Below are 57,449 nucleotides of genomic sequence, written 5' to 3' on the forward strand. Positions count from 1 at the left end.
GTGGACCTCTACACCTCCACCCTCGTGGCCTACACCGTCCATGAGTCGGCGGACCGACTGCGGCAGGACTACGAACGCATCCAGCAGCTCAAGGACCGTGTGTACCGCCTCGCCGACAGCTCGGAGGCCGGCAAGTGACCTCTCGACCCAGCACGCCCGAGCCGAGCACGGACGCCGCGGAATCCACGGACGCGGACGCGCCGCATCTGCTCCTGATCGGCGGTGGTGGCGCGATGACCCTCAGCATCGATGTCGCCGTCGACGCACTGGACCAGGCCCGCGAGCGGGGCATGCGCACGCATGTGACCAACCAGGCCGACACGCTGGAAGCCACCCGTGAGGTCGGGGAGCACGCCGACGCGGTGTCCGCGGTGGACTTCGAGGACCCGGCCGGCACCGCCGAGTGGGCGCTGAACCTGGCCAAGGACCGTCGCGTCGATCTCGTCTTCGGTGTACGGGAGATGGCCCAGCAGGCCGTGGCGGAGACCGCCCGCGCGCTCGGGCTGCCCGGCAATCCGCCCGAGGCCGTCAGCCGTGTCCGTACCAAGGACGCCTGCCGGGCGGCGCTCACCGCCGCCGGATTCCGGCAGCCCGCCGTCGCGCTCTGCGCCGACGAGGAAGAGGCCCGCGCCTTCGCCCTTGGCCACGGTCCCGGTCCCTGGGTGGTCAAGCCACGCGACGGATCGGACAGCGAGGGCGTCCGCAAGGTGACGGAAGCGGACCGGTTCCGCTCCGCGATCGCGGAACTTCCCGAGCCTCATCTCCCCTTCCTCGTCGAGGAGTTCGTCGAGGGCGAGGAGTTCAGCGTCGAGGGTGTCTTCATCGGCGGCCGGCCCACGGTGCTGGCGGTGACGGAGAAGGAGAAGCTGGAGCCGCCGCACTTCGTCGAGATCGGCCACGTGCTGCCGGCCCCTCTTCCGGACGGGGCACGCGAGGAGATCGAGGAGCAGGTCCGCGCCGCGCTGACCGCCCTGGGCCTCCGCTTCGGCCTCTTCCACGTCGAGTTGTGGCGCACCCGGGACGGGATCGTCCTCGGCGAGGTGCACTCCCGGATAGGCGGCGGCTGGATCCACCGGATGCTGACGCACACCCGTCCCGGCCTCGAGCCGTACGGGACGGTCTACGACGACATGCTCGGGCGTTCCGTCGAGCTCCCCGCGGGCCCGGTCCGTGCCGCGGCCTCCCGGTACTTCTCGCCGCCGCCCGGCCGCCTGGTCTCCGTGGAGGGGTGGGAGGAACTGCGCGACCACCCGGCGGTGCTCCACACCGACCTGCTGGTCTCCCCCGGTGACCTCATCCGCCCCTACCGCAGTGGCGAGGACCGGGTGGGCGTCGTGGTGGTGGGCGCCGACACACCCGAGGCCGCCCGAGCCCTGGCCCGAGAGCTCGCCGATTCCGTCCGCTGGGTGACGGAGCCCGCCGACGCCGTCTCCGTCACGCTCGAACCCCGGCCGCTCACCAGCTCGTTCCAGATCTCCCACATGACGATCGAGACGGTCGACATCGTGCGGCTGCGGCTGCTCGACGCCGCCGAACAGGTTCTCGGCGAGGGGGAGATCGCCGCAGATCTCGGCTACGGCCAGAACGGTCCCGTGATCGCCTCCGAGGCCGAGACCCTCGCCCGCGCCCTGGTCGCGGACGTCTCCGCGTACCACGGCGACGACCAGGTGGCGTGGCTCTCCGAGCGGCTGGCGCGGGCCGCCGCCGACGGTGTCGGCGCACCCGCCCGGATGCTCGTGGAGATGGCGTTCCTCGACCGGGCCGCCCGGCTGGCCGAGGTGCCCCTGTGGCAGCTCCTCGCCCTGCCGGACCCCGGCCGGATCGAGCTCCTCCACACGGTCCCCATCGGCGAGGAGATCCCGAACGACGGCCGCCCTCTGAAGATCAAGCTCGGGGGCCCGCAGGACGAGAGCGTGCTGCGGTCCCTGGTCGGCGCCGCCGGTCCGCTGATCCTTGATGTCAACGGAGGCTGGGACCGGGCTGAGTGGGAGCGCCTGCGCGACCTCGTCGCTGCGCTCGCCCCCGCCGTACTGGAGGATCCCGCCCGCGACGCGGGTCTCATCGAGGAGATACGCGAGGCCCTGCCCTCCTCCACCGTGATCCTCGACGAGGGCATCGACTCCCTGGAGGGTGCGGAGCACGCCGCCGCAACCGCCGGCGGAGTCAACGTCAAGCTGATGCGCTTCGGCGGACTGCTCCCCGCGCTGGCCGCCCTCACCCGCGCCGGCGAACTCGACGGCGCCCGGATGCTCGGCTGCTTCCTCGAGCCGCCCCGCGCCATCGCCTACGCCGCGCAGCTCGCGGGCCTGTGCGACTGGACCGACCTCGACGGCCACTTCTGGGTCAGCGAGGACCCCGTCGTCCAGGAGTACCGGCTCGACAGCTCCGGCCCCGGCATCCCCCGTATCTCCTACGGCTCCGGGCCGGTCGTGCCCCAGGAAGGCGGATCGGCATGAGCGGGCAGCGGCGGACGGCACCGTACGGCAGTTGGCCGTCACCGATCAGCGCCATGGACGCGGCCCGGGGCGAGGCTCTCGTCGAGTGGGTGGGCTTCGTCGGCGAGGAGGTCTGGTGGACCGAGGCGCGCCCCGAGGAGAGCGGACGCAGCGCGCTCATGCGGCACACCCCCGACGGAATCACCGAGGCGCTGCCGCCCGGCTGGGACGTCCGTACCCGGGTGATCGAGTACGGCGGCCGGCCCTGGCTGCCGCTGTCCCGTTCCGCTGAGGACGGCATCGTCTTCACTCACGCCGCCGACCAGCGGGTCTACCGCTGGCGGCCGGGGTCCGAGCCGGTTCCGCTCAGCCCCGCCGGAGCGTGGCCCGGTGAGCTGCGCTATGCCGACTTCGCCGTGCACGGGGACGAGGTCTGGTGTCTGCGCGAGGCGGTCTCCGACGAGGCGGCCCTCCGCGCCGTGCGGCACCTGGTGGCGCTCCCGCTCGACGGCAGCGCCCAGGACGACCCCTCCGCCGTACGGGAGTTGGCGGCCGGCCACGACTTCCTGACGGGTCCCCGGATCGAACCCGGCGGTGGCCGGGTGGTCTGGCTGGGCTGGAACCATCCGGCGATGCCCTGGGACACCACCGAGCTGATGGGCGCGTCCATCAAGGCGGACGGCACGCTCACCGAGCCGGTCAGGCTCGCCGGCGGCGGCCGGGAGTCGATCGCCCAGGTCGAATGGGCGGCCGACGGATCCGGACGGCTGTATGCCGTCACCGACCCCGACGGCTGGTGGAACGTCCACGAGATCCTGCCGGAGGGCGGATCGCGCAACCTGTGCCCACGTGCCGAGGAGTTCGGTGATGCCCTGTGGCGCATCGGCCTGAGGTGGCTCCTTCCGCTGGCCGACGGCAGTCTGGCCGTGCTCCACGGAATCGGGGAGCGCCGGCTCGGTGTCCTCACGCCGGACGGGCGGTTGACCGACGGCGCGAGCAGCGCCACCGAGTGGTTCTTCCCCGCGACGGACGGCCGTCGTGTCGCCGCGGTGGCCGGCGGCCCCGATCTACGGCGCACGGTGGTGCTGACCGATCCCGTGACCGGCACGACCGAGGTGCTGCGCGCCCCGGCGGGTGCGGACACGGACGCCTGGGCGAGCACGCCCCACCGGCGCACGTACCGCGGCCCGGACGGGGCCGAGGTGCACGCCCATGTCTACCCGCCGGGGAACCCCGAGTTCACCGGCCCCGAGGGTGAACTGCCGCCCTGGGTGGTCTTCGCGCACGGCGGTCCCACCGGTCGCACGTTCCTGATGCCGAATCAGGAGATCGCCTACTTCACCAGCCGCGGCATCGGCGTGCTCGACGTGCAGTACGGCGGTTCGACCGGCTACGGCCGCGCATACCGCGAGCGGCTGCGCGAGACCTGGGGCGTGACCGACGTACGCGACTGCGCCACCGCGATCCGCGGTCTGATCGCTGGCGGTCTCGCCTCCCCGGACCGCATCGCGATCCGCGGCGGCAGCGCCGGCGGCTGGACGGCGGCGGCGTCGCTCGCCGCCGAGCCGGAGCTCTACCGGGCCGCGGGCATCTACTACCCGGTGCTCGACGCCGTCGGCTGGCGTACGCAGGGCACGCACGACTTCGAGTCCCGGTATCTCGACGGGCTCATCGGTCCCTGGCCCGAGGCCAAGGACCGCTACGAGGCGCAGTCCCCGCTGGCCGGGGCGTCCCGCATCCGGGCTCCGTTCGTCCTGCTCCAGGGGCTCGACGACACCGTCTGCCCGCCGGCCCAGGCCGAGCGGCTGCTCGCGCTCCTCGAAGGATCGGGCGTGGCACACCGCTATCTGACCTTCGAGGGCGAGGGGCACGGCTTCCGGCGGTCCAGCACCGTCGTCGCCTCGCTCCAGGCGGAGCTGGAGCTGTACGGGCGCGTCCTGGGCTTCGCGCCCACGGCCTGATCTCCCCCCCACCTCGCGCCTTCCCCACTCCCCCGCCCGAAAGAACGCACCACCCAGCGCGAATCAACAGAAGGACGGGCATGTCCGCAATCGAGCAACTGAACTTCGACCGGCTCGACCCCGGGGTGAGAAAGGAACTCCGGGAACTCTGCCGCCTCGACAACTACCACGGCCCGCTCGCGGTGCTCATCGAGTACGCCCTGATCGCCGCCTCCGTGGCCCTGTGCGTCGGAGTCTCGTACTGGTTCTATCCGGTGGCCCTGATCGTCATAGGCTCCGTACAACGCTTCCTCGCCCATTTCCTGCACGAGTCCAGCCACAAGACGCTCGCCCGCAACAAGACGCTGAACCTGATCGGCGGGTCGGTGTTCGCCGGTTACCTGGTGTGGCATCTGTACGGCCCCTACCGCAGCTCCCACGTGGGCAACCACCACCGCAACCTGGGCGACGCCGACACCGACCCCGACTACGCGTTCCACATCGAATGCGGCCTGTACGACACCGAGCGCTCCGACCGGAACTTCTTCCTGAAGGAAGTGGTCCTGTCCGTCCTGGGCCTGCGCACCTTCGCCTACATCGGCTACATCGCCCGCGAACGGGTCTTCTGCGACAGCTCTCAGATCAGCGTGTCCGTCCCCGTGTCCCTGCGGGTCGAGCGGGCGGTCTTCCTCACCCAGTGGACGCTCGTCATCGGGCTGTGCGCCTGGTTCGGATGGCTGCCGGAGCTGCTGCTCTTCTGGTTCGTTCCGTTGTTCACGACGAATGTGGCCATCGGCTGGCTCGCCGAGCTGTCCGAGCACTATCCGATGCCGGAGAGCGAGAACCAGCAGGTGCTCCTCACCCGGAACCGTCACGGGCGTTTCCTGGAGCAGTTTCTGATCAGTCGTCATAACGATCGTTACCACCTTGTCCACCACATGAACGCCGGCATTCCGCACTGGAACCTCGCCCGCGCCCACCGCGTCCTGCTGCGCGACCCCGGTTACGCCGCCTGGGACGGTCTGTGGGCCGGCGCCTTCACCCGGCCCCGCTCCCGCCGCGACAAGGAGACCGTCATCAGCTACGCGGTCAAGTACCGCCAGTGGCGCAGGGACGGTGGCGACCCCGGGGCGGCCGAACCCACCTTCGCCCGCGTCATGATGCTCGCGGCCGCTTCCTCCACCACCCCACAGGCATAGCAGGGCAGTTCCCCTCCCATTTGGAAAGTTCGAGGTAGCGTCATGAACTCCGAGCCCTCGCAGCGTGTGCTGCACGAGGCCGCGTCCCGGGGACTGCGTGCCCTGGCGGCCGACGAGCGGTGCCGCAGCGCCTTCACGGCACCCGGCTCCGTACTCCAGGACATCCTCTCGCCCGCGGCGCGCCGGTACGTACTGGCCGCCGACCGGGACGAGTTCCTCGGGCACCTCGCGGTCCTCCGCGAGAAGTCCTATGGCATCACGGTCGAGTTCGTCGGAGAGGAGAACTCCGACCCGGTGGAGATCGAGCGGGTGGTGCAGGAGTACCTGACCGTGCTCGGCCACGATCCGGTGCCGGGCCAACTCGGCTTCGACCTGTCCAACGTGGGCCTCACCGTCTCCCGCGAGCTCGCCCTGAGCAACAGCGCGCGGATCGTCGAGGCCGCCGCCCCCAAGGGCTGCGAGGTCGTGCTGAGCATGGAGCGCTCGCCGGCCGTCGACGCGGTGCTCGGCGTCTACCAGGAACTCGCCGAGCGGTACGACAACGTCGGCATCACCCTCCAGGCCCATCTGTACCGGACCGAGCAGGACATCGCCGCGGTCGCCGAGCCGGGCCGGCGCGTGCGGCTGGTCAAGGGCGCCTTCCAGGAGCCCGCCGAGGTCGCGCTCCGCCGCGGTCCGGCGCTCGACGGCCGCTATCTCCGGTTCGCGGAGCAGCTCGTCGACGCGGGCGTCCGGCTCAGCCTCGCCACCCAGGACCCCGCGGTGCTGGCGCAGGCGGCGGACAGTGGACTGCTGGCGCGGGTCGACGAGATCGAGATGCTCCACGGCGTGCGGCCCTCCCTGCTGCGCGACTACCAGGAAGCCGGCCACCGGTGCCGCATCTACGCGACGTACGGCGAGAACTGGTGGCTGCATCTGCTGCACCGGCTGGCGGAGCACCCGCCGATGGTCCTCACGGCTCTGGCGGACCTCGCCGACCGGGGAGAGCGCACCGTCGGGGCAGGCTACTGACCGGACCCTGGTGGTCCATGGCCGCACAGGTCGATTCGAGAGCGAGGGAGTACGAAGTGGCAGAGCAAGGCGCGCGTGAATCCGATGGCAGGCTCATTCACCTCAACACGGCCGGTGCCGGGCTGATGCCGGACACCGTCCGCACGGCCATGGAGGCCTGCATCGAGCGCGAGGCCGCGATCGGGTGCTACGAGACCGAGGAGTCCCTGGACGACCTGTTGCAGGGCGAGGTCTACGAGCGGCTCGCCCGGGCGATCGGGGCCCCGGTCGAGGACGTCGCGCTGTTCGACAGCGCGACCCGGGCGTGGTGCGCGGTCGTGCCCAAGCTGCGGGTCGGTCCCGCCGACCGGGTGTGGGTCACCCCGTACGAGTACGCGGGCAACCTCATCTCGCTGTTCTCCCTGCGCGACCGGACCGGTTGCCGGATCGAGGTCGTCCCCACCCTGCCGAACGGCGACCTCGATCTGGAGTGGATGGCCACGCACATCGCCGACGACGTGGCCCTGGTGTCGGTGACCCACATCCCGTCCGGCTGCGGCATCGTCAACCCGGTGGAGGAGATCGGCCGGATCCTCGCGCCGTACCGCTGCTTCTACGCCGTGGACGCGTGCCAGTCGATCGGCCAGGTCCCGGTCGACGTCTCCCGTATCGGGTGCCAGCTGCTCACCGGCGCCGGCCGGAAGTTCATGCGCGGACCGCGCGGCACCGGTTTCGCCTATGTGGCACCGCGGTTGCGGGAGGCGCTGGTCACCGACTTCCACGATCTCCACGTGGCTCACGTCGACTCGCCCACCGGCTACCGGGTCACGGACGCGAGCGCCCGCGGCCTGGAGCTGGCCGAGCGGACCACGGCGGCGGTGGCCGGTCTCAACGCGGCGCTCGCGCTCTACGAGTCGGGGACCCCCTTCGACCACAAGGAGGTGTTCCGGGCGCTGCGCGAGACGGTGGGGCGGACCCCGGGTGTCGAGCTCATCGCCCCGGGAGAGGTGCAGTCGGGCATCGTGTCCTTCCGGCACGCGGCCGTCCCCGCCGACGAGATCCGTCGACGGCTCGGCGAGCGGCGCATCAACGTCTGGAAGATCGTCGGCAACCACACCCCGCTCTACATGGCCGAACGCGGTGTGGAGACGGCGGTCCGGGCATCGGTGCACTACTACAACACCCTGGAGGAGATCGAGACGTTCGGCCGCGCCCTGCGCGAGGTCGTCGGCGCCGGAGGCCGGGCATGACGTCCCTGCACGCGGCGGTACGACGGCACGCCGAGGTCAGGCCCGAGGCCACCGCTCTGCTCTCCGGCACACGATCGGTCGGCTACGGGGAGCTGGACCGCAGGGCCGACGCCTGGGCGGAGGCGCTCGCCCACCGGGGGGTCGGCCCGGGTGAACTGGTGCCGATCCTGCTGCCGCGCGGTGTGGACCTGGTCGTCGCGATCCTGGCGATTCTCAAGCTGGGCTCCGCCTACGCGGTTCTGGACACGGGCTGGCCGGAGCGGCGCATCCGGGAGATCGTCGAGGACCTGGACGCCCGGCTGGTCGTGGCGGGGCCGGAGGGCGCCGGCGTGCCCCCGGGGGTGCCCGTCTGGTCCGTGACCGACGCGCCGGTCGGACCGGCCACCGGATTCCGGCCGGTCGACGTGGCGGAAGCGGCCCCGGCCTGCGTGTTCTTCACCTCGGGGACGACGGGGCGGCCCAAGGGCGTGGTGGTGCCGCACAAGGCGGTCGCCCGGCTCGTACGCCCCGACGGGTTCGCCCGGTTCGCCGAGGACACCGTGATGCCGCTGGCCGCGGCGCTGCCCTGGGACATGTTCTCCTTCGAACTGTGGGGCGCGCTGCTCGGCGGAGGCACCTCGCTGATCATCGGCGAGCCGTATCTGTCCGCCCAGGCTCTGCGCGAGGGGGTGTCCGCACACGGCGTGAACACCGTGTGGCTCACCAGCAGCCTGTTCAACATGATCGTGGACGAGGACCCGGACGCCTTCGCCGGACTGACTCAGCTCATGATCGGCGGAGAGCGGCTCTCCGTCCCACACGTGCGCGCCTTCCTCCGTCACCATCCCGGGATCGCGCTGGTCAACGGCTACGGCCCGGCGGAGAACACGGCGCTCTCCACCACCCACCGGATCGTCGAGGCGGACTGCGAGCGGCCCGGTGGCATCCCCGTCGGCCGCCCCGTGCCCGGCACGCGGATCCACCTGGTCGACGGCGAGATATGCGTCTCGGGCGACGGCCTCGCCCTGCGCTACCTGGGCGACCCCGCGCTCACCGCGGCACGCTTTCCCGAGGTGACGGTGGAGGGGCGGGCCGTACGCGTCTATCGCACCGGTGACCTGGGGGAGATCGACGACGAGGGGCTGCTCCACTACCGCGGCCGCGCCGACCGGCAGACGAAGATACGCGGCCACCGGGTCGAACCTGCCGAGGTGGAGCGGCAGATCGAGCGGCTGCTGCCCGCCGTCCGGCACTGCCGGGTGGTGGCACGTCGCGACGGTGCGGGCGCCGTCGAAGCGCTGCTGGCCTTCTGCGTGCCGCACACCCCGGGCGACCCGCTGGAGGGCGTCGCCGCGGAGCTGCGCGCGGGTCTGGTGCACTACCAGCGCCCGGAGGCCGTGATCAGCGTCCCCTCGTTCCCGCTGACGGGCAGGGGGAAGCTGGACGAGCGTGCCCTGCTGGCGCTGGCCCGCGCGCACGGCGCGCCGGCGGTGGCCAGGGCAGGGGTCCAGGACCCTGCCGCCGCGGCAGAGGACCCTGATGTCCGACGGGTCGCCCAGGTGTTCGCCGGGGTGCTCGGCGTCGAGGCGGTGCCCGCGGACGTCCCGTTCACCGAACTCGGCGGCACCTCCCTCGGGGCCGGCCGGGTGTGCGCACGGCTGGCCACGGAGCTCGGGCGGCCCGTTCCGCTGACACGGCTGTACGAGCATCAGACCGCCCGCGCTCTCGCGGCCTGGCTGCGCGACACCCCCGGGACGGCGCCCGCCGACGCGGCGACGCCGACCGGGGACGTACCGCTCACCCCCATGCAGAGCGTGTATCTCACGCGGCACCTCCTGGACCCCGAGGACCGCACCGCGCACTGTCTGATGCTGTGGACCGTCGAGGGCGAGCTGGACCTGGACGCCCTCGAAGCGGCGGTACGGGACGTGCACCGGCGGCACGAAGTCCTCGGCTCGGCCTATCTGCTGGACCCCGAGCCCGTCTGCCGCCCGGTCGACGCTCCCGGCCCGGTGCTGGAGGTGCTGCCCGCGGCGCCGGACACCGAGGCCGCGGTCGAGCTCCTCCGGGAGACGCTCGCCGAGCCTCTGGAGATCACCGAGGCGGATGTGTGGCGCACCGTCCTGGTGCCGCTGGAAGACGGGGCCTCACCGTCGCGGAGCCACGTCCTCGGCTGCGTGGTGCACCACATCGCCTTCGACGGCGGATCGGAATCCGTGCTGGCCGCGGATCTCGCCGAGGCGTACGGGGAACGCGTCCGTACCGGCCGGGCGCCCGCACGGCCCCCGGCGCCTTCGGCGGCGCGGACCCACCGTCTGCGAGCGGAGCGGCTCGCACTGGCCGACATCGACGGCCAGCGGGCCTGGCTCGTCGAGGAGTTGACCGGCGTACCGGAGGTGAACTGGCCGGGCTTCCCCGCGGCCGGGGAGAAGCTCCCGCCGGGCCGGTGCGAGGTGACGCTGGAGGCGGAGACCGTGGCGCGACTGGACAGGGCGGCCGCCCGGTTCCGGGTCACCCGCTTCACCCTGCTGCTGTCCCGCTACGGCCGGCTGCTCGCCGACCTGACCGGCGGCGAGGACTTCGCGGTCGGGATTCCGGTCTCGCAGCGCCAGGACGGCAGCCTCGACCGCGCCGTCGGCTGCCACATCGACATGGCCTGCATCCGGCTGCGCGGGGCCGCCCTCGGTGCGGACCCCGACGCCGTCGCCGCGACCGCCCGGATCGTCGAGCGGAGCTTCCTCGCCCAGGACCTCGCCTTCGACGAGGTGGTACGTCTGATCAACCCGCCCCGCACCGGCCGGGCGCCGCTCTTCCAGACCCTGTTGGTCCTTCAGGACAACGTCGTCCCGGCCTTGCCGCTGGAGGGGCTCGCCACCGGGTTCGTGCGCCCGCGCTATCTCGAGATCCCGCTGGAGGTCCAGACCGAGGTCTGGCCGCTGGCCGACGGAAGGCTGCGTCTGGTGGTCAACCACCGCCCCGACGCCGTGTCGCCCGAAGTGGCGCACGGCCTCCTCAAGGGCTTCGCCGAGCTGCTTCGCACCGTTCCGTCGGGAGATCCCTCATGACCCTCTCCGTCCTCGATCCCGCCCGGCTGATCGACCCCGCGTTCCACGCGGACAACGCGGCGCACACCGTGTGGCGCGCGATGCGTGAGCACGACCCGATGCATTGGCACGAGCCGGGCCGGTACCCGGGGTTCTGGTCCCTGACCCGGTACGAGGACATCCGTACCGTCAGCCGCGACGCCCGGGTCTTCAGCTCGGCCCGGGGGATTCTGCTCCGACCCACCGCGCAGGGCACCGACATCGGCGGTGGCCGGACCCTGGCGCTCACCGACCCACCCCGGCACAAAGCGCTGCGCAACCTGGTGGCCGACTGGTTCACCACCCGCTCGGTGCGCTCGCTCGAGGAGTCGATGCGGGGAGCGGTACGGTCCGTCCTGGCGCACGCGATCGAGCTGGAGGAGTGCGACTTCGTCACGGAGGTCGCGGCGCGCCTGCCGCTGTACGTCATCTGCCGGCTGATGGGGGTGCCGGACGAGGAGCAGGAACTGCTCTTCTCCCTGACGAAGCTGGCGTTCGCGGCCGGCGAGCCGGAGACCCGCAGCGCGGCCCACCTGCAGATCATGCAGTACTTCACCGAGCTCATGTACCAGCGCATGGACAGCCCGGCCGACGACCTGGTGAGCGCGCTGGTGATGGGCAGGATCGACGGGGAGTTGCTCTCCGAGGAGGACGTGCTGCTCAACTGCGACAACCTGCTCGTGGGCGGCACCGAGAACGTCCGGCTCGCCGTGTCGAGCGGTCTCCACACCTTCCTCGACCACCCCGGCGACTGGGAACGTCTGCGTACGGAACGGGAGTTGCTGCCGACGGCGGTCGAGGAGGTGCTGCGCTGGACGTCGAGCGCCACGCATGTCATGCGGACGGTCACCGAGCCGGTGGTGCTGCACGGACAGCGGTTGGAGGCGGGCGACCGGGTGGTGGTGTGGATCCCGTCGGCCAACCGCGACGAACGCGTCTTCGCGGACCCGGACCGCTTCGACATCACGCGCACGCCCAACCGTCATCTCGCTCTCGGGATCGGCGAGCACTTCTGCCTCGGCGGGATGCTGGCGCGGGTGGAGATGCGGATCTTCTTCTCCGAACTCCTCGACATGGTGAAGAGCATCGAGCAGACGGGTCCCGCGGTGCCGGTGGAGTCCATCGTCGTCAGCGGCCTGGAGCGGCTGCCGGTCCGACTCACGGCCCTGTGAGCGGCAGGCGCTGAGAGGAGCCTCGTCCCATGCCTTCCCTGTTTCCGATCATCGCCCTGGTCGCGGAGGAGTCGGCCGCTGTCACCGCCCGAGGCGGCGCCGAAGCACCGCCTCGCGACATCCGCCCCACCCCTGTCGACCGCGCGCCGCAGCGCCCCCTCGGGGCCGCCCACCCCGAGGACGGCGCCCCGGGGGTGGTCATCCGTTCAGTGCGGGGATGACCTCGGCGCCGTACGCGTCGATCGTGGCCTCGCGGGCGTCGTGCATGTTGTAGACGGCGAACTGGTCGACGCCCAACTCCTTCAGCCGGCGCAGCTTCTCGATGTGGGCCTCGGCCAGCCCGAGGAGGCAGAAGCGGTCGACGATCTCGTCCGGGACGAAGTCGGTGGACGGGTTGTCGGCCCGGCCGTGGTGGCTGTAGTCGTAGCCCTGCCGGTCCTTGATGTACGCCGTCAGGGCCTCGGGGACCATGTCGGAGTGCTCCCCGTACTTGGCGACCAGGTCGGCGACGTGGTTGCCGACCATCCCGCCGAACCAGCGGCACTGCTCGCGGGCGTGCGCCAGGTCGTCGCCGACGTAGGCGGGTGCGGCGACGCAGATGGTGAGCGCGTCGGGGTCCCGGCCGGCGTCGGTGGCGGCCTGCCGGACCGCCTTGACCATCCATTCCGTGAGGAACGGGTCGGCGAGCTGGAGGATGAAGCCGTCGGCCTTCTGTCCGGCGAGGGCGAGGGCCTTCGGGCCGTACGCGGCCATCCAGACCGGCAGCTTCCCGTTCTTGATCCAGGGGATCCGGACCGGGTTGCCGTCCACGTCCGCCTCCCGGCCCTCGGCGAGGTCGCGGATGACGTCGATGGCCTCGCCGAGCCGGGCGAGGGTGTTCGGCTTGCGGCCGGCGACGCGCATCGCGGAGTCGCCGCGGCCGATGCCGCACACCGTCCGGTTGCCGTACATGTCGTTGAGGGTGGCGAAGGTGGAGGCGGTGACCTCCCACGTTCTGGTGCCCGGGTTGGTGACCATCGGGCCGACGTGCAGCTTGGTGGTGTGCTCCAGGATCTGGCTGTAGATGACGAACGGTTCCTGCCAGAGCACGGCGGAGTCGAAGGTCCAGCCGTAGCGGAATCCGTTGCGCTCCGCCCGGCGCATGAGGCCGACGACCGCCGATGCGGGCGGGTCGGTCTGCAGGACGAGTCCGAAGTCCACGTGGTTCTCCTAGTTCAGGTACTGGCAGGTGGATCGGGGGGTGAAGACGCCGTGTCCGGCGCGTCCGGTGAACTTCCGCTGGTCGATGACGAGTTCGCCGCGGGAGAGCACGGTCTCGACCTGGCCGGTGACGGTCTTCCCCTCGTACGCGGAGTAGTCGACGTTCATGTGGTGGGTGTCCACCGACAGGGTCTGGCGGACGTGCGGGTCGTAGATGACGACGTCCGCGTCGGCGCCGGGCGCGATCGTCCCCTTCTGCGGGTAGAGGCCGAACATCCGGGCCGGTGTCGCGCACGCGATCTCGATCCAGCGGCGGCGGCTGATGTGCCCGTCGACGACGGCCTGGTGGAGCAGGTCCATGCGGTTCTCCACGCCCGGCAGACCGTTGGGGATCTTCGAGAAGTCCCCTCGGCCCAGCTCCTTCTGCCCGACGAAGCAGAACGGGCAGTGATCCGTGGACACCACCTGGAGGTCGTTCGTCCGCAGGCCGCGCCAGAGCGCCTCCTGGTGCTCCTTGGGCCGCAGCGGCGTCGAGCAGACGTACTTGGCGCCCTCGAAATCGGGCTCGGCGAGGTTGTCGGTGGAGAGGAAGAGGTACTGGGGGCAGGTCTCACCGAAGACGGGGAGCCCCATGTCCCGGGCCGCCGCCAGCTCCCGTACCGCCTCGTCCGCGGAGACGTGCACGACGTAGAGCGGCGCCCCGGCGACCCGGGCGAGCTGGATGGCCCGGTGGGTGGCCTCGGCTTCCAGCAGGACCTTGCGGACCTCGCCGTGGTGGCGGGGGTCGGTCTCGCCACGGGCGAGCGCCTGCTCGACCAGCACGTCGATGGCGATGCCGTTCTCGGCGTGCATCATGATCAGCCCGCCGTTGGCCGCCGAGCGCTGCATCGCCCGCAGGATCTGACCGTCGTCGCTGTAGAAGACGCCCGGATAGGCCATGAAGAGCTTGAAGGAGGTGACGCCCTCCTGGACGAGCTTGTCCATCTCCTTGAGCGTGTGCTCGTTGACGTCGGAGAGGATCATGTGGAAGCCGTAGTCGATCGCGCATGTGCCGTCGGCCTTGGCGTACCAGGAGTCGAGTCCTTCGCGCAGGGCGTGGCCGACGCTCTGCACGGCGAAGTCGATGATCGTGGTGGTGCCGCCCCAGGCGGCGGCCCGGGTCCCGGTCTCGAAGGTGTCGGAGGCGAAGGTTCCGCCGAACGGCAGCTCCATGTGGGTGTGCGCGTCGACGCCGCCCGGGATGACGTAGCGATCGGTGGCGTCGATGATGCGCCCGGCGGTCCACTGGCCGGCGGCGTCGGAGCCGTGCGCGGCGAGGGCGGCGATCCTGCCGTCCTCGATCAGGACGTCGGCGTGGATCTCGTCGGCGGCGGTGACGACGAGGCCGCCGCGGATGAGGGTTCGGGTACTCACGGGATTTCCCCCTCGTACGGAGTGAACTAGAGCGCGCGCAGAGCTTGTTCGAGGATGGCGGCGCCCTCTTCCGCCTCGGCCACGGTGAGCGAGAGCGGCGGGGCGATCCGCAGGGAGCTGGTGTTGTGGCCGCCGCCCTTTCCGATGAGGAGTCCGTTCTCGCGGGCCGCCTCCAGGACGGCCGTGGCCGCGGCGGGGTCGGCCTCGTCGGTGCCGGGCCGGGTCAGCTCGATGCCGATCATCAGGCCGCGGCCGCGCACCTCCCGTACCGCCTCGACGCCCGCCCCGGCGGCCCGCAGCCGCTCGATCAACAGGCCGCCGACGCGGCGGGCGTTGCCCTGGAGGTCGTGTTCGAGCAGATACCCGAGGTTGGCGAGGCCGGCGGCCATGGTGACCGGCGAACCGCCGAAGGTGGAGATCGAGTTGGCGTCGAGGCAGTTCATGATCTCGGCGCGGGCGACGACTCCGCCGACGGACATGCCGTTGCCGATGCCCTTGGCGAAGGTGAGCATGTCGGGCGGGCCCGCCTGGTCGTGCGCCTGCCAGCCCCAGAAGTGCTCGCCGGTACGCCCCCATCCGGTCTGCACCTCGTCGGAGATCCACAGGATGCCGTGCCGGTCCAGGACGCGACGGAAGGCGGCGTAGAGCCCGTCGGGCGGGGAGGTGAAGCCGCCGACGCCCTGGATGGGTTCGGCGATCAGCGCGGCGACGTCCCGGGTGTGGCCGAGGAGGTCTTCGAGGTCGGCGACGCAGGCGTCGACGAACCGTTCGTCGGTGTACTGCGCGTAGGGGCCGCGGGTGCGGACGCCGCCGTGCACGTACAGGGTCTGGAGCGGGGAGAGGCTCGTCGGGGACCAGGCGCGGTTGCCGGTGACGCCGACGGTGGAGAAGGACCGGCCGTGGTAGCTGTTGCGCATCGCGAGGATCTGATTGGAGCGGCGGTACGCGGTGGCGAGCAGCAGGGCCGTGTCGTTGGCCTCGGTGCCGGAGGTGGTGAAGAAGACCCGGGCGTCGGGGATGCCGGAGAGCGTGGCGATCCGCTCGGCGAGCTCGACCATCGGCCGGTTGAGGTAGAGCGTCGAGGAGTGGATGATGCGGCCGGCCTGCTCGGCGACGGCCTTGGTCACCTCGGGCACGGCGTGGGCGGTCATGGTGGTGAGGATGCCGCCGAAGAAGTCGAGGTACCTGTTGCCGTCGGCGTCCCAGACATGGCGGCCCTCGCCGTGGGTGATCTCGATGGGGTCCTTGTAGTAGAGGGCGACCCAGTCGGGGATGACGGCGCGGTGGCGGTCGTAGAGGTTGCTCACGGCTCCACCAGCCCGTCGTACGCGTCGGGGCGGCGGTCCCGGTAGAAGGCCCACTGCTGCCGGACCTCGTCGATGAGGCGGAAGTCGAGGTCGCGGACGACGAGTTCCTCGACCTTGTCGGAGGCGACGTCCCCGACGAACTGGCCGCGGGGGTCGACGAAGTAGCTGGTTCCGTAGAAGTCGTTGTCGCCGTACTCCTCCTGCCCGACCCGGTTGATGGCGGCGATGAAGTACTCGTTGGCGACAGCCGCCGCGGGCTGCTCCAGCTGCCAGAGGTAGGAGGAGAGACCGCGCGAGGTCGCGGACGGGTTGTACACCAACTGGGCTCCGTTGAGCCCGAGTTGCCGCCAGCCCTCGGGGAAGTGGCGGTCGTAGCAGATGTAGACGCCGACCTTGCCGACGGCGGTGTCGAAGACCGGCCAGCCGGCGTTGCCCGGGCGGAAGTAGTACTTCTCCCAGAACCCCTTGACCTGGGGGATGTGGTGCTTGCGGTACTTGCCGAGATACGAGCCGTCCGCGTCGATGACGGCGGCGGTGTTGTAGTAGAAGCCGGAGTCCTCGACCTCGAAGACGGGGACGACGATCACCATGCCGGTCTCGCGGGCCAGCTCGCGCATTCGCGTGACGGTCGGTCCGTCCGGGACGGGCTCGGCCCAGCGGTAGTGCTCGGGCTCCTGCACCTGGCAGAAGTAGGGGGCGTTGAACACCTCCTGGAATCCGATGACCTTGGCCCCCTGCCGGGCCGCCTCGCGGGCGTGCTCCTCATGCTTGGCGATCATGGATTCGGTGTCGCCGGTCCAGGTCGCCTGGACGAGTGCGGCGCGTACGACGTCGGTCATGAGCTGCTCCTTCGGCGCGGCGTCAGAGAGCCTCTACGCACGTAGACACGGTGCGTAGGAGGAGAACGTAAGCCCCGTCACACCCCGGAGCAAGACCACCGCCGTGAACCGCCGGAGTCGATCATGTTTCATACCCGAGTGGTCCATGTCGGACACGCACCGACACGATCGGATCGCGCGAGCCGGCTACCGCAGGAGCCAGTCCGTGGTCAGTTCCATCATCTCCGCAGGCGTACGGCCCGCATGGTCGGCGGCGATCAAGGGGGTGGCGATGCGCAGCGAGAAGGTGACCAGACTGCGGAACTCGACGTCGTCCTCGTCGGGGCAGAAGTCGCGGTAGAGCGCGCGCAGGTACTCCATGCGTCGGTTGTCGGTGCGCCGGAGCCGCTCCGCGACGGCCTCGTCACGGCGGGCCCATTCGCGGATCGCGAGGTCGACCGGGGTGCCGGTGGCCGGCCCGTCGGCGGCCTCGACGATCGTGAACAGCCGGTCCAGCCTGACCCGTCCGTCTCCCCCGCCGCTCTCGACCTGGTCGATCACCGCCTCGGTGACCTCGCGTTCCCAGGTGTCCAGCATCTCGTCGAGCAGCGCGGCCCGGTTGCGGAAGTAGCCGTAGAAGCCGCCCTTGCTGACACCGAGCGCCTGCGCGAGCGGTTCGATCCGGACGGCGTCGGGACCACCTGCGGCGAGGGCGCGCAGCCCCTCCTCGATCCACGTGCCGCGCGGCGTGCGGGTCACGCCCATGATGTGCCTCCCTTCACACCCCTGGATCTATACGGTGCCGTATAGACGGGTGCTAGTCTCGTTCTATACGGCATCGTATAGATAGGGGCTTGGCGACATGAGACTCCCGAGAACCGCCCACACCTCCCGTCCCTGGCGCATCCACGAGATCGCGCCCGACTTCCACCTCGAGGACGTGTGGGCCCTGCCCACCCCCGGCGGACCCGACGACCTGGAACGACTGGTCGAGCAGTTCGCGAGCAAGGACGAGGGCACAGGCGACGGGGCGCTCTCGTCGCCGGCGCCGCGCCTGCTCTTCGCCATCCGCTGGAAGCTCGGGAAGCTGCTCGGCCTGGACAAGGCCGACTCCGGCGTCGGCACCCGCGTGGCCACCCTGCGCGACCGGCTGCCCGCGGACCTCCGCGAGGGCCTGCGCGGGCCCGACCTCCAGGAGGTGCCGTTCACGTCCGTCTACCAGACGCACGACGAGTGGGTGGCCGAGATGGGCAACAAGACCGTGCACGGGGTGATGCACATCGGCTGGGTCCCCGACGGAGCCGGCGGATACCGCGGCCAGATGGCGGTCCTGGTGAAGTCCAACGGCGTGCTCGGCGCCGTGTACATGGCCTTCATCAAGCCGTTCCGCTACCTGGGCGTGTACCCCGCGCTCATCAGGGGGATCGGGCGCGAGTGGCGGGCGCGTACGGGCGGGAGAGGCGTGGGCTGACCGCGCCTCAGACGCCCGCGAGGCCCGCGACGCGCAGGGCGTGGAGCAGATCGCGCTCGCGGGTCGGGGACACCGCGCGGGCGGCGGCGAGGAGTTGGGGGATCAGACCGTGCGGGTCGGCGGCGGCGAGCTGGGCGGCGTCCTCGGGCGTACGGACCCGGACGAAGGCGGTGAGCAGCGCGTGGGCCTCGCGGTGGTGGCCCTCGGCGTGCAGCGCGGCACATGCGCCGGCCAGTTCACCGACCGGGCGGGCGACGCCCTGGCGCAGCAGCTGGTCGCAGTCCTCGGTCCGGCCCGCGTCGGCGAGCGCCCCGGCGACGGCGGCGAGTCGCCCGGGCGGGAGTGAGGCGGCCTCCCAGAGGAGGGTGGCCCAGTCGGCGCCGAGGCCGACGCGGTGGAGTTCCGTCGCGAGGGCCGGGAGCCACGCCGGCGGCCCGGCGACGGCCTCGCAGAGCAGCGCGTGCGCCTCGCCGCTGCGCCCCTGGGCGCGCAGCCGCCGGAGCGCGTACACCGCGTTCCCGGCGGCGCGCAGCCCCGCCGCGGCGACCTCCTGCGGGACGGCGCGGGGTTCGGGTGCGACGGGAACCTCTGCCCCGCCCCCGAACCGGGCGCCGCGCGGAGCGCCGCCGGCCACGGGCAGTTCCGGTACGGGTACGGCCTCCGGGACGTCCTCGACCTCGTCCATCCAGGCGTACCGGGCTCCACGGGGCCGCCGCTTGACCGCCGGCGCGGGCGAGGGCCGGGGCGAGGGGGCCGGCGGCGCGGAAGGTGGGGGCGGCTCGGGTACGTCGTGATCGCCGAGCGCCGCGAGACGCGCCGTCAGCTCCGCGATACGGGCCGTCGCACGGCGGTGATCGTCCCGGGCCCAGGCCAGTTCACCGCTCAGCCGGGCGGCGTCCGGGGAGTCGGGGGCCGCGCGCAGCCGGGCGCCGAGGTCATGCGTGCGGATCTCGGCGTGCCGCCGCTCCCGCTCCATCGCTTCGAGTCGCTCCCGCAGCGCTTCCGCCCCGCCCGGTCGCCGGTCGTGGGCGGCGGCCGCCGCCGCGTGCAGCTCCCTGGCCCTGGCCGTCCGCGGGCCGGTGCCGGTCTCCCCCAGGTCCTGGAGCAGTGACGCGACGACGTCCCAGGGCAGGATCTCCGTACCGTCGAAGCAGGACCGCAGGCCCTCCGGGTCCCGGCTAGCGAAGACCCCGTACCAACCTCCGCCCGGCTCCAGACCAGCCGCCAGCTCTCTGAGGAAACGCGCGAACGCGCCGACCTCCACCGGGAGTTGATACACCGTCATATCGCCCGCACCGCCCGCGCACTCGACTGGAATCTTCCGGTCCGCAGGTATTCGACCCCAGTCGTGTTACGAGACGGCTACGGGCTGTTTTCGGGCGGCGCCCGCCTCTCGGCGAACGGGTCGAAACGCCGGGCGGTGCCGACGTCGACGGATCAGAAGGTCACCGCTATCCCCGTGTGCGGGCGCTTGCCGAGCCGGGCGATCATGGCCGGCCAGTCCACCAGCCAGAACTGCCAGGTGTACTTCCGCGCGAGCAGCTTCCGCACCCGCCGCAGCTCCTCGCCCTCCAGGAGCCGGCCGACGCCCTCCAGGCGTACCGCGTCCGCCTCGACGTTCCCGCGCAGATCGCAGACCGAGACCACGACCCTCGGGTCGTTCCGCAGCCGCTTGACCTTCCACGAGTCACTGCGAGTCCAGGCGTACAGCTCGCCGCCCTCCACCGCGTACCAGACGGGGGTGGCCACTCCGGTCCCGTTCTTCCGGAAGGTGGTCAGGCTGACATAGCGGCCGCGCCGCAGCTCCTCGGGCATCATGCGGTCGAGCCTAGACCCGGTCAGACGGGCACCAGCGCGCAGCGCGTGACGATGTCGTCCATGGAGAGGTCCAGGACCCTCGCCAGCGCCGCCACGGTGAAGAAGGCGGGGGTCGGGGCCCGGCCGGTCTCGATCTTGCGGAGCGTCTCGGCGGACAGTCCGGCGGCCGCGGCGATCTCGACCATGGAACGGTCGCCGCGGGCCGCGCGGAGGAGGAGGCCGAGCCGCTCGCCGCGTTCGCGCTCTTCGGGGGTCAGGGGTGTGCGCACCATGCGCTCATTCTAATACCGGTATAGTAATGGGAATGGTGGAGATCAAGACGGACGAGTCCCTGCAGGCCATGCGTGTGGCGGGGCGGGTGGTCGCCGAAGCGCTGGCGGCCGTACGGGAGAAGGCGGCGCCGGGCGTCGGTCTCAGGGAACTGGACCGGGCGGCGCGGGAGGTCCTCGATGCGGCGGGGGCGGGGTCGCCGTTCCTGGACTACCACCCCGACTGGGCACCGGTGCCGTTCCCCGCGGTCGTGTGCGTCTCGGTGAACGACGCGATCGTGCACGGCGTCCCGGACGACCGCCGCCTCGCCGACGGGGACCTCGTCTCCGTCGACTGCGGGGCGACCCTCGGCGGCTGGGTGGGCGACTCCGCGATCAGCTTCACGGTCGGCCGGGCCCGCCCCGAGGACACCCGGCTGATCGACACGGCGTACGCCGCCCTGGAGGCGGGCATCGGCGCGGCCGTCGTCGGCAACCGCATCGGCGACATCGCGCACGCGATCGGCCGGGTCTGCCGGGGCGCGGGGTACGGCATCCCGGACGGCTTCGGCGGCCACGGCGTCGGCCGCACGATGCACGAGGACCCGGGCGTCCCCAACGAGGGGCGGCCGGGGCGGGGGATGCCGCTGCGCCACGGAATGGTCATCGCGATCGAGCCGATGCTGATCGGCGGGGGTGGGGACGACCACTACACGGCGCGGGACGGCTGGACGGTCCACACGATGGACGGCTCCCGCGCGGCCCACACGGAACACACGGTCGCGATCACCGACGCCGGCCCGAGGATCCTCACGGCGCTGTAGACGCGGTCGCCGGGGGTCGGGCCCGGACCAGGCCGGACCCGGACCGCGAAACACCGCGACCACGGCCGTCCGGCCCGACCCGGCCGGGCCCGGGGTCCCGCCCTCGCTACCCCGCCGGGCGCACCACCATCGCCGAGCCGCCGCCTCGGCGTACGGTCTCCGCCGCGGCCACCCAGCGGCCGTCCGGCAGTCGCTGGACGCCCGTCGCCGCCCCGATCTCCGGGTTCTGCCGGAAGCCGTGGCCGATCGCTTCGAGCTCGCCCTTCAGCGGGCTGTTCCACAGCCCGGGCTCGAGCTCCGTCGTCGCCTGGTTCCGCTGGCTGGCCCGCGGGGCGGCGATCGCGTCGACGAGCGGCAGGCCGCGATCCACGACCCCGGTCAGCGTCTGGAGCACGGTGGTGATGATGGTGGCACCGCCCGGGGAGCCGAGCGCGAGCACCGGCCGTCCGTGCCCGTCGAGCACGATCGTCGGGGACATCGAGGAGCGGGGCCGCTTCCCCGGGCCCGGCAGGTTCGGGTCGTGGACGGCCGGGTTCGCCGGGGCGAAGGAGAAGTCGGTCAGCTCGTTGTTGAGCAGGAAGCCGCGGCCGGGAACGGTGATCCCGCTGCCGCCCGTCGACTCGATCGTCAGCGTGTACGCGACGACGTTGCCCCACTTGTCGGCGACGGTCAGATGCGTGGTGTTCTCGCCCTCGTACGTGGTCGGCGCCGCCGTCCCCCCGCTCGCGCAGGCCGCCGGATCGCGCGGGTCCCCCGGCGCAAGCGGGCTGGTCAGCACGGCGTCGTCGCGGATCAGGCACACGCGGGAGTCGGCGTACCGCTGCGAGAGCAGCTCCCGCACCGGCACGTCCTCGAAGGCCGGGTCGCCGACCCAGCGGCCACGGTCGGCGAAGGCGATCCGGCTCGCCTCGATGAAGCGGTGCAGATAGGCGGTCTGCGAGGCGGCGGCGAGGTCGGTCCGTTCCAGGATGTTGAGCGCCTCGCCGACGCTCGTACCGCCGGAGGACGACGGAGCCATGCCGTAGACGTCGAGGCCGCGGTAGGAGATCCTCGTCGGCCGGCGCCGCTCGGTCTCGTACGCCGCGAGGTCACGCTCCGTCAGGTCGCCGGAGCGGACGACGCGCGTGGCCCCGTCCCGTACGGGCGGCTTCCGGACGGTGTTCACGATGTCCCGGGCCAACGGCCCCCGGTAGAGCGCGCCGACGCCTTCCCGGCCCAGCTTGTCGTACGTCCGCGCCAGGTCGGGGTTCTTGAACGTGGAGCCCACCACGGGGAGTTGACCGCCGGGCAGGAAGAGCTCGGAGGAGGCAGGGAAGTCCCGGAAGCGGGCCTCGTTGGCGGCCGTCTGGGCGCGGAAGGTGGCGTCGACGGTGAATCCCTCGCGCGCGAGCCGCCCGGCGGGTTCGAGGAGGGAGCGCAGCGGCCTGGAGCCCCAGGCGTCGAGAGCCGTCTTCCAGGTCGCCGGGGTGCCGGGGGTCCCGACGCCGCGGCCGCTGGTCATGCCCTCCTCGAAGGGGATGGGCGTGCCGTTCTCCACGAAGAGGTTCGCGTCCGCCGAAGCGGGCGCGGTCTCGCGGCCGTCGATCGTCCGTACGGTACGGGTCGCGGCGTCGTAGTAGACGAAGTAGCCGCCTCCGCCGATGCCCGCGGAGTACGGCTCGGTGACGCCGAGGGCCGCGGCCACCGCCACGGCGGCGTCGACGGCGTTGCCACCCTTGCGGAGCACCTCGACACCGGCGGCGGAGGCGTCGGCGTCGACGCTGGCGACGGCTCCGCCGTACCCGACGGCGACGGGTTCCTTCACCGGGGACGGGGGCGGGGTGGGCGTCGGAGGAGCCGCGGCCCCCACCGAGAGCCATGTCGCGGCGACGACGAGAACCGACCCATTCCGCAGCACGGAACGACGCATCCCTACCTCCAGTCAACGACCGTCCGCGCAGCGTAACTTCCCCCCACCCTCCCCGTCAGGACCGCCTCGAACAGAGGACCGTTCCCCCGCTAGCATGCGCGCCCATGAATGAAGACCTGCGCAATGTCGTGCTGGGGGTCCTCGCGACCGGGGTCAGCGCCTCGCTGGGCTGGCTGACCCGCACCTATCTGTGGCGCCGCGCCCTCCGACGCAAGCAGGCGTTCTTCGGGCTTCGCGACGGATCCGAGTGCCTGCTGGTGGTGAACCGCCAGGCGGGCAACGAGAGGGCGGTGCACAGCGTCGACGTGTCCGCCCTGCTCGAACTCTCCGCCCTGATCAAGGACTGCGGGGCGCGACCGGAGATAGTCCAGCACGACATGGCCCGGCAGGGTCTCGGGGACCGCGCGGAGATCTGCGTCGGCGGGCCGTACTCCAATCGCCGGATGGCCGCCCATCTCGCCTCCCTGCTTCCGGGTCTGACGATGAACGTGGAATCGGAGCCGGTGGCGGACCGGGGCATGTTCACGGTCGGCGGCGAGGTGTACCGGGGCGTGCACGGGGAGACGGAGTACGTCCTCCTCGCCCGGCTCACCGGGGGTGAGGGCGGCCGGCCGGTCTTCCTCCTCTGCGGCCAGTCCGCGGTCTGCAATCAGGCCGCCGCCCGCCATCTGGCCCGGCACCACGAGAAGCTGGCGCGGAAGTACGGCTCCGGCCCCTTCGTCCTCCTCCTCAAGGTCGTCAACTCGCAGGCGTACGGCCCCGATGTCGTCGAGCTGGTCGCCGACCTGACGCGGGCGGCGCGGACCGCCCCTCCGGCTACCGCACCAGAACCGGCAGGGACTTGACCCCGTTGATGAAGTTGGACACGAGCCGCCGGGGCGGCGCGGTGAGTTCGAGGTCCTTCAGGGTGTCGCGTACCTCCTCGTGCAGGACGCGCAGTTGCAGCCGGGCGAAGTGCGCGCCGAGGCAGACGTGCGGGCCTTCTCCGAAGGAGACGTGCGGGTTCGGCGTCCGGTCCAGGTCGAGCCGGTGGGGGTCGGTGAAGACGCGTTCGTCGTGGTTGGCGGAGGCGTGGAAGACGACGACCTTGTCACCGGCGGCGATGGGCCGACCCGCGAGTACGGTGTCGCGGGCGGCGGTGCGCCGGAAGGAGAGCACGGGCGGGTGCCACCGCAGCAGCTCCTCGACGGCACGGTCCGGCGCGGCCGTCCCGTTCCACAGCCGTCGGCGTTCGTCGGGGTGTTCGGCGAGGGCGAGCAGCCCGCCGGGGGCCGCGCTGCGGACGGTGTCGTTGCCGGCGACGGTCAGCAGGAAGAAGAACATCTCCAGTTCGGCGGGGAGGAGTTCGGAGGCGGCGAGTGCGGTCATGACGTCGTCCGCGGGGTTCTTCCGCTTGTACGCGGCGAGCTCCCGGGCGTAGTCGAACATCTCGGCGAGTATGGCGGGCGAGCGGGGGTTGACCGGCCGCCCCTCGCCGTCGAGGACGGGCGGCTCGTCCGGGTCCTGGTAGGCGATCACCCGCTCGGTCCAGCCGAGCAGCAGGCCCCGGTCGCTCGCGGGGACGCCGAGGAGGTCGGTCAGGTTGAGCAGCGCGTAGTCGTCGGTCACGGCCCGCACGAGATCGACCTCGGGACCTGCGTCGACGGCGGCCTTCAGCAGCTCACGCGCCCGCTCCCGCGCGGTGTCGGCGAACCGCCCGATGCGCCCGGGCGTGAACGCCCGGCTGACGAGCCGCCGCAAGCGCCCGTGGTCCGGCGGATCCTGGTTGAGCATCATCCGCCGGATGAACGGCAGATCGGCCGGGTCCGGATCGCGGATCTGCGTGGCGCCGAGACACGAGGAGTAGTCCGCGGACGCCTTGAGCACCCGCACGACGTCGGCATGCCGTGTGACGGCCCAGAACCCGGGCCCGGCGGGCCACCCGAGGACCTCGTACTCCTCCTGCCACGCGACGGGCCGCTGGTCACGCAGGACCTTGAACGCCTCGTGCGGCAGCCCATGGGCGTAGATCCGGGGGTCGAAGACGTCCGGTACGTCGCTGGAGTTCTCCACGCCCCTCAGCTTGGGCCGCCGCCGTCCGGAATTCCAGATCCGCGGTCTGCCGTCCTCACGGGGCATACGCCTGCTCCACGCCCGTAAGCCGTAGGACCGGACGTGTCACACCCCGGGTCCGGGCGCGTCACTTACACGGGGATACGCTTCGAGGGACCCTCATGGAGTCACAGGGATGGAGCAGCACATGGAGAGCCTCAGCCGTACCGCGCTGGTCGAGGACCTGATGGAGCGTTTCCCGCACGTGCCCCGGGAAGCCGTGATCAAGGAAGATCTCCTACGGGGTGGCATGGCCTTCGACGAGTCCGCGCTCAGCGGCACCGGCGACGGGGCTGCCGGCGACGTCAAGCCGAAGTCGTACTTCATCTTCTCCTTCGACCACCGCACGCTGCCGGAGCTCGGCGCCGCCGCGCTCAACCGGCCCCCCGAGGAGATCGTGCTCACCGGCGGCCCGTACGAGCTGCGCCGTACCGTCGTGTCCGTACGCGTCAACCCTGACTCCCCCTACGTCGTACGGGGCGGCGAGGACGGCGTGCTCGGGCTCTATCTGGACGGCGTGCGGATCGCCGATGTCGGGCTGCCTCCGATGCCCGAGTACTACCGGCACAAGCTGTCGAACGGCAAGTCGGTGATGGAGGTGGCGCCGACGATCCAGTGGGGCTATCTCATCTATCTGACGGTGTTCCGGGTGTGCCAGTACTTCGGCGCCAAGGAGGAGTGCCAGTTCTGCGACATCAACCACAACTGGCGCCAGCACAAGGCGGCGGGACGGCCGTACACCGGGGTGAAGCCGGTGGAGGAGGTCCTGGAGGCGCTGGAGATCATCGACCGGTACGACACGGCGGGGACCTCGCGGGCGTACACCCTCACGGGCGGCTCGATCACGTCCCAGGTCGGCGGCCGTGACGAAGCCGATTTCTACGGCCACTACGCGAAGGCCATCGAGGAGCGCTTCCCCGGCCGCTGGATCGGCAAGGTCGTCGCCCAGGCGCTGCCCCGCGACGACGTCCAGCGTTTCCACGACTACGGCATCCGGATCTACCACCCCAACTTCGAGGTGTGGGACCGCCGGCTGTTCCAGCTCCACTGCCCGGGCAAGGAGCGTTACGTCGGACGCGACGAGTGGCACCGCAGGATCCTGGACTCCGCCGAGGTGTTCGGCCCCCGCCATGTGATCCCCAACTTCGTGGCGGGCATCGAGATGGCCGAGCCCTTCGGCTTCACCAAGGTGAGCGAGGCGATCGACTCGACCGCCGAGGGACTGCGGTTCTTCATGTCGAACGGCGTCGTGCCGCGCTTCACCACCTGGTGCCCGGAGCCCACGACGCCCCTGGGCAGGGCCAACCCCCTGGGCGCACCGCTCGAGTACCACATTCGTCTGCTGGAGACCTACCGGGCGACGCTCGAGGAGTACGGCCTGAGCTCCCCGCCCGGTTACGGCCCTGCCGGTCCGGGCCGTGCGGTGTTCTCCGTCAGCTCGTTCATGGACAGCCTGGAAGGGCTCGAGGACACCTCTTCCTGAGGAGGAGGGGGGTCAGGCGCCGTGCGGGCGGAGCCGGGCGACGGCCCATTTCGCCTGCGTGGACAGCCTGCTGAGCGCCTTCGCCGACCCCTTGGCGATCGTGTCCAGCAGGAGTCGGCCGTGCGTCATCGTCGCACGCGCGAGTTCCGCGTCGCCCGCCTCGATCGCGGCGAGCGTCAGCTCCAGATGCTGCTCCGTGATCAGCCGGCCGAGCCCCCGGCGGTGCCACTCGGCGACTGTTCCGTCCGTCCGGCCGCCGTCGAGGCCGACCGCCGCCCGTGCGCGTTCCAGTGCCCGTCCCGCTGCCGCGAGGTCGCCCTTGTGGCGCTCCATGCGGGCGAGGACGTGCGCCTCCGCGGCCCGGTCCCAGTCCGTGTCCTGGAGCGAGAGGAGGTTGAACTGGGCGCGGGCCGCCTGTGCGTGGTCGCCGACGCGCTCCAGTGCGCGGCTCAGCTCACGGAGCCGGCGCGCGTCCGGGCCCGTGTCGTCCAGCATGCGAATGAGCGCGACCCGGGCGTGCTCGATGCGCCCCTGTCGGCGGGCCAGCTCGATCCATGTGAACGCGCTCTCCGCGGCCGCGCATCCCCCGTACCGCTCGGCGTCCTCGGCGCGGGCCCACTCCAGAGCCTCGGCGCTGTCGGTGACCTGCCCGGAGGTGGCCGTCCGCAGCAGCGGAACGTCCTCGTCCTGGCCGTGGAGCGCCACGAGCATCGCGCCCATCCACCGCTCGCGGTACCACTCGTCCCGTTCGGCGTTCTCGCAGCGAAGCAGGTCGCGCAGGAGCGGCAGGTCGCCGTCCCGGCGGTCGTACCGCGCCGCCCACAGCACCCCCGCCCACAACACCGGATCCTCGGCCGCCTCCGCCCGCGCTGCGACGTCCCCGGAGCGCATCCGTTCCAGCGCTTCCCGTCCCGGGCCGAGGACGACATCGTGCAGGGCTGGCCGGTAGGACTTCTCCAGCCGGTACGCGCAGAGCTCATCGGAGTTGAGCAGCACATGGTCCGGATCGGTGCGCCGGGCCGCCGACTCCGACAGGGCGAGGAGTTCGACCAGGGGCCGCTCCGGCAAGCCCAGACCGCTGAGGAGCGCCGCTCGCTGCGCGTCCAGCTCGGGAGCGAACTCCTCCCGCGCCTCGTCGTCCGCCGCGCGTACCGCGGCGACCAAGCCCTCCTCGTCCAGCTCCGCGGACAGGTCCTCGCACCACCAGGGCAGCCGGACGATCATCTCCAGCGCCTCGCCCACGCTGTCGGCGAGCAGCACGGCGTCCCCCTCGGAGGACGCGTGGAGCACGGCCGTCCCGCCGCACAGGAAGTACGTGCCTCCGGTGTCGTCGCCGGCGATCGGCTCCAGCGAGGCCCCGGACGCCAGGTGCACCTCCTCGACGTGGTACGCCCGGCCCACATCGAAGTTGAAGGGAAACGCGGCCAGTTCGGCCAGATCGGGGCGGGTGCGCAGGAGTTCCAGGACGCGGTCGGTCATACGACCGAACCCTAACGAGGCTCCGGCGGGTCTCCGCAGGCGGCCGTATAACCCATCTCACATCCGACATCACCGAAATAGTTCAGATGTAAGCAACCTCCCCCTCCCGTCCGCACTCTCTACCCGCGAGAGATCACTACGGAGGTTGCCCCCTTGAACCGCATACGCCCGCGCGCCCTGCTCACCACCGCCGCCGGGGTCCTCGCCCTCGCCACGCTCACCTCGTGTTCCGGGGGTACCGCGGTGGCGGACGGCGAGAAGAGCGGAGAGGCGGCGCCGAGGACTCGGATATCCGTGAACCTCTCCGGGGAGCGGGGCGCGGCCGGACAGCCGGTGACCGTGACGCTGGCCGAGGGGCAGTTGCGGGACGTCACCGTCACCGACTCCAAGGGCGTGCGGCTCGAGGGGAAGACGTCCGCGGACGGGAAGAGCTGGACGTCCTCCCGCAAGGTCACGCCCGGGACCGCGTACGCCGTCGAGGCGCGCGACACGGCCGGCGGGAGCGCGAAGGCCGACTTCACGACCGCCGCCCCCGAGAAGGTCAACAAGCTGACGCTGGCCCCGGGGAAGAACACTACGGTCGGCATCGGCCAGCCGCTGTCGATCGTGTTCGACCACCCGGTGAAGAACAAGGCCGACGTCGAGAAGCACCTCAAGGTCACGACCTCGAACAACACCGAGGGCTCCTGGGGGTGGATGCAGGACTGGTCGGGCAAGGACCGGGTCGACTGGCGGCCGAAGGAGTACTGGAAGTCCGGCACGAAGGTCACCCTGGACGCCGAGCTGAGCGGGATCGACTCCGGCGCGGGCGGCTGGTTCGTCCGGGACTACACCACGTCCTTCTCGATCGGCCGGAACCAGCTGGTCAAGGTCGACCTCGACAATCACCGGCTGACCCTTCTCCGGGACGGGCAGGTGGTCCAGGACGTGCCGATGTCGGCGGGCACGCCCGGCGGCGAGAAGGCGTCCTGGCGCGGGAAGACGGTCCTGATGTCCAAGGAGGGGACCATCAACATGCGTTCCGAGACCGTCGGCCTCGGTGACGCCTACGACAAGATGGTCGACTACTCGATGCGCCTGACCTGGTCGGGCATGTACGCGCACGCGGCGCCCTGGAACGCCGCGTACTTCGGCAGCGCCAACAAGAGCTCCGGCTGCATCGGGATGAGCGACGCCGACGCGCGGAGCGTGTACGACCGGGTGCAGGTCGGCGACCCCTTCGAGATCACCGGCTCGGACGCCAAGGGGACGCAGGCGCTGAACAACGGCTACGGCGAGTGGAACCTGTCGTGGGCGCAGTGGCAGACCAAGAGCGCCCTGCGCTGATCTCCCGTTCAACAATCGTTACCCTCGCGTAACTTACCGACCAGTTACCTCAGGTAAGTCACTCCGGTTACCGTCGGGTCACTTTGCACTGTCCCCACCAGTGACACGAGTGAGGAGTGACCCGTGCGTACACCCTTGGTCTTCGCCGTCTCGGCCGCCCTGGTGGCCGGGACGGCCCTCGGGCTCGCCCCCGCCGCCCACGCCACGGAGTCCGGCCCGTCCGTCCGCTTCGTCGACATCGCCGGCGACGGCGGCACCGTCCTCAAGGCCAACGTCGTCATCCCGGCCGACGCCGACGGCTCGGCCCGCTACCCCGTGATCGTCCTCCCCACCAGCTGGGGCATGCCCCAGATCGAGTACCTCGCCCAGGCCCGGAAGCTCGCCGACTCCGGTTACGTGGTGGTGAGTTACAACTCGCGCGGCTTCTGGCAGTCCGGTGGCGAGATCGAGACCGCGGGACCGAAGGACGTCGCCGACGCCTCCAAGGTCATCGACTGGGCCCTCGCCAACACCCCGGCCGACCCGGCGAAGGTCGGTATGGCGGGGGTGAGTTACGGAGCCGGGATCAGCCTCCTCGCCTCCGCGCACGACAAGCGGATCAAGGCGGTCGCGGCCCTGAGCGGCTGGGCCGACCTCATCGAGTCCATCTACAGCGGCCGCACCCAGCACCTCCAGGCTGCGGCCCTGCTCGGCGGAGCCGGGTACCTCACCGGTCGCCCGGGCCCCGAACTCCAGGGAATCCTCAAGGACTTCCTCGGTTCGAACCTGGACAAGGAAGAGGAGATGATCGCCTGGGGCAAGAAACGCTCCGCGGCCACCTACCTCGACCGCATCAACGCCAACGGCGCCGCGATCATGCTCGGCAACGCCTGGGGCGACACCATCTTCCCGCCCAACCAGTACGCCTCCTTCTACGAGAAGCTCCAGGGCCCCAAGCGCCTGGAGTTCCGCCCCGGCGACCACGCCACCGCCGAGGCCACCGGCCTGCTCGGGCTGCCCAACGACACCTGGACCAGCACGCAGCGCTGGTTCGACCACCACCTCAAGGGTGTCGACAACGGCATCGACCGCGAGCAGCCCGTCCAGCTCAAGTCCCGGTCCACCGGCGGCTACGAGGGCTACCCGGACTGGAAGTCGGTGGGCGCGAACGAGCGGAAGATCGCCCTCGCCGGCACCCAGAGGATCTGGGCGAACATCGACTCCGGCGCCAACGGCGGCATCGTGATGCTCTCCAGCCTGCTGGACCAGCTGGTCCAGGCCCCGCCCGTCGCCTCGATCCCGCTCCTCCCCCGCGCCTTCGCCGGCGTCTGGCAGTCCGAGCGGTACGACACGGCCCAGAAGGTGCGCGGCACGGTGAAGCTGCACACCACGGTCACCTCCACCAAGGAGAGCGGCACCCTCGTCGCGTACCTCTACGACGTGGGCCCGCTCGGCCTCGGCAAGCTGGTCAGCAATGCCCCGTACACCTTCCACGACCAGAAGCCCGGCACGCCGTTCGCCGTCGACCTGGAGCTGTTCTCCACGGCCTACGACGTGCCGGCGGGCCACCGTCTCGCCCTGGTCGTCGACACCGTCGACCCGCTCTACATCGAGCACAACCCGACCGGCGCGCAGCTGACCTTCTCCTCCCCGCCGGCCGACCCCTCGTACGTGTCGGTCCCGCTGCGGGAGAAGTGATCACCGGCTGCTGCCGGGCGGGTTCGGCTCCTTGCCGGCTGCTGCGAGGCCGCTACGGCCCCGTGGGAGGGCCCCCACCCGGCAGCAGCGTCCCTGGTTCGGCCGGGCGGACGTCCTCGGCCTTGATCTTGGGACTGCGACGCTCCGCCCGAGCCACCCAGGTGGCGAACCAGGAGAGCAGCATGCACATCCCGATGTAGATCGGCGCGATCACCATGACGATCGTCGGTGCGCACGAGCAGCGACTGGCCGGCCATGTAGTAGGGGCCGGCGAAGCCGACGAGCTTCTTGCGGTTGTCGTTGATGGTGTAGGTGCCGACGTAGTAGTCGATCTGGCCGTTCTGCAGGGCGGTTTCGCGGTTGGCCGAGGCGATGGTCCGGAACTCGATCGAGGCCGGGTCGAAGCCGAGCGAGGCCGACATCATCCTCGCGATCTCGATGTCGATGCCCGAGTACCGGCCGGTGGCCGGGTCCTTCTCCCCCATGTAGGGCTGGTCCTCCTTGGCGCCGACGACGAGATGGCCGCGCTCCTTCGCCTTCCGCCAGGTCGAGGAGTCGGGCAGCTGGAGCGCCGACTGGACCTGGTAGACGGGGAGTTGGTCGGGCTGCGGACCCTTGACGGGCGGACTGCCCTCCTTGCCGCAGGCGACCAGCGCGCTCAGGACGGTGGCGAGCAGTGCGAGGACGGTGAGAGTTCGTCGCGTACGGTGCATGGCGTCCCGCCCCCGTTCAGCGCTTGAGGATCTTGGACAGGAAGTCCTTGGCGCGTTACCTGCGCGGGCTGGTGAAGAACTCCTCCGGTGTGCGGTCCTCGACGATGCGGCCGTCGGCCATGAAGACGACACGGTTCGCGGCCGACCGGGCGAAACCCATCTCGTGGGTGACGACGACCATGGTCATCCCCTCGCTCGCGAGCTGCTGCATCACCTCCAGGACCTCGTTGATCATCTCGGGGTCGAGCGCGGAGGTCGGCTCGTCGAAGAGGAGCGCCTCGGGGTCCCTGGCGAGTGCGCGGCGCGACACTCCCCCCTACCTTCGGTGGGGGGACCCCCAGCTGCTGACCGCCGGAGAGCTGGGCGGGGAACTTGTCGGCGTGGGCGGCGAGCCCGACCCGGTCGAGGAGTTCGCGCGAACGCCGGTCGGCCTCCTCCTTCTTGCGCTTGCGGACCTTGATCTGCGCCAGGGAGACATGGGCGAGGACGGTCTTGTGCGCGAAGAGGTTGAAGGACAGTCGGTTCATGGCCCGGCAGAGCGTCGACTTCCCCGAGCCGGACGGGCCGATGACCACCCCCACCTCCCCGCGGCCGACGGTGAGACAGATGTCCTGAAGAACGTGCAAGGTGCCGTAGTGCTTGTTGACGTCACGCAGCTCGATCAACGGATCGACGTCGGCCATACGCTGCCCTGCCCCCTTCTCAGCTGTGTCGAGGTCAGCGCAAACTATCCACCACAAAAAGGGACTTCACGCCCGACACGCATGAATGCGGCATTAGCCTTATTTACTGCAGAAGAGTGGCCGGCGGGCCTGCGGAGCCGCTCAGAACTCGGCGGCCTCCGCGTACACCTGGGAGAGTTCCGGCGATCCGCTGACGGCCCAGTCGAGCCCGGCCGTGACGACGTCGATCTCCCGGCCCGAGGCCAGCCGGACCACCGGACGGCCGCCCGGCCACACCTGCCAGGCCGCGCCCGGCACCGTCCGCACGATGACCGTGCCCAAGTAGAGCCCGGCGTCGTTGCCCACCCAGGGCAGCTCCTCCGGATCGTCCCGCCAGCGCGGCGGCAGCTGGTCGATCGCCACCAGCGAGCGCGGCGTGTCGTCCAGCCGCACTCCCGCGTCCTGGGCCCTGGCGCGCAGCAGTTCGCACTCGGCGAGCAGCTCGCCGACCCCCTCGGGGTCGCGGTCGAAGGCCGCGGCCAGGGGGGATTGATCAGCCTCGGGCCGCTTGCGCCAGATGTCCAGGAAAGGGATGTTCATCCGACCAGCGTCGCATTTCACCCTCCCGTGGCACCACCCGGCACGCGGAGATCGTCCGGGTGCCCGGCGGTCCGCCGCGTCCCGTTCGTGTGTCCGACTGTGGCCCGCTCCGCGTACCCCCCTAGGGTGTAGCGCATGTCAGAGCCCCAGACTCCGCCCGCCGGCCCGCGACGCGGTCGGCGGCGCAAAGCCGCCGTCGCACTCGCGCTGGCCCTCTCGTGCGCCTCGATCGCCGCGTTCCTGACGATGCGGGAGGCTTCGTCCGCTCCCGCCGCGGTGCAGGCCACGACCACGAGCGGGCAGAAACGTGCCGCCAATGTCTTTCTGCGTGCGCCCGGCTCGCCGGTGACGGTGATCGCCCACCGGGGCGCCTCCTCGGCGGCGCCCGAGAACACGCTGGTCTCCGACGAGGTCGCCCGCAGGGGCGGCGCCCGGTGGATCGAGAACGACGTGCAGCCGAGCGAGGACGGCGTACCGTACGTCCTCCACGACTCCACGGTCGACCGGACCACCGACGGCACCGGTCCCATCCGCGGGCTGACCGCCGCGGAGCTGGACGCGCTCGACGCCGGCTCCTGGTTCGCCCCCTCGTTCACCGGCGCACGGGTCCCCACCCTCGCTGCCCAGCTGGACGATCTGCGCCTCCGCGGCGGGAACCTGGTCCTGGAGATCAAGGGCAGGCACAGCCGCGACGAGGTGGCACGGATCGTCAAGGAGGTCCGCGACCACGGCATGGCCGGCCGTGTGCTCGTGCAGAGCTTCGACCCCGACGCGCTGCGGCACACCCGCGCACTCGCCCCCGAGCTCCCCCTCGGCCTGCTGCGCGACACGCTGGATCCCGACCCGGTCGCCGTCGCCCGTGAGCTCGGGCTGAGCACCTACAACCCGTCCGCCACCGCGCTGTCGGCCCGGCCGGAGACGGTGCCGAAGCTCCACGCGGCCGGGATCGCCGTGATGGCCTGGACGGTCGACAGCCCGGCCCGCTGGAAGTCCCTCGACGCGCTCGGCACCGACGCGATCATCACCAACCGGCCGACGGAACTGACCGGCTGGAACGCCGCCCGGTCCTAGGGCCTGTCCGACCCCGATCCGCCGGACAGGCCCTAGACGTCCAGGTCGACGACGACGGGCGCGTGGTCGGACGCGCCCTTGCCCTTGCGCTCCTCGCGGTCGACGTAGCTGTCCTTGGCCGCGTCGGCGAACGCCTTGTTGCCGTACACGAGGTCGATCCGCATGCCCCGGTTCTTCGGGAAGCAGAGCTGGCGGTAGTCCCAGTACGTGAAGGGGTGGTCGTACTTGAGCGGGCGCGGGACCACGTCCGCGAGGCCCGTCTCGCGGAGTCCGGCGAGCGCGGCGCGCTCGGGATCGGTGACGTGGGTGAGCCCCTCGAAGGCCGCCCGGTCCCAGACGTCGTCGTCCGTCGGCGCGATGTTGTAGTCGCCGAGGACGGCGAAGGGCCGCTCTCCGGCCGCGTCCTCGGCGACGGCCGCCTGGAGCGCCTCCAGCCAGCGGAGCTTGTACGCGTAGTGCTCGTGGGCGACCTCGCGGCCGTTGGGCACGTAGACCGACCACACACGGACCGGGCCGCAGGTCGCGGAGATGGCCCGGGGCTCCTGCACGCCCTCGTAGTCCGGCCCGCCGGGCAGCCCGGTGACGACGTCCTCCAGGCCAACCTTGGAGAGCAGGGCCACGCCGTTCCACCGACCGGTGGCGTTCACCACCGACTCGTACCCCAGCTCGCGCAGCTCGTCGGCGGGGAACTGCTCGACGGTGCACTTGGTCTCCTGGATGCACAGCACGTCCGTGCCGGAGCTCTCCAGCCAGGTCAGGAGTCGGGGCAGGCGGGCGGTGATCGAATTGACGTTCCAGGTCGCGATGCGCATGAGCGCAAGCCTAACGGCGGGGTGTGACAGTCGACGTCCGTGCCGCCCCGGGGGTCACAGCTCGGTGGAGTCGCCCGGGGTCAGCCGGCCGTGGTCCGTTCCGGCGAGGGCGCCGATCTGCCGGTCGTAGATGGGCCGGGCCAGGTCGGTGAGCAGGGCGTCGTGGACGTCGATGGCCCGGCGCGGCTTGACCTCGCGTACGTAGTCGATGACCTCGGAGATCTTGTTCCAGGGGGCCATCACCGGCAGCATCAGCGTGTCCACCGGGTGCTCGGGGACCGTCAGCGCGTCACCCGGGTGGAAGACGGAGCCGTCCACGAGGAAGCCGACGTTGGTGATCCGGGGGATGTCCGGGTGGATCACCGCGTGCAGCTCGCCGTGCACCTGGACGTCGAAGCCGCCCGCGCGGAAGGTGTCGCCGTGGCCGACGGTGTGGACGCGGCCGGGGAAGGCGGCCGACAGCTTGTCCGCGACGCTCCGCAGCGTCCAGATCTCGGCCGCCGGGTTGGACTCCAGGCCGACCCGCAGCCGGCCCTCGTCGAAGTGGTCCGGGTGCTCGTGGGTGACCAGCACGACGTCGGCGCCGAGGGCGGAGTCCTCCTCGCTGAAGCCGCCCGGATCGATGACGAGCGTCCGTCCGTCCTTCTCCAGACGGACGCAGGCGTGCGACTTCTTCGTCAGCTTCACAGGACTCCACCTCACGACGGTGCGGGACGCGATCAAGCCGTGGTCAGACTACGCCTGGGGCGTGGTCTCCTCCTTGATCACCCGGCCCATCACCTTCAGGGCGCTCTCGGCGGCGGGCAGCCCGCAGTAGACCGCGGTCTGCAGCGCGACCTCGCGGATCTCGTCCGGGGTCAGCCCGTTGCGCAGGGCGGCCCGGGTGTGGTCGGCGAGCGCGTCCTGGTGGCCGCCGGCAATCAGCGCCGTCAGGGTCACGCAGCTGCGGGTCCGGCGGTCCAGGCCCTCACGGCTCCAGACCTCGCCCCAGGCGTAGCGGGTGACGAGGGCCTGGAGGTCGGCGCCGAAGTCGTCGGCGAGGGCCTGGTCGACATGGGCGTCGCCGAGGATCTCGCGGCGCAGCTTGACGCCCTGCTCGTACGGGTCGGGCCGCACGGCCTCAGCCGCCGCGTCCGCCGGCTCGGCGGGGGCGATCTCGGCGACGGGCACGACGGGGGCGGAGACGGGCGGCATCGGCGGGGCGGGCAGGGCGCTCTGCGTGTCGTGCACGATCCCGGCGAAGTGGTCCGTGAGCAGCTCGGTGACGGCCGCGGGCTGCTCGACGGGGGCGAGGTGCGAGGCGCCGGGGACGACGGCGAGTCGGGCGTCGGCGATCCCGGCGACCAGGGTGCGGGCCTCGGCGGGGCCGGTGACCTGGTCGTCCGAGCCGACGAGCACCAGGGCCGGGACGCCGATACGGCCGAGGGCTTCCCGCACGTCGAAGACGGCGAGCGCCTCGCAGGCGCCGATGTAGCAGCCGGGGTCGGTCGTCCGGACCATCTGCACGGCCCACTCGACGATCGCGGGCTGTGCGCCGCGGAAGGCGGGGGTGAACCACTGCTCGGGGGCGGTACGGGCCATGGGCTCGAGGCCGTTGGTACGGACGATCACACCGCGCTGGCGGAACTCGTCGGCGCTGCCGAACCGGGGCGAGGCGGCCACCAGGGCGAGCGAGGCGACCCGGTGGGGCGCCCGCAGGGCGAGGTCGAGGCCGACGGCACCGCCGATGGAGCAGCCCGCGTAGCCGAAGCGCTGGATGCCCAACTCGTCGAGGGTGGCGAGGAGCCGGTCGCCGAGCTCGGCGACGGAGGTGAAGGGTCGGGCGGGTGCCCCGCCGTGGCCCGGCAGGTCGAAGCGGACGATGCGCCACTGGCGGGTGAGCTCGGGTATCTGGCGGTCCCACATGTGCCAGGTGGTGCCGAGCGAGGGCGCCAGAACCAGGACCGGAGCGTCTTCTCGCCCGTCAACGCGGTATTGCAGGGTGTTCGTCGGTGTCTCACTCACGCCCTGCACGGTCTCACATCGCACGTCTTCTCTCGTGCTCGGGTGGGAGCCCTGTGTGCGCCGTTCCCTTCCGGCCCGGGTGAATCTCCACGAGAACCACCGGTCCTTCGCGTGCGTCCTGCCCTACGGTGCCCTCAGTCACCTACGCCGGGGAGGAACCGTGCAGCAGCCCAAGGCGGCACTCGCGGAACGGATCGCCGAACGGAGAAGCGGAGGCGACGACCCCCGTGCCCTGGTCGGCGAGATGCGTCGCTCGGTCCTTCTGGTGCCGGTGGCCGACGGAGGTCTCTGGTCGGTGCGTGCCGGCGGGGTGCGGTGGATCTGCGGGTTCACCGACGAGACCGCACTGGCCCGGTTCGCCCTGCACCACGCGTCGGGTGATCAACCCATGGACTACGCGGCGCTGCTGGGCGCGCGCATCGTCGACGAGATCGTGCCCGCCCTGGGCGAGCCCGCCGGTCTCGCCGTCGACATCGCCACCGAGGACGGGTCGATGTTCTTCCCGCCGGTCGTCGGCATCGTTCCGGACGCGGTCGCCGTCGACGCCGGTCGGGCAGGAGAGGGGAGCGGTCATGAGCGGTGACGGAATGGACCTCCAGCTCGACAAGGCATCCGTCGTCAAGTTCACCCAGGGCGTGGGCGCAACCATCGACCAGCTCGGTGATCTCGGCGGTGCCACCGGTTCGGTGATGGGAAAGGGCTTCTCGGAGCTGGCGATGACCGGGATGGAGGCCGGGCACCACGGCCTCTCGGTCGACTTCGAGGACTTCTGCGAGCGCTGGGAGTGGGGTGTGCGCGCCCTGGTACGGGACGCCACCACGATCGCGAACCAGCTCGGCCTGGCGGCGGGCACGACGTGGGAGCACGACCAGTACGTCGCGGGCACGCTCAAGGTGGGCGCCAACTCCCTGTTCGGCGGGAACCCGCACGCGAGCGAGGACGAGATCGCGAAGCAGAACTGGGGCGACATCTTCACGCCGGACTACCTGAATCCGGACTGGAGCCCCGAGTCGTTCGAGAAGGCCGGTCAGGACATGGAGCAGACCTGGAAGGACACCGGGCGCACCGTTCTCACGGAGGGCCAGGGCGGCCGGCAGTCGCAGATCCTCAACGAGGCGCTCGGCATCTCCGACGATCAGTGGAACCAGGCGCTTGACGAGACCTTCGGCCCGTCGCCGGAGGAGCGCGCGAAGCAGCAGGAGCAGGGCGACTCCGGGGGGAACTGACCGTGGGTATCGGCGACTTCATCAGTGACATCACGCCCGACTCGGTCGAGGACGCGGTCGAGGAGGGCGTCGAGTGGGTGGGCAACCGGGTCGAGGACGCGGGCAATTGGACCGCCGACCGGTTGGAGGACGTCGGCTGGGAGTCCGGCGCCGACTGGGTGCGCGAACAGTCCCGTTCGGTCGCCAACCGGTTGGGCGCCGAGGTCGACGAGATGGACCTCGGGCAGACCGAGGACAAGACCAAGCTGATCTACGGCAGCGCAAGCAAGATCAACGCCACCGCCGCGAAGCTCACCGCCTTCCAGTCGGCCTTCGACGACACCGGCGACGGTCTGAAGGGCCTCGACTCGTCCCAACTCAAGGGCGAGACGGCCGACGCGGTGCGCACCGCGGTCAGCACCCAGCCGCCGAAGTGGTACGCGGCCGCCGATGCCTGCTCCAAGGCGGTCGGCGGGCTCGAGGCGTTCGCCGACACCGTCACGTGGGCGCAGGGGCAGGCCCAGGCGGCGATCGACAAGTGGAAGGAGGGCGTCAAGGCTTCCGAGAACGCCGCCGACGCCCACCGCAAGAAGGTCGACGACTACAACGGCGCCGTCGACCGCTACAACGCCCAGCCCGCCGACAAGCGCGACCCGGCCTCGCTCCCGCCCAGGCCCGCGGCTACGTTCGACGACCCGGGCAAGAAGCTGATGAAGGAGGCCCAGGACATCCTCGCCGAGGCCCGCAGGCAGCGGAACTCGGCGGCGGAGAACGCGCGCAGGCTGGTCCAGGCCGCCCGCGACATGGCCCCGCAGAAGCCGTCGTACGCCGAGCAGGTGGGCGACGGGTTCCAGGAGCTGCAGATCATGGGCGACCACGTCGGTGGCGGCCTCATCAAGGGCACGGCGGGGCTGCTCAACTTCGTCCGCAGCGTCAACCCGACGGACCCGTACAACATCACGCACCCGGCCGAGTACGCCACGTCCCTCAACAGCCTGGCCGCCGGTCTGGTGGTCGCCGTCAACGACCCGGTCGGCACCGGCACCCAGATGGTCAAGGACTTCATGAAGGACCCGGCCGAGGGCTTCGGCCGGCTGATTCCCGACCTCGCGCTGACCGCGGCCACCGGTGGTGGCGGCGCCGCGGTGAAGGGCATTCGCATCGGCGCGGACGCCGCCGACGCCGCACGGGCGCGCAAGCTGATCGACGACGACCCGGACGGCACCCACAACACCTCGGACGGCGACCGCGACGCCGGCGGCGACCCGGTGGACCTCGCCACGGGCCGGATGTACCTGCCGCAGACCGACGTCGAACTCCCCGGCATCCTGCCGCTGGTCTTCACCCGCCGCACCGAGTCCGGCTGCGCGGTCGGCCGCTTCCTGGGACCCGCCTGGACGTCCACGGTCGACGAGCGTCTGGAGATCGACGCCGTCGGCGTCGTCCACGTCACCGCCGAAGGGCTCCTGATCCCGTATCCGCACCCGGCCCCCGGCGCGCCCACCGTGCCGGCGTCGGGCCGGGCCCGCACCCTGCTGGCCCGCGACGCCGACGGCGACTACACCGTCACCGCCCCCGACAGCGGCCTGACCTTCCACTTCACCGCCCCGTCCGGCAGCGAACCGGGGGGCGACGGCGACGCCTGGCTCTCCGGCATCACCGAACGCAACGGCCACACCATCACCGTCGACCGCGACGAGGACGGCCTGCCGCTGGCCCTGGTCCACTCCGCGGGCCACCGGGTGAAGTTGTCCGTCGCCGACGGCCTGGTCACCGCCCTGTCCTTGGCCGGCGAGGGCGACGGCGCGGGCGGCGCGGATCTGCCCCTGATGAGCTACGGCTATCAGGACGGCGACCTCACCACGGTCACCAAGCCGTCAGGCGCCACCACCACCTTCGTCTACGACGACCGCCGCCGCGTCATCGCCTGGATCGACTCCAACGGCAGCCGCTACGACTACGTCTACGACGAGCGCGACCGCGTCGTGGCGGAGGGCGGCGAGGCCGGCCACGTCCAGATCGGCCTGGCCTACACGGAACCCGACCCCGAGACGGGCCACCGCACCACCACGATCACCACGGCCGACGGACACGCGACCCGCCATCTGTTCGGCCCCGGCTGCCGTCTCCTGGCCATCACCGACCCACTCGGCCACACCACCCGGTTCACCCACGACCCGCGCGGCAACCTGCTGACCCGTACCGACCCGCTGGGCCTCACCACCACTTTCTCCTACGACGAGGACGGTCGGCTCGTCTCCGCCACCCGCCCCGACGGCAGCGAACTGCGGACCGTTCGCGGCCTGTTCGGCCTGCCGGTGGAGGTCGTCGGCCCGGACGGCGCCCGTATGGTCCACGAGTACGACGAACGCGGCAATCGCACGGCGGTCACCGACCAGGCCGGCACCACCACCCGCTACACCTACGACCACGCCGGCCGGCTCACCTCGATCACCGACGCCCTCGGGGCCACGACCCACGTGGTGTGCGACCCGTCGGGGCTGCCCGTGGAGGTGACCGACCCGGCCGGCGCCACCACCCGCACGGAACGGGACGCCCTCGGCAGGCCGGTCCGCATCGCCGATCCGTTGGGCGGCGTCACCCGCCTGGAGTGGCACGCCGACGGGCAGCTCGCCCGGCGCACCGGTCCCGACGGCGCCACGGAGTCATGGACCTACGACGGCGAGGGCAATCTGCTCTCCCGTACCGACGCGTCCGGTGGCGTCTCCCGCTTCGAGTACACCCACTTCGACCTGCCGGTCGCCCGCACCCGACCCGACGGCGCACGCCACGAGTTCGAGCACGACGCGGACCTGCGCCTCACCCGGGTCCTCAACGCGCAGGGACTGTCCTGGACCTACGAGTACGACGCCGCCGGCAACGTCGTCTCCGAGACCGACTTCGACAGCCGTACCCTCACCTACCGGGTGGACGCCGCGGGCCGGCTCGCCGCCCGCGTCGACGCGCTCGGCGGGACCATCTCGTTCGAGCGGGACCAGCTCGGCCGAGTGGTCCGCAAGGACGTCGACGGCCGCGTGACGACCTACGCCTACGACAGGGCCGGACGCCTGCTCGAGGCAGCCGGACCGGACAGCGAACTCCGGTACCAGTACGACCGCCGGGGGAAGGTCAAGACGGAGCTGGTGGACGGCCGTCCCCTCAGCTACGCCTACGACGCCCTGGGCCGCCGCAAGCAGCGCACCACGCCCACCGGTCATGTCACCACCTACGCCTACGACGCCGGCGGACGACCCCACCGCCTGACCACCGGCGATCACGGGATCGGCTTCACGCACGACGCCGCCGGCCGGGAGCTCGCCCGCGTCGTCGACGACGCGATCACCGTGAGCTCCGCCTGGGACGAGGCCGGACGGCTCACCGCGCAGCACATCACCGCCGGAGCGCGAAGCGTCAACAGCCGCGCCTACGGCTACCGCGCCGACGGTCACCTGATCTCCGTCGCGGACCGGCTGTCGGGCACCCGCACCTACGACCTCGACCGGGCGGGCCGCGTCACCGCCGTCCACGCCCACGGCTGGACGGAGCGGTACGCGTACGACGACGCCGGCAACCAGACCTCGGCATCCTGGCCGGCCGGCCACCCCGGCGGCGAGGCCACCGGCTCGCGCGCCTACCGCGGCACCACCATCACCCGGGCCGGAGACGTCCGCTTCGAACACGACGCCCTCGGCCGGGTCGTCCTGCGGCAGAAGACCCGGCTCTCCCGCAAGCCCGACACCTGGCGCTACGCGTGGGACACGGAGAACCGCCTCACGTCCGTCACCACCCCCGACGGGACCCGGTGGACGTACCGCTACGACCCCCTGGGCCGCCGCACCGCGAAGCGGCGCCTGGCGGCCGACGGCGAGAGCGTGGTGGAGGAGGTCCGCTTCACCTGGGACGGCCTCACCCTGTGCGAACAGACCAGCCACCGCCCGGACGCCCCGCACACGGTCGCCCTCACCTGGGACCACCGGGATGTCGTCCCCCTGGCCCAGACCGAGCGCATCCTCACGGCCGACGACCACCAGGAGGAGATCGACCGCCGGTTCTTCGCCATCGCCACCGACCTCGTCGGCACCCCCACCGAACTGATCGACGAGTCCGGCGACATCGCGTGGCGCTCCCGGACCACGCTCTGGGGCACCACCGCCTGGGTCCGTGACAGCAGCGCGTACACCCCCCTCCGCTTCCCCGGCCAGTACTACGACCCCGAGACCGGTCTCCACTACAACTGCCTCCGCCACTACGACCCCGAGACGGGCCGCTACGCCTCGCCCGACCCCCTGGGCCTCGCTCCCGCGCCGAATCCCGTCGGCTACGTGGACAACCCGCTCAGCGTGTGCGACCCGCTGGGCCTCATGCCCAAGTACACGAAGGAGGAGAAAGCCCAGATGGCCAGGGAACAGGCCATCAAGACCACGGACGAGGTCATCGAGAGGGCTCAGGGCGACCGGATGAGGAAGGCCGGCAACTACCACGCGGATTCCGGGCACGGCTTCAGTGACGAACGGGTCCTGGAGATCCTCAAGAACCCGGACGCCGTGTACCACTCGTCCGCGAACAGCGGAAACCTGATCTTCCGTCAGGGGGAGGACATCGCGGTGGTCCGGAGCGACAAGGTCGGGTCGGGCAATGTCATCACGGCGTACGGCCCCTCGGGCATCAAGGGCGACTCAGGGGCCAGGTCGCTCGGCGGCCTGCCCAGCGACCCCGGCTCGCCGATTACGCACGCGGACGTGGTGGAAGGCAGGATTCCTGGCAAGAACGGCTTCATGGCCCCCGCAGAGCAGATCCGATGAGGCGGCATTCACCATGAGACTCACCCTCGACGACACCTGGACCGCGACGGTCACGGGCGATCCGCTGCGCATCGTGCCGCGCTTCGACTTCCGGGACTTCCGTGTGCGCATCGCGGGATACGCGGATGTGGAGGAACGCGAGCGGTTCCTGCAGGACACCTTCGGCAGTGAGCCGTGGCTGTGGGACACCCCCGACGAGCTCCGGTTCGACAAGCGAAGCCGCGAACTGGCCGGCGTCGAGCTCCAACTGCCCGGCGAGGCCGCCGATCCCGAGGACTCCGACCGCGTTCCGGCCACGCCCCCCGTCCACCCGGGCGGCCTTCGCGCGGACGAGGACCGGGACTTCCGCCTCGAGGTGACCACCGAGCTGTGCCGCGCCCCCGGAGACACCGTGCTCACCTGCCTGCGCGACCTCGACGTCCTCGACGAGCCGCTGGAGGCCCGCATCGGCATCGCCCCCGACGTGGCGCTCCTCGTCCAGGACGGCACCGTCGTCGGCTGGAGCCTGACCGACCCGGCCCGGTATCTGACCACCGGATTCGCCGCCCCCGACCCGGCTCCCCCCGCCCCCGCCACCCGGCTCCTGTTCACCGCGTGCATGGACCTGGTCACCACGTCGCTGGTCGACGAGGTGAGGGACCGGAAGCCGGCCGCTCTGGACCGCCTCCGGGCGCTCGACGAGGCCCTGCGCGGCCGGCGCGAGGACCGGCACCGCGCCGACGCCCTGCTCTCCCTCGTCGCCGATCTGGTCGAGGACTACGGGAACGGGTGACCGCCGGCCGAGAAAGCCGAGGCGCGGCGCTCCGCCCCCGGCGGGATGTCGGCGCACATGAGCGTGAAGCCGCAGGCTTGCAGACAGTGTCCAGTGGGTCTTCGCAAGGGGGCCGCCCGCGGTGAGACCGCCGAGCGCTCCTTCGGATGCCAGGACCTGGCGGCGGACAGCCCGTGCCGCACCGAGGACTGCACGGTGCCGGACACTCCGTAGCCGCAGGCGGGACGCGAGGACCAGGACCGCCGAGGGAGTCGACGCATCCTTGGCGTCGCCGGAAGTCGGTGTCAGACCCGGAACACCACGAACCCGGCCGCGATCGATCCCAGCACCGCGCCTCCGTAGCAGAACACGATGATCGCCTTGCTCAGTCTCTTCAGCCGCAGGCCGTCGTACAGCGTGTAGCGGAAGCGATGGGCCCAGTGGAAGAAGCAGAGCACGCACAGCGCGAAGAGGATCGCCTTGGTGAGGGGGTGTCGCAGTACCGAGAGCAGATGCTCGTGATCGGGGGCACCGAGCCAGCCCAGAGGGAAGGCGATGCCGAACACGAACAGCAGAACCGGGACCAGCAGCGCGGCGGCCATTCCGCCTGCGCTGAACAGCAGCCACATCAGCGGTTCCGGCGATTTCCTGCCCATCGCCCTATCCCTTCAGGATCAGCCATGCCGTGGCCGCCGTCAGCAGCGCCCACAGCAGGTAGTGCAGTGCCACGATCGAACGCGGCCGGACGCGGCGGCCGCGCAGCCGTATCACCATGGCGCGCGGTGCCAGGTTGAACCACGTGAGCGTGTGCAGCAGGACGAAGAGCAGGGCGATCGTGTTGAGCAGGATCATCCACCAGTCGGCGCTCCAGTCCTGGAAGCGTTCGTACGCGTCCCTGCCGTCGGCGATCGCGCCGACCATGAGCAGCAGGAACACGACGAACCAGGCGATGAAGACGCTGCTGAGCTCCCGCAGCACGAAGACGAGGTAGGCGCGGCGCCCCAGCCACCAGAAGGTGGGGACGGGCTTGCGGTACAGGGTCGGCCGCGGCGTCCCGCTCATCGCGCGCCCCGGGGCCATAGGAGGTCCTTGAGCGACTGCGTGGCCGCCGTCAGCTTGTAGCGCTGGATGGCGCCTGCCGGGTCGACCCCTTTGGGGCAGGCCGTGGTGCACTCGCCGACCAGCGTGCAGGCCCAGACACCCTCGGCCGAGGACAGGACATCGCGCCGATCGGCCGCCCCCTCGTCCCGCGGATCCAGGTTGTAGCGCTGAGCGAGGGCGATCGCCGCCGGGCCGACGAAGTCGGGGTCGAGCGCGTACACCGGGCAAGCCGAGTAGCAGAGCATGCAGTTGATGCACATGCTGTACTGCTTGTACGCGTCCATCTCGTCCGGCGTCTGCAGATACTCACCCTCGTCGAGCGGCTTGTGCTCGTCGCGGATGATCCAGGGCTTGACCTCGGTCAGCTTGTCCATGAAGTCGCCGATCTCGATGACGAGATCACGGACGACGGGGAAGCCGGCAAGCGGTTCGACCCGTACCGGGCCGGGAGCGGATTCGGTCAGGAAGGCCGAACAGGCCAGCCGGGGCTCGCCGTTGACGGTCATCCCGCAGCTGCCGCAGATGCCCATCCGGCAGGACCAGCGGTAGGAGAGCGTGCCGTCCAGGTGGTCCTTGACGTGGTTGAGCCCGTCGAGGACCGTCCACTCCTTGCGCAGCGGCACGTCGTAGGCCTGCCAGGTCGGTTCGGTCTCCTGCTCCGGCCGGTAGCGGGCCACCTGGAGGGATATCCGGTCCGTCATGGCTACTGCCTCCCGTACACGCGTTCCCCGGGTGCCCAGCGGGTGACGGTCACCGGCAGGTACTCCACCCGTGCGGTACCGTCGGGTTCACGGTGGATCAGCGAATGGGCCAGGTACCGCCGGTCGTCCCGCGCGGGGAAGTCGGTCCGCTGGTGCGCGCCCCGGGACTCCTCGCGGCGCAGTGCGCTGTCGACGATGCTCTCTGCCACGTCCAGCATGAACGACAGCTCCAGCAGCGCGATCAGATCGGTGTTGAACGTCTGGCTGTGATCGTCGACGGCCGCACCGCCGAACCTCTCCCGCAGGTCGAGCAGCTTCTCGGCGGCCGTGGTCAGGGAGCCCCCGTCCCGGTAGATACCGGCTCCGGTCTCCATGGTGTCCTGCATCGAGGTGCGGATGTCCGCGATGCGGTCCCAGCCCTCGGCGTGGTGGGCGACCAGGCGCTCCAGCCGGCGATGCTCGTCCCGGGCCTGCGCGAGGACCGCAGAGCTGGGGCCGGCCCCGCCGAATCGCGTGGCTCCCGCAGCTCGTGCGGCGTACTCGGCAGCGGCCCGGCCAGCGCGGGCACCGAAGACCAGGAGCTCCGGGAGGGAGTTGGAGCCCAGCCGGTTGGCGCCGTTGATACTGACGCAGGCCACCTCGCCGGCTGCGTACAGGCCGTCGAGACCGGTGGCGCCGTGGATGTCGGTGTGGATGCCGCCCATCATGTAGTGGACCACCGGCCGCACCGGGATCAGCTCCCGGACCGGGTCGATGTTCTGGTACTTCAGACAGAGTTCCCGTACGAAGGGGAGCTTGGTGTCGATGAGTTCGGCGCCCAGATGGCGCAGGTCCAGGTGGACGACGGGCCCGTGCGGCGTGGGGGTGGTCCTGCCCTTGTCGAGCTCGTGTACGAACGCCTGCGAGAGCCGGTCCCGCGGCCCCAGCTCCATGCTGCGCAGCACCGGCCTCGGCTCGGGCGTGCCGAGGTCGTAGTCCTGCAGATAGCGGTAGCCGTCCTTGTTGAGGAGCCAGCCGCCCTCGGCGCGCGTGGCCTCCGTGATGAGGATTCCGGTGAAGGGCAGACCGGTGGGGTGGTACTGGACGAACTCCATGTCCTTCAGCGGTGCGCCGGCCCGGTAGGCCAGGGCCATGCCGTCGCCGGTCTTGATGTTGGCGTTGGTGGTGAACGGGTAGACCCTGCCGCATCCCCCGGTGCACACGATGACGGAGTGGGCGGTGATGGTCTCGACCCGGCCGGTGGCCAGCTCGATCGCCACCACTCCGCGCACCTTCCCGTCGTCGACGAGCAGGGTGCTGACGAACCACTCGTCGTACCGCACGATGTCCCGGTACGACAGCGCGGTCTGGAACAGCGTGTGCAGAAGGTGGAACCCGGTCTTGTCGGCGGCGAACCAGGTGCGCATCTTCTTCATGCCGCCGAACGCCCGCACGGCGATGTGCCCGTCGTCCTGGCGGCTCCAAGGGCAGCCCCAGTGTTCCAGGCGGAGAAGTTCGCGGGGTGCCTCGGCCACGAACGCCTCGACGGCGTCCTGGTCGCACAGCCAGTCCCCGCCGGACACGGTGTCGTAGGCGTGTTCGTCGAGGCTGTCGTCGCTGCCGGCGACGGCGGCGGCTCCGCCCTCGGCGGAGACCGTATGGCTGCGCATCGGGTAGACCTTGGAGATGATCGCCACACTCAACCGTGGATCGGTCTCCGCGATGGAGATGGCCGCGCGCAGTCCGGCGCCTCCGCCACCGATCACCACGACGTCATGGGAAGCGGTCATGTCACCACCTGTCTGTCGGCGCTGTGCTGTGCGCGCGTGCGCTCCCGCGGGGCCGGTCAGGCCTCGTGCTCGCCGCTGCGCTCGTCCAGCACGACGGTGCCGTCGTGGCGGACGACCCTGACGCGGAGGCTGCCGTCATGGAACTCGCGACGGACCTGTCGGCAGCCGCATGCGTAGGTCACCCTGTCGATGAACAGCCCTGCGGCGTCGTCCTCCTGGTAGCGCAGCCCGTCGACGATGCACCCGCACGGTGCCCGTTCCTCGGTGAAGTCGATGGTGTTGCCGACCATCGCCCACCTCCTCGACGACTGCGGTCGGCGCCGTCCAGCCGATCACTGTACGTAGCCACAGGTACACCCTTTGACCTCTTCGGCCCCATCATGCCCAGTGTCGACGCTCACAGTGAGCGTACCGCCGGCGGATCGCCGCCGCAGATGCAGCGGCACCCTCCCCCGAGCCCTTCGAGCAGGGGGCCCCGACCGGAGGGCTCACCGCTCCCGCGCGGGACGGCAAGGTCGGTCGGGAGTGCGGTGCCCGGCGCGAACGCAGCCCATGCGCCGCGCCGTGTCAGCACCGCGATGGCCGAAGGTGGGGAACGTGGCCTGCGCGCGCTGCAATGTGTCGCCGAGGGCCTCACCGGCGAGCAGCAGGACCAGGTCCCTCCCTGACGCCCACTCGAATGCCCCCTCTGCCGACCGTGGCAGGGCAGGAGTCCTCACTCTCGGGTCAGAGTCCGGCCCGCACTCCGTGCGCCGGCCCCGGGGATACACCCCGCCCAACGAGTCTCAGACCGGTGCCTACGCGACCTCGGATCGTTCGACGGTTTCGCCTTCTCCTGCGCCTCGACCATTGCAGCCTTGAAGGCTGCCGCGTTGTCCGCAAGTGGGAGGCCTGTGCCGCGGAGAACAAGCGCGCCGTCGACAGATGGCCGGAAGCACAGGGATGGGAACAACGCTCGAGTGGCAGACCGGCTGCTTGCGCCGTTGCGGAGATTCACCTATGTGGCCCGGCCCCCTCATGTCTGGGAAACTGATGACAGGGGCACCTGCATCGGGAGGTGCTCGCACATGGCGGAGCGCAGCGCGTGGTCGGACTACGCGGCCGAGACCGCTCAACTGATCCTCGGCGCGGGGCGCGACCTGCAGGAAGCGCTCGATGAACCCACGCAACGGGACTTTGCAGCGGACCAGTTGGCCATGGTTGCCGAGAGCCGGATAGGCGGCCTTGACGACTTGGGAGTACAGGGCTTCGATCCCCTCACCGCCACCACGACGCAGGCGGAGCGGACGGAGGCCGTCGAGAGCGGTCTCGACGCGGTGCTGAGCCAGCTTGGGATGGCCAATGTGCTCCTGGCCTCCGCCCAAGCCGTGGGCGAGGAGGGCAGACCGGCGGAGCCGAAGGCACTCGGCCCCGCCCTGCGGACCCTCGCGAACACGGCTGACGAGCTGAGCGACCGCGGCCGGGACAGCACGGATCTGCGCCAGGACTTCGGACCCTTGGCCGCTTTTCCCGACGGCCGTACGGCGCTGGAGGGCCAAGTCCAAGGGATTCTAGATCTGTTGAGCCGACGCTCCGCCCAAGTCGCCACGATCTCTCTGGAATCCATCACGTCGCTGGTTGCCGATCCCCTCCACAAGGTGTGGGAGTCCATCGGAAAGCAAGTGGATCTCGGCCGGGTAGCGGCCCGATTCCTACGTCTCGGACTGCGCGCTTTCGAAGCGGCACTCGGCCTGCTCGGCCGCCTCGTCCCCATGGAGAGGATCAGTACGGTCCGTGCGAAGGTCCACGCCCTCTCGGATCGGATCGTCGCGGGCGAGACGGCCCACGTCGCCATGGGATGGGTCATCGGCGTGGAACCCGTGCAGCGAGAGGCGGATGAGGTACTCGCGGCCGACGGCCTGGACGCCGGGCGACTGGCGCAGGCGGCGAGCACTCTCGACGGCATGTCGGTCAGATTCACCAAACTCATGAATGTCGCCGACGGGATCGCCGCCGTGCTCGGCGTCCTGGCCGTCGTTGCCGCTGCCCTCCCGATCATGGTCGCGACGCAGTTCCCCGTGGCCGTCGCCGGAGCGTACCTGCTGCTCGTGGCCACGGTGGTCCTCATCGCCATGGACTACGCCGACTCGCGAACTGGAATCGGTCTGGTCGAAGGTGTTCGCGCCGTCATTCGGCGACTGGAGGTGGCTCGATGAGAATTCTTGAAGGAGACTCACTCCTCGCCGCGCGTATCGACCAGGAGGCTTCCGATCTCCGCAGGGTCGATTCCGCCCTTGCCTCCCTCACGGACGGACCACACGACCACGAAGCGAGCACGGCGGTTCGTGACCGGTTCCAGCTCCTGATCCAGCAGAAGACAAGGTATCTGCGGGAAATCGGAGACGGATCGAACGGAACCCCCGACTGGCAAAGGCTCGCGGGAGCCCTCGCGGACATCAGCCCCATCAAGCGTGAGGCTCTCGCGTTCATCGAAGGCACTCTCCTGCGCAGGAGCAGACTGGATGCCGGCGTCGGAGAGGTCGCGGAACGCCTCCTGCTGGGACTGGCTCGGCGCTCCGCGATACCGCGCGAGGTTCTCGTCTCAGTGGACGTGGGCGAGTTCCTGGATCACACGGTGAGCATGATCAGGGTCAGGTTCCCTGACACAAGCGTGTGGGGACTTCCCCTGCTCGCCCACGAACTAGGGCACCATGTGGCCGCCACACTCCAGCACGCAGACCCCAGGCTTCGTGAGCAGTCACGGCCTGTGGCCGCCTACCTCACGACGGAGAGCAGTCGCGAGGCCACTGCGTCCGAGCGCAAGGTGGAGCTTTCCCGACTCCACGAACTTTTTGCCGACGCCTATGCCACCTACAGCCTCGGAGCGTCCTATCCGGCCGCCGCGGTGGCGCTCAGGGCATGGCCCGACGACTCCGCCTGGAGCAGTACCCATCCTCCCTGGTCACGCCGCGTCTGGACGATGATCGCGACACTGCGGGCCATGAGTGAGATCGCAGACGACGGCCCGCGGAGGCCCGAGTACAGGCTCATGGCCGATCACCACATCGAGCCGTTGTGGTATCGGATCGCGGGGAAGACGACGCCCGAGGACTCCGTCATGCGGCTGGTCGACAAGCAGTCGAGGAACATGGTGGACCTGCTGCACCAGCACACTCCACCTCGCTTGCGCTACGACCCTTTGGGACCGGTCCACCGACTCATCGCCGTACTCGAAGCGGGGGCGGAAGAGGTCCCGAACGGTGCCACGATCGCCCATGTGCTCCAGGCCGCTTGGCTCTGGCGCCTGGAGCACTGGGGCGTGGAACGGCACACAACAGACCAGGTGAGTGACAACGCACTCTCGCTCTGTCGCCTGGCAGCACCCTGAGGAGTGTTCATGCCTGAACTCCAGGAGCTGTTCGACATGAGGCTGGCGGCGCTCGACCTGGATGTGAGGAAGGTCAAGGCGGCCGCCACCGAGGCCTCACGCAGACGGAAGATGGTCGACGAACTCATTCGCAGGATCGGCGGAATGACCGGAACAAGTGTCACGGGAAACCTCCGTGACGCAGATGCGACCGTGACCAAACTGACCAAGCAGCTGAAGTACGACGAAGACCTGAGGGAAATCATCGAAGATCGCGACCTCAGAGGTGAGATCGAGGCCCTGCCACAACAGATCCAATTCGTATGGGACGCCGTGGTGGCAGCCGGTAGGACGCTGACCAGAATCGAGCGGACCATGGTCCAGATCGAGCCGCGCACCTTCGAGGCGAGTCTTTCGACAAGGTGCAACGACTGCTCCGAGAAGATCGCCAAGCTGCGCAGATCCCTGCGGAGCGGCGCCGCCCCGCGGAATATATGGGGAGATCTCGAAGCACTCATAGAAGACCAATGTCAGCCACTGTTCGCCGACTATGTCGACTTGCTGGGCGGCCTCACCCTGCGAGACACGGACCTGGACGACCGGGTCTGCGACATCACCGACACACTTCTGGCCGAGGTGGCCCGCGAACCGTACACCCATCTGCTGGCGGTTCCGTCCCGGCGCGCCACACTGCCCGGCCCCCTGGACTTCCTGATCAAACTCGGATTTCCGGAATGGACGATATGGAACGTACCCCTGGTGGGTCACGAAATCGGGCTCGACATCTCAAGGATCTCGAGCAACGTAGGAATCATCGACGACCTGAAGGAGGCTGCGCCCGACCACTCCGATGACTTCTTGCGCCATCTGTTCGCGGATTCGATAGCCGCGTATTCGATCGGGCCGGCCTTCTGTTGCGCCGCCGTGCTGATGCGGTTCCAGCCGGACCACGACGCCCAGAACACCCATACACCCACCGATGTCGAGCGGGCATTCGTCATCCACCGCACCCTGCAGCGCATGGACTCCGCCAAAGGAAGTTTCGCCGGAGCAGTGGAAAAGGTGAACGGGTACTGGACCGAGGCCGTACGGCATCTGGTCGGCGGCCGGGCCCTCGCCCCTGCCCCACCGTGGTTGCATGATTTCGAGGCGAAGGCCTTCCGCCTCCTCGAGCGCAGGGTGCTCGTCGCCCCCTACGGTCCGGAGCAATGGGAGAACCTCCGGGGGCTCAAGGCACAGCTCCTCAGCCCCCCGGAGCCGCCCCGCAACGGCGAAGACAGCGAGCCGGCTCCCAGACACCTCGGCCCGGTCCTCGATCTCCTCAACGCCGCCTGGTGGGCCCGTCTTGACGACCCCGACAAGACAGATCGGATCGCCGGGAACGTGAAGCGGATGTGGCAGGGCCGGCCCGCGCGCAAGACCGGTCCCAGCGTGCCCCAGAGGAACACCCAGCCCCCAACAGGAGGACGTCATGGGTACCCCTAGGGCGAGCGAGCGCGCAGCCCACGAGGCTGCTTGGCGTATGCCCGGCTGGCGAATCACGGGTTACGGCCGGGCTTCCGAGCCGGTCGCCGAGGCCGAACTGCTGCGGCGGCTGGAACATCTGCGCTCCGACTACCTCGAACTCCGCCTCGCCAAGGCCATACGCGAAGGCATCGACCTCGAAGCAGCGGTGCGGGAGCAGCTCCAGCAGGCGGATGAGCCCAGACCCGAACTCCTCGCACTCGCGGGTGCTGTAGCCACGGTGCTGGGGCTCTCCCGCCTGCTGACCGGAGATCACGAACCGGCTCGGGAAGCGTTCGAACGCGCTGTGTCCTCGTTCACCGCGGCCCGGGATTTCCTCGCGGGCCGCGGAGAGTACACGGCCTGCTTCGGTATGGCCCTGGCCATGACGGGACAGCCGACCGAAGCGGAGCGACAGCTTCGGCGCGCTGTCGAACTCGGCGAGGACACCCCCGATGTACGCAGGATCCTGGCGGTCAGCCTGCGTGACTCCGGCCGTCCCGAAGAAGCCCTGGAAGCACTCGACGACGCGGTGACGAGGGCCCCCTACGACTGGCAGGCGCTGGAGGCCCGGGCCCAGCTCATCGAGGACCGGACCACATCCGCGCCCTCGGACATCGCGGCTTCCTGGGCCCTGGCCGGCGCCGCGCTCCTCGCGGCCGGGCTCGCGGCCCGGGCCCAGCATCCCTACCGACGGGCGGTCGAACTCCTGCCGGAGGATGCCGGTCTGCTGCTGGGGCTCGCCGACGCCCTGAGGGGGACAGGGAACCGGGAGGAGGCACTCACATGTCTCAGGCGTGCGGCCGACGTCGCGACGGGGGAAGAACTCGCGGTGTCCGTCGCCGAACGGCTCAGCGATCTCGGCGACTCCGAAAAGGCTCTGGAAATCGCCGATGGCCTGCTCCTCGACGATCCACTGCACGGGGGCGCTCTGGACGTGAGGGCGATCGCTCTTCTGGGCCTCGGTCATGCGGACGAGGCACTGACCATCCTGGACCAGCGGACGCGAACTGATCCCGAGGACGTCCGTGTGCGTGTCCTGCAGGCTTTCGTTCTCTCCGCCTCCGGCAAGTTCGATGAAGCCGTCCACGCGCTGGAAGCCGCGGACCGGCTCCAACCGGAACATCCGGGTGTTCGCCTGAGACTGGCGCAGACGCTCATCAACGCCGGTCGCGAAAACGAGGCGCTCCGCACGCTGGACCAGGTCCTGAAGCTCGACCCGGACGATCCTGATGCCCTCTTCCTGCACGGGCTCCTGCGGTGGCAGATCGGCGACCTGGCCGGCGCCGAGAGCGAGCTCAGCAGAGTGGTCGACCTCGCACCCGCCTGGGCTCTCCCGCGAGCCTATCTGGGAGACGTTCTTCTCCGGCAGGGCCGGACCGACGAAGCCCTGACGTTGCTCGACACGGCCATCACCGCCGATCCCGGCCTGGACGCGGCGTGGGTGACCCGAGGGGAGACGCTCAGCGAGCTGGCTCGGTGGGACGAGGCAGCGGAGTCGTTCATGAACGCCGTCCGGCTGAATCCGGCCTCCGTCCCCGCCCTGACGGGCGTCGGGTCGGTCGCCAGAGAGCAGGAGCGTTATGCCGACGCGCTCGCCGCACTCGACGAGGCACTCGCATTGCAGCCCGACAACGCCGTCGCGCAGGCGACGCGCGGAGAGGTCCTGCTTGATCAGGAGCTTCTGCCGGAAGCGATCGCCGCCCTTGAGCGGGCGACGGAACTCGAGCCCGACAACGCCTGGATCCAGCAGCGCCTCGGCGAGGCGTACTGGAAGGAGTACCTCCAAGGAGACCGCCCTGGTGATGCGGAATCCGTCAAGGAAAGCCTGCGGAAGGCCGCAGACCGATTCCAGCGGGCAGCCGAGCTCGATCCTCACCCGGAGCGCTGGTTCATGACTGCTCTGGCCTGCTACCAGCAGAGCGAATTCGGGGCATCCGAACGCTACCTCCGCAAGACCCTTGAGACAGAGCCCGATCACGAGCGAGCACACATGTGGCTGGCCAAGACACTGTTCGCCACCGACCGCGCGGAGGAGGCGCTCGCCGAACTCGACCATATGGCGAAGGATGGTCCCCTTCCCGTGTCCGGTGAGACGGTCCGAGGCCGCTGCCTCTATGCCATGGAGAGGTACGAGGATTCCGTGGCCGTCCTCGAAGTGGCCGCCCGGAGTGACCCGGAGTACCAGGAAGCTCGCGCGGCGTTGGGCGAGTCCTATCGCATCACCGGCCGGCTCGACGAGGCCCTGACCGAGCTCGACGAGGCGGTGAGGCTCGAAGACGACGACGCGTGGGCGCTGGCAAGCCGTGGGGCCACCCTGTCCGCTCTCGGGCACGAAGAGCGAGCACTCGACGACCTGCGGAGGGCGGTCCAACTCGATCCTGACTACGCGTTCGCATGGGGTCAGCTACGTCTGCATCTGGAGGGCCTGGGCCGTCAGGATGAAGCTCTGCTGCTGTTGGCCTCAGCGGTCGACCGGGATCCGGTTGCCCCCGAACTGCTCGTGGAGTACGCCCAGGCGTTGAGTTCCGCGGAACGCGCGAGCGAAGCGCTCGCGGTGCTCGACGAGGTCATCCTGAGGAAACCGGACGACACCACCGCCCTGCGCCTCTACGGGTGGAACCTGATGTCCTTGGGGCAGCCCGTCGAAGCGCTCACCAGGTTCGAGCGTGCCCTGGCGGTAGACCAGGAGAACGTCGACGCGCTCACCGACCTCGCCGAGGCGAACTTCAGCATCGGGCGAGTGGAAGAGGCACTGACGATCATCGACCGGGCGTTGAACCTGGAGCGCACGCGCTGGTCCCTCATCGCGAAGAGCAAGATTCTGGCGGGGATCGCGGACTGGCCGCAGGCGGCCGAATTCGCCCGCGAGGCCATAGGAGTGCCTCCCGAGGAGTCCAGCGCGCATTCCGTCCTGGGATGGGTCTTGGAGTACTCGGGCGTCGACGCTCGTCACGAGGCGCTCCATGCCTACGACGAGGCCGTACGGCTGGCACCACGAGATCCGTGGTGCCTGATGGGGAGGGCGGATCTGCTCTGGCTCCTCCGTGGACCCGACGTCGCGGACAAGGAGTACCTGGGGATCATCGACGTGCTGGGAGCGGCGCCTTACCTCTCGTCGGAGAAACAGCAGTTGAAGGGGTGGTGCCTGTACCGGCTCCGGCGCTACGGCGAAGCCGCGGAGGCGTACCTGAGAGCGCGCTCAACGACGTCCGACCTGGCCAATCTGCTCTTCGACATGGGTCTCAACGCCCTCGACCGGGGCGACCCGGACTGGGCTGCCGAGATGTACAGGAAGGCGATCGACGAGATCGGGCGTGAAACATCGGCTCGCGTCCGCGGCACCGTGGCGGTCGCCCTGGGAGACCTCACCGTGGCAACCGTCCATGCGAACGCGCAGCGGGACCCGGCGATGACGGATCAACTGCTCGAACAGCTCACCGCGTTGTACCGAAAGGTCTCCGAAACGTTCTTCACAGCCCGGGCCTGACGCGGATGACGAGCCGCACCCGCCCATCCGCGCCGAAGCCCGCTATCACGACCTGACTGACCGCCCCGCCGCACCGCGATGGACAGCAACCGCACGCGGCGACGGTCCGCTCGTGGCAGCAGTCGCCCCGGTCAGGGGGTGTCGACGGGTCCCGTCACGGGGTGGTGGTGGAGACGACGTACACCTTGGGGGCGGCGGGGTCGGTGAGGTCGACGGTGATGTCCTGGCCGGGCCGCGGCTTGTCCCGGCTGACGGTGGTGCCCGACCAGTCCCGGTCCGTCGCGAAGTCCCAGCCGGCGATCTCGGCGTCGCGTTCGCCGATGGTGACCTCGCCGGGCTCGAGCTGGGAGCGGCTGGAGCCGATGTTGTTCAGGAAGATGTCGAGCCAGCCGGCGTTCGTCGTGAACTCGACGTACAGCCGGCTCGTCTTCCAGTTGCTGGTCTCGTAGTAGGCGACGTCGGTGCTGCCCGGGGGGATCGGGACCTCGAAGATGCGGCGCTTCATCAGCGAGGGCCAGCTGTCGCGCAGCCCGGTGGCCGAGGACTCGCGCTCCTTGTCACGGCCGCTGTCGCGGCTCTGCCCGGCGGAGATCACCAGATAGCCGGCGGGGATGCCGACGAGCAGCACGATGATGATCGCCGTCAGCCAGCGGCGGCGGATCATGTGGCGCCGGTCCTCCGGCAGCTTGGTCTCCTGCTCGGGAGAGGTGGTCGGGGAGGGAACGGTCATGAATCCGGGTCCTGGGTGGTGCGTGAGGTGCGTCCTTCGGCGCCGCCCCGCAGGGCCTGCGCGTAGCGCTCGTACCGCTCGTGGCGCTCGACGCGGCGGCGGTTGGCGCGGCGGAAGCGGCGGGCCACGAGCCGGGCGAGGTCGGCGGCGCCGACCATGCCGGCCTCGGGGCCGAGCTGGGCCTTGGCGATCCGGGCCTCGGGGCGGTAGCCCCGGCCGGTGAGGTGGCGCCGGAAGGCGTCGCGGGCCGGCCCGATCAGCAGGTCGTCGGCGGCGCTGACGCCACCGCCGATGACGAAGCAGGACGGGTCGAGGGCGGCGGCGAGGTTGGCGATACCCACGCCGAGCCACTGCCCGATGTCCTGGAGCAGCTCGACGCACATGGCGTCGCCCTCGCGGGCCAGCTCGGTGATGAGCGGCCCGGTGATGTCGGGGACGTTGCCCTTGACCCGCTCGATGATGTTGTACGCGACCGGGGAGTCGGCGGCGGCCAGTTCCTTGGCCTCGCGGACCAGGGCGTTGCCGGAGCTGTACTGCTCCCAGCAGCCGCGGTTGCCGCAGGGGCAGCGGTGCCCGCCGGGGACGACCTGCATATGGCCGAACTCGCCGGCCACCCCGTACTTGCCCCGCTTGACCCGGCCGTCCTCCAGGATCGCCCCGCCGATACCGGTACCGAGGGTGATCATGACGAGATGGTCCTCGCCCCGTCCCGCGCCGAAGCGCCACTCGGCCCAGGCGGCGGTGTTGGCGTCGTTGTCGACCATGACGGGGACGGCGAGCCGCGACTCGAGCGAGTCGCGCAGCGGCTCGTTGCGCCAGGCGAGGTGCGGGGCGAAGAGCACGGTGGCCCGTTCGGCGTCGACCCAGCCGGCCGCGCCGATGCCGACGGCGTGCACGTCGTGCCGGTCGGAGAGGTCCAGGACCAGCTCGACGATGGTGTCCTCGACGACCTTGGGGCTCTTGGACTTGTCGGGGGTCTCGGTGCGGACCTTCTCCAGGATGGTGCCGTCCGCGTCGACCACCCCGGCCATGACCTTCGTACCGCCGATGTCGATGCCGACGGTGGGCACCCGGGGC

The 57,449-nt window shown here is 70.6% G+C and carries 47 protein-coding genes and 1 pseudogene (2 of these 48 cut by a window edge); 24 read left to right on the forward strand and 24 right to left on the reverse strand.

Annotated features, from left to right (window positions below):
* From ACFV9D_RS15935 to ACFV9D_RS15975, 9 genes are all read left to right on the forward strand, one after another.
* A protein-coding gene (locus ACFV9D_RS15935; RefSeq protein ID WP_385145782.1) for an ATP-grasp domain-containing protein crosses the window boundary here: on the forward strand, positions 1–138 show its 3' end. It extends 1,104 nt beyond the left edge of the window; the window shows 138 of its 1,242 coding nt (coding positions 1,105–1,242); the start codon falls outside the window, past its left edge; the stop codon is at positions 136–138.
* Positions 135–2,456 (forward strand): ATP-grasp domain-containing protein, encoded by a 2,322-nt coding sequence (locus ACFV9D_RS15940; protein WP_385145784.1) that lies wholly within the window; start codon positions 135–137, stop codon positions 2,454–2,456. The genes ACFV9D_RS15935 and ACFV9D_RS15940 overlap by 4 nt, the downstream gene beginning before the upstream one ends.
* The gene (locus ACFV9D_RS15945; protein ID WP_385145786.1) at positions 2,453–4,396 is read left to right on the forward strand and encodes a S9 family peptidase; all 1,944 of its coding nucleotides are present in this window, start codon (positions 2,453–2,455) and stop codon (positions 4,394–4,396) included. Before ACFV9D_RS15940 ends, ACFV9D_RS15945 begins: the two co-directional genes overlap by 4 nt.
* An 80-nt stretch (positions 4,397–4,476) precedes the next feature.
* Complete coding sequence (locus ACFV9D_RS15950; RefSeq protein ID WP_385145788.1) at positions 4,477–5,574, forward strand: fatty acid desaturase family protein; 1,098 nt, start codon at positions 4,477–4,479, stop codon at positions 5,572–5,574.
* A 42-nt stretch (positions 5,575–5,616) separates the two neighbouring features.
* Entirely contained in the window at positions 5,617–6,585 is a 969-nt protein-coding gene (locus tag ACFV9D_RS15955) for a proline dehydrogenase family protein (RefSeq protein ID WP_385145790.1), read from the forward strand.
* Between the two features lie 56 nt (positions 6,586–6,641).
* On the forward strand, positions 6,642–7,814 hold the full coding sequence (locus ACFV9D_RS15960) for an aminotransferase class V-fold PLP-dependent enzyme (protein WP_385145792.1): 1,173 nt from the start codon (positions 6,642–6,644) through the stop codon (positions 7,812–7,814).
* Entirely contained in the window at positions 7,811–10,858 is a 3,048-nt protein-coding gene (locus tag ACFV9D_RS15965) for an AMP-binding protein (protein ID WP_385145794.1), read from the forward strand. Before ACFV9D_RS15960 ends, ACFV9D_RS15965 begins: the two co-directional genes overlap by 4 nt.
* Positions 10,855–12,048 carry a cytochrome P450 gene (locus tag ACFV9D_RS15970; RefSeq protein WP_385145796.1) on the forward strand — a complete coding sequence of 398 codons (1,194 nt, stop codon included), beginning with the start codon at positions 10,855–10,857 and terminating at the stop codon, positions 12,046–12,048. The genes ACFV9D_RS15965 and ACFV9D_RS15970 overlap by 4 nt, the downstream gene beginning before the upstream one ends.
* Before the next feature lie 29 nt (positions 12,049–12,077).
* Positions 12,078–12,269 carry a hypothetical protein gene (locus ACFV9D_RS15975; RefSeq protein WP_385145798.1) on the forward strand — a complete coding sequence of 64 codons (192 nt, stop codon included), beginning with the start codon at positions 12,078–12,080 and terminating at the stop codon, positions 12,267–12,269.
* Here the strand turns inward: ACFV9D_RS15975 and ACFV9D_RS15980 are convergent.
* The 5 genes from ACFV9D_RS15980 to ACFV9D_RS16000 form a co-directional block, all read right to left on the reverse strand.
* Entirely contained in the window at positions 12,247–13,248 is a 1,002-nt protein-coding gene (locus ACFV9D_RS15980; protein ID WP_385145800.1) for a TIGR03842 family LLM class F420-dependent oxidoreductase, read from the reverse strand. The two genes, ACFV9D_RS15975 and ACFV9D_RS15980, sit on opposite strands and share 23 nt — an antisense overlap.
* 9 nt (positions 13,249–13,257) lie before the next feature.
* Positions 13,258–14,661, reverse strand: coding sequence for a dihydropyrimidinase (gene hydA, locus ACFV9D_RS15985; RefSeq protein ID WP_385145802.1), 1,404 nt, complete (start codon positions 14,659–14,661; stop codon positions 13,258–13,260).
* 26 nt (positions 14,662–14,687) lie between these two features.
* Entirely contained in the window at positions 14,688–15,968 is a 1,281-nt protein-coding gene (locus tag ACFV9D_RS15990; protein ID WP_385145804.1) for an aspartate aminotransferase family protein, read from the reverse strand.
* Entirely contained in the window at positions 15,965–16,807 is an 843-nt protein-coding gene (locus tag ACFV9D_RS15995; protein ID WP_385145806.1) for a nitrilase-related carbon-nitrogen hydrolase, read from the reverse strand. Before ACFV9D_RS15995 ends, ACFV9D_RS15990 begins: the two co-directional genes overlap by 4 nt.
* A 186-nt stretch (positions 16,808–16,993) precedes the next feature.
* On the reverse strand, positions 16,994–17,551 hold the full coding sequence (locus ACFV9D_RS16000; RefSeq protein ID WP_385145808.1) for a TetR/AcrR family transcriptional regulator: 558 nt from the start codon (positions 17,549–17,551) through the stop codon (positions 16,994–16,996).
* A 97-nt stretch (positions 17,552–17,648) separates the two neighbouring features.
* Between ACFV9D_RS16000 and ACFV9D_RS16005 the strand changes: the two genes are divergently transcribed.
* Complete coding sequence (locus tag ACFV9D_RS16005; protein ID WP_385145810.1) at positions 17,649–18,257, forward strand: DUF2867 domain-containing protein; 609 nt, start codon at positions 17,649–17,651, stop codon at positions 18,255–18,257.
* A 7-nt stretch (positions 18,258–18,264) separates the two neighbouring features.
* Here the strand turns inward: ACFV9D_RS16005 and ACFV9D_RS16010 are convergent, their stop codons facing one another.
* The 3 genes from ACFV9D_RS16010 to ACFV9D_RS16020 all read right to left on the reverse strand — a co-directional run bounded on the left by ACFV9D_RS16010 (position 18,265) and on the right by ACFV9D_RS16020 (position 20,347).
* A complete protein-coding gene (locus ACFV9D_RS16010; protein WP_385145811.1) occupies positions 18,265–19,542 on the reverse strand; it encodes a UL36 very large tegument protein in 1,278 nt (425 codons plus the stop codon).
* A 152-nt stretch (positions 19,543–19,694) separates the two neighbouring features.
* Positions 19,695–20,075: a PPOX class F420-dependent oxidoreductase gene (locus ACFV9D_RS16015; protein ID WP_385145813.1), complete on the reverse strand. Its 381-nt coding sequence runs from the start codon at positions 20,073–20,075 to the stop codon at positions 19,695–19,697.
* Between the two features lie 20 nt (positions 20,076–20,095).
* Positions 20,096–20,347 carry a helix-turn-helix domain-containing protein gene (locus ACFV9D_RS16020; protein WP_385145815.1) on the reverse strand — a complete coding sequence of 84 codons (252 nt, stop codon included), beginning with the start codon at positions 20,345–20,347 and terminating at the stop codon, positions 20,096–20,098.
* 32 nt (positions 20,348–20,379) lie between these two features.
* Here ACFV9D_RS16020 and map point away from each other — a divergent pair, with 32 nt between their 5' ends.
* A complete protein-coding gene (map, locus tag ACFV9D_RS16025; RefSeq protein WP_385145817.1) occupies positions 20,380–21,147 on the forward strand; it encodes a type I methionyl aminopeptidase in 768 nt (255 codons plus the stop codon).
* Between the two features lie 106 nt (positions 21,148–21,253).
* Here map and ggt read toward each other — a convergent pair whose 3' ends face one another.
* On the reverse strand, positions 21,254–23,056 hold the full coding sequence (gene ggt / locus ACFV9D_RS16030; protein ID WP_385145819.1) for a gamma-glutamyltransferase: 1,803 nt from the start codon (positions 23,054–23,056) through the stop codon (positions 21,254–21,256).
* A gap of 104 nt (positions 23,057–23,160) precedes the next feature.
* Between ggt and ACFV9D_RS16035 the strand changes: the two genes are divergently transcribed.
* Positions 23,161–23,901, forward strand: coding sequence for a hypothetical protein (locus tag ACFV9D_RS16035; RefSeq protein ID WP_385145821.1), 741 nt, complete (start codon positions 23,161–23,163; stop codon positions 23,899–23,901).
* On the opposite strand, the gene ACFV9D_RS16040 is transcribed toward ACFV9D_RS16035, so the two are convergent.
* The gene (locus tag ACFV9D_RS16040; RefSeq protein ID WP_385145823.1) at positions 23,873–25,108 is read right to left on the reverse strand and encodes a cytochrome P450; all 1,236 of its coding nucleotides are present in this window, start codon (positions 25,106–25,108) and stop codon (positions 23,873–23,875) included. The genes ACFV9D_RS16035 and ACFV9D_RS16040 overlap by 29 nt on opposite strands.
* A 187-nt stretch (positions 25,109–25,295) precedes the next feature.
* Here ACFV9D_RS16040 and ACFV9D_RS16045 point away from each other — a divergent pair, with 187 nt between their 5' ends.
* Positions 25,296–26,630 (forward strand): radical SAM protein, encoded by a 1,335-nt coding sequence (locus ACFV9D_RS16045; protein WP_385146035.1) that lies wholly within the window; start codon positions 25,296–25,298, stop codon positions 26,628–26,630.
* A 12-nt stretch (positions 26,631–26,642) separates the two neighbouring features.
* On the opposite strand, the gene ACFV9D_RS16050 is transcribed toward ACFV9D_RS16045, so the two are convergent.
* Positions 26,643–28,109, reverse strand: coding sequence for a hypothetical protein (locus tag ACFV9D_RS16050; RefSeq protein ID WP_385145825.1), 1,467 nt, complete (start codon positions 28,107–28,109; stop codon positions 26,643–26,645).
* Between the two features lie 153 nt (positions 28,110–28,262).
* Between ACFV9D_RS16050 and ACFV9D_RS16055 the strand changes: the two genes are divergently transcribed.
* Positions 28,263–29,435: an Ig-like domain-containing protein gene (locus tag ACFV9D_RS16055; protein ID WP_385145827.1), complete on the forward strand. Its 1,173-nt coding sequence runs from the start codon at positions 28,263–28,265 to the stop codon at positions 29,433–29,435.
* 123 nt (positions 29,436–29,558) lie between these two features.
* Positions 29,559–31,112, forward strand: a complete 1,554-nt coding sequence (locus ACFV9D_RS16060; RefSeq protein WP_385145829.1) for an alpha/beta fold hydrolase — start codon at positions 29,559–29,561, stop codon at positions 31,110–31,112.
* Here the strand turns inward: ACFV9D_RS16060 and ACFV9D_RS16065 are convergent.
* From ACFV9D_RS16065 to ACFV9D_RS16075, 3 genes and pseudogenes are all read right to left on the reverse strand, one after another.
* On the reverse strand, positions 31,019–31,825 hold the full coding sequence (locus ACFV9D_RS16065) for a transporter substrate-binding domain-containing protein (protein WP_385145831.1): 807 nt from the start codon (positions 31,823–31,825) through the stop codon (positions 31,019–31,021). The genes ACFV9D_RS16060 and ACFV9D_RS16065 overlap by 94 nt on opposite strands.
* Before the next feature lie 55 nt (positions 31,826–31,880).
* Positions 31,881–32,508: pseudogene (locus ACFV9D_RS16070) on the reverse strand (amino acid ABC transporter ATP-binding protein).
* A 141-nt stretch (positions 32,509–32,649) separates the two neighbouring features.
* Positions 32,650–33,087, reverse strand: a complete 438-nt coding sequence (locus ACFV9D_RS16075; RefSeq protein WP_385145833.1) for a DUF6278 family protein — start codon at positions 33,085–33,087, stop codon at positions 32,650–32,652.
* 135 nt (positions 33,088–33,222) lie between these two features.
* Here ACFV9D_RS16075 and ACFV9D_RS16080 point away from each other — a divergent pair, with 135 nt between their 5' ends.
* Positions 33,223–34,158, forward strand: coding sequence for a glycerophosphodiester phosphodiesterase (locus tag ACFV9D_RS16080; protein ID WP_385145834.1), 936 nt, complete (start codon positions 33,223–33,225; stop codon positions 34,156–34,158).
* A gap of 32 nt (positions 34,159–34,190) precedes the next feature.
* On the opposite strand, the gene ACFV9D_RS16085 is transcribed toward ACFV9D_RS16080, so the two are convergent.
* Genes ACFV9D_RS16085 through ACFV9D_RS16095 form a run of 3 tightly spaced genes read right to left on the reverse strand, consistent with a single transcriptional unit; the run spans position 34,191 to position 36,974 of the window.
* On the reverse strand, positions 34,191–34,970 hold the full coding sequence (locus ACFV9D_RS16085) for an exodeoxyribonuclease III (RefSeq protein WP_385145836.1): 780 nt from the start codon (positions 34,968–34,970) through the stop codon (positions 34,191–34,193).
* 54 nt (positions 34,971–35,024) lie between these two features.
* Entirely contained in the window at positions 35,025–35,657 is a 633-nt protein-coding gene (locus ACFV9D_RS16090) for an MBL fold metallo-hydrolase (RefSeq protein WP_385145838.1), read from the reverse strand.
* Between the two features lie 48 nt (positions 35,658–35,705).
* Positions 35,706–36,974, reverse strand: a complete 1,269-nt coding sequence (locus tag ACFV9D_RS16095; RefSeq protein WP_385145840.1) for an alpha/beta fold hydrolase — start codon at positions 36,972–36,974, stop codon at positions 35,706–35,708.
* Between the two features lie 160 nt (positions 36,975–37,134).
* Here ACFV9D_RS16095 and ACFV9D_RS16100 point away from each other — a divergent pair, with 160 nt between their 5' ends.
* From ACFV9D_RS16100 to ACFV9D_RS16115, 4 genes are read left to right on the forward strand one after another with little or no spacing between them, the layout of a single operon-like run.
* A complete protein-coding gene (locus ACFV9D_RS16100; protein ID WP_385145842.1) occupies positions 37,135–37,557 on the forward strand; it encodes an SseB family protein in 423 nt (140 codons plus the stop codon).
* Positions 37,547–38,200, forward strand: coding sequence for a hypothetical protein (locus ACFV9D_RS16105; RefSeq protein WP_385145844.1), 654 nt, complete (start codon positions 37,547–37,549; stop codon positions 38,198–38,200). The genes ACFV9D_RS16100 and ACFV9D_RS16105 overlap by 11 nt, the downstream gene beginning before the upstream one ends.
* Before the next feature lie 2 nt (positions 38,201–38,202).
* A complete protein-coding gene (locus ACFV9D_RS16110) occupies positions 38,203–42,981 on the forward strand; it encodes a putative T7SS-secreted protein (RefSeq protein WP_385145846.1) in 4,779 nt (1,592 codons plus the stop codon).
* A gap of 13 nt (positions 42,982–42,994) precedes the next feature.
* Positions 42,995–43,753, forward strand: a complete 759-nt coding sequence (locus tag ACFV9D_RS16115; protein WP_385145848.1) for a hypothetical protein — start codon at positions 42,995–42,997, stop codon at positions 43,751–43,753.
* Between the two features lie 284 nt (positions 43,754–44,037).
* Here ACFV9D_RS16115 and frdD read toward each other — a convergent pair whose 3' ends face one another.
* Genes frdD through ACFV9D_RS16140 form a run of 5 tightly spaced genes read right to left on the reverse strand, consistent with a single transcriptional unit; the run spans position 44,038 to position 47,593 of the window.
* Entirely contained in the window at positions 44,038–44,388 is a 351-nt protein-coding gene (frdD, locus tag ACFV9D_RS16120; RefSeq protein WP_385145850.1) for a fumarate reductase subunit FrdD, read from the reverse strand.
* A gap of 4 nt (positions 44,389–44,392) precedes the next feature.
* Positions 44,393–44,794 carry a hypothetical protein gene (locus ACFV9D_RS16125; RefSeq protein ID WP_385145852.1) on the reverse strand — a complete coding sequence of 134 codons (402 nt, stop codon included), beginning with the start codon at positions 44,792–44,794 and terminating at the stop codon, positions 44,393–44,395.
* On the reverse strand, positions 44,791–45,534 hold the full coding sequence (gene sdhB / locus ACFV9D_RS16130) for a succinate dehydrogenase iron-sulfur subunit (protein ID WP_385145854.1): 744 nt from the start codon (positions 45,532–45,534) through the stop codon (positions 44,791–44,793). The genes ACFV9D_RS16125 and sdhB overlap by 4 nt, the downstream gene beginning before the upstream one ends.
* Positions 45,535–45,536: 2 nt before the next feature.
* Complete coding sequence (gene frdA / locus ACFV9D_RS16135) at positions 45,537–47,303, reverse strand: fumarate reductase (quinol) flavoprotein subunit (RefSeq protein WP_385145856.1); 1,767 nt, start codon at positions 47,301–47,303, stop codon at positions 45,537–45,539.
* A 56-nt stretch (positions 47,304–47,359) separates the two neighbouring features.
* Positions 47,360–47,593, reverse strand: coding sequence for a hypothetical protein (locus tag ACFV9D_RS16140; protein WP_385145858.1), 234 nt, complete (start codon positions 47,591–47,593; stop codon positions 47,360–47,362).
* 777 nt (positions 47,594–48,370) lie between these two features.
* Between ACFV9D_RS16140 and ACFV9D_RS16145 the strand changes: the two genes are divergently transcribed.
* The 4 genes from ACFV9D_RS16145 to ACFV9D_RS16160 are packed head-to-tail and all read left to right on the forward strand — an operon-like array spanning position 48,371 to position 55,642.
* Positions 48,371–49,498, forward strand: coding sequence for a hypothetical protein (locus ACFV9D_RS16145; protein WP_385145860.1), 1,128 nt, complete (start codon positions 48,371–48,373; stop codon positions 49,496–49,498).
* Positions 49,495–50,670 (forward strand): hypothetical protein, encoded by a 1,176-nt coding sequence (locus tag ACFV9D_RS16150; RefSeq protein ID WP_385145862.1) that lies wholly within the window; start codon positions 49,495–49,497, stop codon positions 50,668–50,670. Before ACFV9D_RS16145 ends, ACFV9D_RS16150 begins: the two co-directional genes overlap by 4 nt.
* A 9-nt stretch (positions 50,671–50,679) precedes the next feature.
* The gene (locus ACFV9D_RS16155; protein ID WP_385145864.1) at positions 50,680–52,134 is read left to right on the forward strand and encodes a hypothetical protein; all 1,455 of its coding nucleotides are present in this window, start codon (positions 50,680–50,682) and stop codon (positions 52,132–52,134) included.
* A gap of 37 nt (positions 52,135–52,171) precedes the next feature.
* Complete coding sequence (locus ACFV9D_RS16160) at positions 52,172–55,642, forward strand: tetratricopeptide repeat protein (RefSeq protein WP_385145866.1); 3,471 nt, start codon at positions 52,172–52,174, stop codon at positions 55,640–55,642.
* 154 nt (positions 55,643–55,796) lie between these two features.
* Here the strand turns inward: ACFV9D_RS16160 and ACFV9D_RS16165 are convergent, their stop codons facing one another.
* Together ACFV9D_RS16165 and ACFV9D_RS16170 are read right to left on the reverse strand one after the other, a co-directional pair.
* Positions 55,797–56,372: a hypothetical protein gene (locus tag ACFV9D_RS16165; RefSeq protein ID WP_385145868.1), complete on the reverse strand. Its 576-nt coding sequence runs from the start codon at positions 56,370–56,372 to the stop codon at positions 55,797–55,799.
* A protein-coding gene (locus ACFV9D_RS16170; RefSeq protein ID WP_385145870.1) for an ROK family glucokinase crosses the window boundary here: on the reverse strand, positions 56,369–57,449 show its 3' portion. Its footprint extends 95 nt past the window's final position; the window shows 1,081 of its 1,176 coding nt (coding positions 96–1,176); its start codon lies beyond the right edge, outside the window — the gene reads right to left on this strand; the stop codon is at positions 56,369–56,371. The genes ACFV9D_RS16165 and ACFV9D_RS16170 overlap by 4 nt, the downstream gene beginning before the upstream one ends.

The organism is Streptomyces sp. NPDC059875, from assembly GCF_042731085.1.
In the GTDB taxonomy this organism is placed as follows: Bacteria; Actinomycetota; Actinomycetes; order Streptomycetales; family Streptomycetaceae; genus Streptomyces.

Bases quoted from the DNA above. Each gene is read 5' to 3' on its own strand.
- ACFV9D_RS15945 (WP_385145786.1), top strand. From the start codon at position 2,453: ATGAGCGGGCAGCGGCGGACGGCACCGTACGGCAGTTGGCCGTCACCG.
- ACFV9D_RS15950 (WP_385145788.1), top strand. From the start codon at position 4,477: ATGTCCGCAATCGAGCAACTGAACTTCGACCGGCTCGACCCCGGGGTG.
- ACFV9D_RS15955 (WP_385145790.1), top strand. From the start codon at position 5,617: ATGAACTCCGAGCCCTCGCAGCGTGTGCTGCACGAGGCCGCGTCCCGG.
- ACFV9D_RS15965 (WP_385145794.1), top strand. From the start codon at position 7,811: ATGACGTCCCTGCACGCGGCGGTACGACGGCACGCCGAGGTCAGGCCC.
- ACFV9D_RS15970 (WP_385145796.1), top strand. From the start codon at position 10,855: ATGACCCTCTCCGTCCTCGATCCCGCCCGGCTGATCGACCCCGCGTTC.
- ACFV9D_RS15975 (WP_385145798.1), top strand. From the start codon at position 12,078: ATGCCTTCCCTGTTTCCGATCATCGCCCTGGTCGCGGAGGAGTCGGCC.
- ACFV9D_RS15995 (WP_385145806.1), bottom strand. From the start codon at position 16,807: ATGACCGACGTCGTACGCGCCGCACTCGTCCAGGCGACCTGGACCGGC.
- ACFV9D_RS16000 (WP_385145808.1), bottom strand. From the start codon at position 17,551: ATGGGCGTGACCCGCACGCCGCGCGGCACGTGGATCGAGGAGGGGCTG.
- ACFV9D_RS16005 (WP_385145810.1), top strand. From the start codon at position 17,649: ATGAGACTCCCGAGAACCGCCCACACCTCCCGTCCCTGGCGCATCCAC.
- ACFV9D_RS16010 (WP_385145811.1), bottom strand. From the start codon at position 19,542: ATGACGGTGTATCAACTCCCGGTGGAGGTCGGCGCGTTCGCGCGTTTC.
- ACFV9D_RS16015 (WP_385145813.1), bottom strand. From the start codon at position 20,075: ATGATGCCCGAGGAGCTGCGGCGCGGCCGCTATGTCAGCCTGACCACC.
- ACFV9D_RS16020 (WP_385145815.1), bottom strand. From the start codon at position 20,347: ATGGTGCGCACACCCCTGACCCCCGAAGAGCGCGAACGCGGCGAGCGG.
- map (WP_385145817.1), top strand. From the start codon at position 20,380: ATGGTGGAGATCAAGACGGACGAGTCCCTGCAGGCCATGCGTGTGGCG.
- ggt (WP_385145819.1), bottom strand. From the start codon at position 23,056: ATGCGTCGTTCCGTGCTGCGGAATGGGTCGGTTCTCGTCGTCGCCGCG.
- ACFV9D_RS16035 (WP_385145821.1), top strand. From the start codon at position 23,161: ATGAATGAAGACCTGCGCAATGTCGTGCTGGGGGTCCTCGCGACCGGG.
- ACFV9D_RS16045 (WP_385146035.1), top strand. From the start codon at position 25,296: ATGGAGAGCCTCAGCCGTACCGCGCTGGTCGAGGACCTGATGGAGCGT.
- ACFV9D_RS16050 (WP_385145825.1), bottom strand. From the start codon at position 28,109: ATGACCGACCGCGTCCTGGAACTCCTGCGCACCCGCCCCGATCTGGCC.
- ACFV9D_RS16065 (WP_385145831.1), bottom strand. From the start codon at position 31,825: ATGCACCGTACGCGACGAACTCTCACCGTCCTCGCACTGCTCGCCACC.
- ACFV9D_RS16075 (WP_385145833.1), bottom strand. From the start codon at position 33,087: ATGAACATCCCTTTCCTGGACATCTGGCGCAAGCGGCCCGAGGCTGAT.
- ACFV9D_RS16080 (WP_385145834.1), top strand. From the start codon at position 33,223: ATGTCAGAGCCCCAGACTCCGCCCGCCGGCCCGCGACGCGGTCGGCGG.
- ACFV9D_RS16085 (WP_385145836.1), bottom strand. From the start codon at position 34,970: ATGCGCATCGCGACCTGGAACGTCAATTCGATCACCGCCCGCCTGCCC.
- ACFV9D_RS16105 (WP_385145844.1), top strand. From the start codon at position 37,547: ATGAGCGGTGACGGAATGGACCTCCAGCTCGACAAGGCATCCGTCGTC.
- ACFV9D_RS16115 (WP_385145848.1), top strand. From the start codon at position 42,995: ATGAGACTCACCCTCGACGACACCTGGACCGCGACGGTCACGGGCGAT.
- frdD (WP_385145850.1), bottom strand. From the start codon at position 44,388: ATGGGCAGGAAATCGCCGGAACCGCTGATGTGGCTGCTGTTCAGCGCA.
- ACFV9D_RS16125 (WP_385145852.1), bottom strand. From the start codon at position 44,794: ATGAGCGGGACGCCGCGGCCGACCCTGTACCGCAAGCCCGTCCCCACC.
- sdhB (WP_385145854.1), bottom strand. From the start codon at position 45,534: ATGACGGACCGGATATCCCTCCAGGTGGCCCGCTACCGGCCGGAGCAG.
- frdA (WP_385145856.1), bottom strand. From the start codon at position 47,303: ATGACCGCTTCCCATGACGTCGTGGTGATCGGTGGCGGAGGCGCCGGA.
- ACFV9D_RS16140 (WP_385145858.1), bottom strand. From the start codon at position 47,593: ATGGTCGGCAACACCATCGACTTCACCGAGGAACGGGCACCGTGCGGG.
- ACFV9D_RS16145 (WP_385145860.1), top strand. From the start codon at position 48,371: ATGGCGGAGCGCAGCGCGTGGTCGGACTACGCGGCCGAGACCGCTCAA.
- ACFV9D_RS16150 (WP_385145862.1), top strand. From the start codon at position 49,495: ATGAGAATTCTTGAAGGAGACTCACTCCTCGCCGCGCGTATCGACCAG.
- ACFV9D_RS16155 (WP_385145864.1), top strand. From the start codon at position 50,680: ATGCCTGAACTCCAGGAGCTGTTCGACATGAGGCTGGCGGCGCTCGAC.
- ACFV9D_RS16160 (WP_385145866.1), top strand. From the start codon at position 52,172: ATGCCCGGCTGGCGAATCACGGGTTACGGCCGGGCTTCCGAGCCGGTC.
- ACFV9D_RS16165 (WP_385145868.1), bottom strand. From the start codon at position 56,372: ATGACCGTTCCCTCCCCGACCACCTCTCCCGAGCAGGAGACCAAGCTG.